The organism is Thalassospira povalilytica (genome assembly GCF_002844235.1).
GTDB classification, from domain to species: Bacteria; Pseudomonadota; Alphaproteobacteria; order Rhodospirillales; family Thalassospiraceae; genus Thalassospira; species Thalassospira povalilytica.
Genome location: NZ_PGTS01000006.1, coordinates 115,344 through 173,014 on the forward strand (window position 1 = coordinate 115,344; position 57,671 = coordinate 173,014).

Annotated in this window: 49 protein-coding genes (2 of these 49 cut by a window edge); 24 read left to right on the plus strand and 25 right to left on the minus strand. The window is 54.8% G+C overall.

Features of this window, described 5'->3' with window-relative positions; translation table 11 throughout:
- A protein-coding gene (locus CU041_RS15945; RefSeq protein ID WP_233433134.1) for an N-acetylmuramoyl-L-alanine amidase crosses the window boundary here: on the minus strand, nucleotides 1–980 show its 5' portion. Its footprint begins 208 nt before the window's first position; 980 of the gene's 1,188 nt are visible here — the first part of the coding sequence; the start codon lies at nucleotides 978–980; the stop codon falls past the left edge of the window.
- 742 nt (nucleotides 981–1,722) lie between these two features.
- Between CU041_RS15945 and CU041_RS15950 the strand changes: the two genes are divergently transcribed.
- Nucleotides 1,723–4,752, plus strand: coding sequence for an Rne/Rng family ribonuclease (locus tag CU041_RS15950; RefSeq protein WP_101247664.1), 3,030 nt, complete (start codon nucleotides 1,723–1,725; stop codon nucleotides 4,750–4,752).
- Nucleotides 4,753–5,445: 693 nt separating this feature from the next.
- On the opposite strand, the gene CU041_RS15960 is transcribed toward CU041_RS15950, so the two are convergent.
- A complete protein-coding gene (locus CU041_RS15960) occupies nucleotides 5,446–6,597 on the minus strand; it encodes a pyridoxal phosphate-dependent aminotransferase (protein ID WP_101247666.1) in 1,152 nt (383 codons plus the stop codon).
- Nucleotides 6,598–6,666: 69 nt separating this feature from the next.
- The gene (locus CU041_RS15965) at nucleotides 6,667–7,893 is read right to left on the minus strand and encodes a gamma-glutamyltransferase (protein WP_231856709.1); all 1,227 of its coding nucleotides are present in this window, start codon (nucleotides 7,891–7,893) and stop codon (nucleotides 6,667–6,669) included.
- Nucleotides 7,894–8,041: 148 nt separating this feature from the next.
- On the opposite strand from CU041_RS15965, the gene CU041_RS15970 reads away from it, so the two are divergent.
- The 3 genes from CU041_RS15970 (at nucleotide 8,042) to CU041_RS15980 (ending at nucleotide 10,956) form a co-directional block, all read left to right on the plus strand.
- Nucleotides 8,042–9,397 (plus strand): M48 family metalloprotease, encoded by a 1,356-nt coding sequence (locus tag CU041_RS15970; RefSeq protein WP_068518548.1) that lies wholly within the window; start codon nucleotides 8,042–8,044, stop codon nucleotides 9,395–9,397.
- 26 nt (nucleotides 9,398–9,423) lie between these two features.
- On the plus strand, nucleotides 9,424–10,119 hold the full coding sequence (locus CU041_RS15975; RefSeq protein ID WP_101247667.1) for a hypothetical protein: 696 nt from the start codon (nucleotides 9,424–9,426) through the stop codon (nucleotides 10,117–10,119).
- A 75-nt stretch (nucleotides 10,120–10,194) separates the two neighbouring features.
- Nucleotides 10,195–10,956 carry a DsbA family protein gene (locus CU041_RS15980; RefSeq protein ID WP_101247668.1) on the plus strand — a complete coding sequence of 254 codons (762 nt, stop codon included), beginning with the start codon at nucleotides 10,195–10,197 and terminating at the stop codon, nucleotides 10,954–10,956.
- A gap of 122 nt (nucleotides 10,957–11,078) precedes the next feature.
- On the opposite strand, the gene thiS is transcribed toward CU041_RS15980, so the two are convergent.
- Complete coding sequence (gene thiS / locus CU041_RS15985) at nucleotides 11,079–12,074, minus strand: sulfur carrier protein ThiS (protein ID WP_101247669.1); 996 nt, start codon at nucleotides 12,072–12,074, stop codon at nucleotides 11,079–11,081.
- A 312-nt stretch (nucleotides 12,075–12,386) separates the two neighbouring features.
- Here thiS and CU041_RS15995 point away from each other — a divergent pair, with 312 nt between their 5' ends.
- From CU041_RS15995 to CU041_RS16015, 5 genes are all read left to right on the plus strand, one after another.
- Entirely contained in the window at nucleotides 12,387–12,773 is a 387-nt protein-coding gene (locus CU041_RS15995; RefSeq protein ID WP_101247671.1) for a type II 3-dehydroquinate dehydratase, read from the plus strand.
- An 11-nt stretch (nucleotides 12,774–12,784) separates the two neighbouring features.
- The gene (gene accB, locus CU041_RS16000) at nucleotides 12,785–13,234 is read left to right on the plus strand and encodes an acetyl-CoA carboxylase biotin carboxyl carrier protein (RefSeq protein WP_101247672.1); all 450 of its coding nucleotides are present in this window, start codon (nucleotides 12,785–12,787) and stop codon (nucleotides 13,232–13,234) included.
- 17 nt (nucleotides 13,235–13,251) lie between these two features.
- Nucleotides 13,252–14,601, plus strand: coding sequence for an acetyl-CoA carboxylase biotin carboxylase subunit (gene accC / locus CU041_RS16005; protein WP_068518554.1), 1,350 nt, complete (start codon nucleotides 13,252–13,254; stop codon nucleotides 14,599–14,601).
- A 214-nt stretch (nucleotides 14,602–14,815) separates the two neighbouring features.
- Entirely contained in the window at nucleotides 14,816–15,463 is a 648-nt protein-coding gene (gene aat / locus CU041_RS16010) for a leucyl/phenylalanyl-tRNA--protein transferase (protein WP_068518555.1), read from the plus strand.
- A gap of 59 nt (nucleotides 15,464–15,522) precedes the next feature.
- Nucleotides 15,523–16,005 carry a GNAT family N-acetyltransferase gene (locus CU041_RS16015; protein WP_101247673.1) on the plus strand — a complete coding sequence of 161 codons (483 nt, stop codon included), beginning with the start codon at nucleotides 15,523–15,525 and terminating at the stop codon, nucleotides 16,003–16,005.
- 110 nt (nucleotides 16,006–16,115) lie between these two features.
- Here the strand turns inward: CU041_RS16015 and serA are convergent, their stop codons facing one another.
- On the minus strand, nucleotides 16,116–17,357 hold the full coding sequence (gene serA / locus CU041_RS16020) for a phosphoglycerate dehydrogenase (RefSeq protein ID WP_068518557.1): 1,242 nt from the start codon (nucleotides 17,355–17,357) through the stop codon (nucleotides 16,116–16,118).
- Nucleotides 17,358–17,598: 241 nt separating this feature from the next.
- On the opposite strand from serA, the gene CU041_RS16025 reads away from it, so the two are divergent.
- Entirely contained in the window at nucleotides 17,599–18,759 is a 1,161-nt protein-coding gene (locus tag CU041_RS16025; RefSeq protein WP_101247674.1) for a GNAT family N-acetyltransferase, read from the plus strand.
- 168 nt (nucleotides 18,760–18,927) lie between these two features.
- Here the strand turns inward: CU041_RS16025 and CU041_RS16030 are convergent, their stop codons facing one another.
- The 6 genes from CU041_RS16030 to CU041_RS20705 form a co-directional block, all read right to left on the minus strand.
- Nucleotides 18,928–20,610 (minus strand): methyl-accepting chemotaxis protein, encoded by a 1,683-nt coding sequence (locus CU041_RS16030; RefSeq protein ID WP_101247675.1) that lies wholly within the window; start codon nucleotides 20,608–20,610, stop codon nucleotides 18,928–18,930.
- Nucleotides 20,611–20,621: 11 nt separating this feature from the next.
- Nucleotides 20,622–21,239 carry a hypothetical protein gene (locus CU041_RS16035; RefSeq protein WP_068518560.1) on the minus strand — a complete coding sequence of 206 codons (618 nt, stop codon included), beginning with the start codon at nucleotides 21,237–21,239 and terminating at the stop codon, nucleotides 20,622–20,624.
- A 530-nt stretch (nucleotides 21,240–21,769) separates the two neighbouring features.
- Nucleotides 21,770–22,309 carry a hypothetical protein gene (locus CU041_RS16045; RefSeq protein WP_068518562.1) on the minus strand — a complete coding sequence of 180 codons (540 nt, stop codon included), beginning with the start codon at nucleotides 22,307–22,309 and terminating at the stop codon, nucleotides 21,770–21,772.
- Nucleotides 22,310–22,410: 101 nt separating this feature from the next.
- A complete protein-coding gene (gene clpA / locus CU041_RS16050) occupies nucleotides 22,411–24,732 on the minus strand; it encodes an ATP-dependent Clp protease ATP-binding subunit ClpA (protein WP_068518563.1) in 2,322 nt (773 codons plus the stop codon).
- Nucleotides 24,733–24,735: 3 nt separating this feature from the next.
- Complete coding sequence (clpS, locus tag CU041_RS16055) at nucleotides 24,736–25,062, minus strand: ATP-dependent Clp protease adapter ClpS (RefSeq protein WP_008890601.1); 327 nt, start codon at nucleotides 25,060–25,062, stop codon at nucleotides 24,736–24,738.
- Between the two features lie 293 nt (nucleotides 25,063–25,355).
- Nucleotides 25,356–25,853 (minus strand): phasin family protein, encoded by a 498-nt coding sequence (locus CU041_RS20705; RefSeq protein WP_170310277.1) that lies wholly within the window; start codon nucleotides 25,851–25,853, stop codon nucleotides 25,356–25,358.
- Nucleotides 25,854–25,866: 13 nt separating this feature from the next.
- On the opposite strand from CU041_RS20705, the gene CU041_RS20710 reads away from it, so the two are divergent.
- Complete coding sequence (locus CU041_RS20710; protein WP_170310278.1) at nucleotides 25,867–26,799, plus strand: hypothetical protein; 933 nt, start codon at nucleotides 25,867–25,869, stop codon at nucleotides 26,797–26,799.
- 249 nt (nucleotides 26,800–27,048) lie between these two features.
- Here CU041_RS20710 and CU041_RS16065 read toward each other — a convergent pair whose 3' ends face one another.
- Entirely contained in the window at nucleotides 27,049–27,762 is a 714-nt protein-coding gene (locus CU041_RS16065) for a hypothetical protein (protein WP_233433135.1), read from the minus strand.
- A gap of 331 nt (nucleotides 27,763–28,093) precedes the next feature.
- Here CU041_RS16065 and CU041_RS16070 point away from each other — a divergent pair, with 331 nt between their 5' ends.
- Nucleotides 28,094–29,284, plus strand: a complete 1,191-nt coding sequence (locus tag CU041_RS16070) for a D-alanyl-D-alanine carboxypeptidase family protein (protein WP_228196562.1) — start codon at nucleotides 28,094–28,096, stop codon at nucleotides 29,282–29,284.
- Between the two features lie 123 nt (nucleotides 29,285–29,407).
- Here the strand turns inward: CU041_RS16070 and pgmG are convergent, their stop codons facing one another.
- The 6 genes from pgmG to CU041_RS16100 form a co-directional block, all read right to left on the minus strand.
- Nucleotides 29,408–30,823: a phosphoglucomutase/phosphomannomutase PgmG gene (pgmG, locus tag CU041_RS16075; protein ID WP_101247679.1), complete on the minus strand. Its 1,416-nt coding sequence runs from the start codon at nucleotides 30,821–30,823 to the stop codon at nucleotides 29,408–29,410.
- Between the two features lie 8 nt (nucleotides 30,824–30,831).
- Nucleotides 30,832–32,148, minus strand: a complete 1,317-nt coding sequence (locus CU041_RS16080; protein ID WP_101247680.1) for a UDP-glucose dehydrogenase family protein — start codon at nucleotides 32,146–32,148, stop codon at nucleotides 30,832–30,834.
- An 80-nt stretch (nucleotides 32,149–32,228) separates the two neighbouring features.
- Nucleotides 32,229–33,116: a UTP--glucose-1-phosphate uridylyltransferase GalU gene (gene galU, locus CU041_RS16085; protein WP_101247681.1), complete on the minus strand. Its 888-nt coding sequence runs from the start codon at nucleotides 33,114–33,116 to the stop codon at nucleotides 32,229–32,231.
- A 112-nt stretch (nucleotides 33,117–33,228) separates the two neighbouring features.
- Nucleotides 33,229–33,939 carry a J domain-containing protein gene (locus CU041_RS16090; RefSeq protein WP_233433136.1) on the minus strand — a complete coding sequence of 237 codons (711 nt, stop codon included), beginning with the start codon at nucleotides 33,937–33,939 and terminating at the stop codon, nucleotides 33,229–33,231.
- A 125-nt stretch (nucleotides 33,940–34,064) separates the two neighbouring features.
- Entirely contained in the window at nucleotides 34,065–34,787 is a 723-nt protein-coding gene (locus tag CU041_RS16095; RefSeq protein ID WP_101247683.1) for a hypothetical protein, read from the minus strand.
- 67 nt (nucleotides 34,788–34,854) lie between these two features.
- A complete protein-coding gene (locus CU041_RS16100) occupies nucleotides 34,855–35,754 on the minus strand; it encodes a division plane positioning ATPase MipZ (RefSeq protein WP_101247684.1) in 900 nt (299 codons plus the stop codon).
- Nucleotides 35,755–35,948: 194 nt separating this feature from the next.
- Here CU041_RS16100 and CU041_RS16105 point away from each other — a divergent pair, with 194 nt between their 5' ends.
- The 4 genes from CU041_RS16105 to CU041_RS16120 all read left to right on the plus strand — a co-directional run bounded on the left by CU041_RS16105 (nucleotide 35,949) and on the right by CU041_RS16120 (nucleotide 40,102).
- Nucleotides 35,949–36,974 carry a hypothetical protein gene (locus CU041_RS16105; RefSeq protein ID WP_233433137.1) on the plus strand — a complete coding sequence of 342 codons (1,026 nt, stop codon included), beginning with the start codon at nucleotides 35,949–35,951 and terminating at the stop codon, nucleotides 36,972–36,974.
- Nucleotides 36,975–37,020: 46 nt separating this feature from the next.
- Nucleotides 37,021–38,157 carry an NAD(P)/FAD-dependent oxidoreductase gene (locus tag CU041_RS16110; protein WP_101247685.1) on the plus strand — a complete coding sequence of 379 codons (1,137 nt, stop codon included), beginning with the start codon at nucleotides 37,021–37,023 and terminating at the stop codon, nucleotides 38,155–38,157.
- 113 nt (nucleotides 38,158–38,270) lie between these two features.
- A complete protein-coding gene (locus CU041_RS16115) occupies nucleotides 38,271–39,365 on the plus strand; it encodes a hypothetical protein (RefSeq protein ID WP_233433138.1) in 1,095 nt (364 codons plus the stop codon).
- A gap of 146 nt (nucleotides 39,366–39,511) precedes the next feature.
- The gene (locus CU041_RS16120; protein ID WP_101247793.1) at nucleotides 39,512–40,102 is read left to right on the plus strand and encodes a 2-hydroxychromene-2-carboxylate isomerase; all 591 of its coding nucleotides are present in this window, start codon (nucleotides 39,512–39,514) and stop codon (nucleotides 40,100–40,102) included.
- A gap of 113 nt (nucleotides 40,103–40,215) precedes the next feature.
- Here CU041_RS16120 and CU041_RS16125 read toward each other — a convergent pair whose 3' ends face one another.
- Nucleotides 40,216–40,449, minus strand: a complete 234-nt coding sequence (locus tag CU041_RS16125) for a hypothetical protein (RefSeq protein WP_068518736.1) — start codon at nucleotides 40,447–40,449, stop codon at nucleotides 40,216–40,218.
- Nucleotides 40,450–41,035: 586 nt separating this feature from the next.
- On the opposite strand from CU041_RS16125, the gene CU041_RS16130 reads away from it, so the two are divergent.
- A complete protein-coding gene (locus CU041_RS16130; RefSeq protein WP_101247687.1) occupies nucleotides 41,036–42,094 on the plus strand; it encodes a Glu/Leu/Phe/Val dehydrogenase dimerization domain-containing protein in 1,059 nt (352 codons plus the stop codon).
- 94 nt (nucleotides 42,095–42,188) lie between these two features.
- Here CU041_RS16130 and CU041_RS16135 read toward each other — a convergent pair whose 3' ends face one another.
- From CU041_RS16135 to putA, 3 genes are all read right to left on the minus strand, one after another.
- Nucleotides 42,189–42,422 carry a (2Fe-2S)-binding protein gene (locus CU041_RS16135; RefSeq protein WP_068518577.1) on the minus strand — a complete coding sequence of 78 codons (234 nt, stop codon included), beginning with the start codon at nucleotides 42,420–42,422 and terminating at the stop codon, nucleotides 42,189–42,191.
- A 156-nt stretch (nucleotides 42,423–42,578) separates the two neighbouring features.
- Complete coding sequence (locus tag CU041_RS16140; RefSeq protein ID WP_068518578.1) at nucleotides 42,579–43,208, minus strand: BON domain-containing protein; 630 nt, start codon at nucleotides 43,206–43,208, stop codon at nucleotides 42,579–42,581.
- A gap of 431 nt (nucleotides 43,209–43,639) precedes the next feature.
- Nucleotides 43,640–47,443, minus strand: coding sequence for a bifunctional proline dehydrogenase/L-glutamate gamma-semialdehyde dehydrogenase PutA (gene putA / locus CU041_RS16145; RefSeq protein WP_101247688.1), 3,804 nt, complete (start codon nucleotides 47,441–47,443; stop codon nucleotides 43,640–43,642).
- Nucleotides 47,444–47,647: 204 nt separating this feature from the next.
- On the opposite strand from putA, the gene CU041_RS16150 reads away from it, so the two are divergent.
- The 7 genes from CU041_RS16150 (at nucleotide 47,648) to CU041_RS16180 (ending at nucleotide 55,020) form a co-directional block, all read left to right on the plus strand.
- On the plus strand, nucleotides 47,648–48,121 hold the full coding sequence (locus tag CU041_RS16150) for an Lrp/AsnC ligand binding domain-containing protein (RefSeq protein ID WP_068518581.1): 474 nt from the start codon (nucleotides 47,648–47,650) through the stop codon (nucleotides 48,119–48,121).
- Between the two features lie 124 nt (nucleotides 48,122–48,245).
- On the plus strand, nucleotides 48,246–48,857 hold the full coding sequence (locus CU041_RS16155) for a 2-hydroxychromene-2-carboxylate isomerase (protein ID WP_101247689.1): 612 nt from the start codon (nucleotides 48,246–48,248) through the stop codon (nucleotides 48,855–48,857).
- A 293-nt stretch (nucleotides 48,858–49,150) separates the two neighbouring features.
- Entirely contained in the window at nucleotides 49,151–50,761 is a 1,611-nt protein-coding gene (locus CU041_RS16160) for a carboxyl transferase domain-containing protein (protein WP_101247690.1), read from the plus strand.
- Between the two features lie 7 nt (nucleotides 50,762–50,768).
- Entirely contained in the window at nucleotides 50,769–51,581 is an 813-nt protein-coding gene (locus tag CU041_RS16165) for an enoyl-CoA hydratase/isomerase family protein (RefSeq protein WP_101247691.1), read from the plus strand.
- Nucleotides 51,581–53,584, plus strand: coding sequence for an acetyl/propionyl/methylcrotonyl-CoA carboxylase subunit alpha (locus tag CU041_RS16170; RefSeq protein WP_101247692.1), 2,004 nt, complete (start codon nucleotides 51,581–51,583; stop codon nucleotides 53,582–53,584). The genes CU041_RS16165 and CU041_RS16170 overlap by 1 nt, the downstream gene beginning before the upstream one ends.
- Nucleotides 53,584–54,513 (plus strand): hydroxymethylglutaryl-CoA lyase, encoded by a 930-nt coding sequence (locus CU041_RS16175; RefSeq protein WP_101247693.1) that lies wholly within the window; start codon nucleotides 53,584–53,586, stop codon nucleotides 54,511–54,513. Before CU041_RS16170 ends, CU041_RS16175 begins: the two co-directional genes overlap by 1 nt.
- A gap of 54 nt (nucleotides 54,514–54,567) precedes the next feature.
- On the plus strand, nucleotides 54,568–55,020 hold the full coding sequence (locus CU041_RS16180; protein WP_233433139.1) for a GNAT family N-acetyltransferase: 453 nt from the start codon (nucleotides 54,568–54,570) through the stop codon (nucleotides 55,018–55,020).
- Here the strand turns inward: CU041_RS16180 and CU041_RS16185 are convergent.
- The 3 genes from CU041_RS16185 to CU041_RS16195 all read right to left on the minus strand — a co-directional run.
- Nucleotides 55,017–56,687, minus strand: a complete 1,671-nt coding sequence (locus CU041_RS16185) for a methyl-accepting chemotaxis protein (RefSeq protein ID WP_170310279.1) — start codon at nucleotides 56,685–56,687, stop codon at nucleotides 55,017–55,019. The genes CU041_RS16180 and CU041_RS16185 overlap by 4 nt on opposite strands.
- Before the next feature lie 265 nt (nucleotides 56,688–56,952).
- Nucleotides 56,953–57,480 carry a DUF934 domain-containing protein gene (locus CU041_RS16190; protein ID WP_068518589.1) on the minus strand — a complete coding sequence of 176 codons (528 nt, stop codon included), beginning with the start codon at nucleotides 57,478–57,480 and terminating at the stop codon, nucleotides 56,953–56,955.
- Nucleotides 57,467–57,671, minus strand: partial view of a nitrite/sulfite reductase gene (locus tag CU041_RS16195; protein WP_101247695.1) — the end only. Its footprint extends 1,451 nt past the window's final position; only the last 205 of its 1,656 coding nucleotides appear in the window; its start codon lies beyond the right edge, outside the window; it ends in the stop codon at nucleotides 57,467–57,469. Before CU041_RS16195 ends, CU041_RS16190 begins: the two co-directional genes overlap by 14 nt.

Genomic DNA, 57,671 nt, shown 5'->3' on the forward strand with positions numbered 1-57,671 from the left:
GACAGCTGGCTGACCATGTTGGCGGCAAGCGTTGCCGACAGGTTCATGGTTTCGCGCTGGGCCAGATCGATCAGGATGCTTTGCACCAGCGAATTTTCATCGGAAAGATCAATACCGGCAATCACGTCGGCCTTGTTTTCCTTTGACGCCAGGGCTGCTGCTTCTTTGTCCGATGCGTTTTCAGACAGGGTATAAACCGATCCACCGCGATGTTTGGGATTGGCAATTGAATCCGCATGCAGTGATATGAACAGATCGGCACCGTTTTTGCGGGCAATTTCAACGCGCTGGCGGAGTTTCAGGAAGACATCCTTGTCACGTGTCAACAGCACGCGATAGCGCCCCGATGCCGTCAGGGTATCGGCAAGCTGCCGGGCAGCGGCCAGCGTCAGATCCTTTTCATAGACATTGCCAACCCCGATGGCGCCCGGATCAACACCGCCATGACCGGCATCAATCGCAATAAGCGGCTTTTCATCGCCGCCACGACCGGATTTGACCGCCACATCCACACTTTGTTCTGTAGCGCTGGTATCATTGCGGCTGCGTGCGGAATAGGCTTCCATGCTTTCGCGTGACGCGGTCAGGAAGGCGTCGCGTTTTGCCGGTTTCAGATCGACGACCAAACGGTTGGGTTTGCCGCCTGATGACGGCAATGCGAAAATTTTGGACACCAGTGACGGTTCGGCAACATCAAGAACGACACGGAACGTACCGGGTTTGAACAGTCCATAGCGCAATCCCGAAATAAGCCCGCCCCCCGATGTCACCTTGCCGGGCGGGGCGCTCCAATCGATTTCGGGCATGTCAATGATGATGCGATAGGGATCGGGCAGCAAGAAATAGGTAAATTCGACATCGCGATCAAGATCGATGACAAATCGGGTATAATCCGGATAGACGCCCAGACGCGCCCCCAGAACCTTTGCCGCCTGTGCATTGGCAGTCGATGTTACAAGCTGGGCTGAAAACAGCAGCAAAAACAATGCGATCGAAAGTCTTGCGAGTTTTTGAAAACCCGAAGACAACAAAGCAGATCGCACATGGGAATATGTGTTTGCATGCGGTGAATTCATCTGTCGTGCTTGTGCCTGGTTACCCTGCCAAAGGTGAGATAGTCGCTTATAGCAATGCGTTGGTTAACGGGCAATTGACCAAAGCAAGAAGTTCCAAAGACACGTTTTGCCGCCTTTGTCCCATCCCGTTAAATCGCCAACCGGGCAAAAACATCGCGTTTTCATGGATTTGCCCGCATTTAATCGCCAAAGGCGAAACTGCGCGGAATTCTTCGCCTTTTGACGGATCACTGTCAGAAAGTCGTCATATGATGCAACAAAACTGTTTGTCGCAGGCGAATAAACCGGATATGTTGCACCCGAGATTCCTATGCTTTGTGGTATGAAACTTAAACGCCACCAGGCTGAGGACGCGACTAGACCAGTTCTTACGGTCGGTGTCTCGGTGACGCGGCAATTCCCGCTCCCGATAGAGCCCTCCTGAAAAAGGCTGCCTTGGCGCGCTCGAAAATACGCAACCTATTTTTGTTTCAACATCAAAACCAGGTCCGAACCGGAAGAGCAGCCGACACGCGATGAACCAGAGACATACAGGACATATCGCGACCCTATTGGACGGCGCCTCCGGTCACGCCGGTTTGTTTGCATATCAGCGCAGCAATGCGCGTAGCATTGAACTGGCGGGACCTCCAGGAACAGGTTCCGAATGGTTAAACGCATGCTTATCGATGCAACGCACGCGGAAGAAAGCCGCGTCGTTGTTATTAATGGAAATCGCCTAGAAGAATACGACGTCGAGACATCGACCAAAAAACAGATCAAGGGTAACATCTATCTCGCCAAAGTGACGCGAGTAGAACCGTCGTTGCAGGCGGCCTTTGTTGACTATGGCGGAAACCGCCACGGTTTTCTTGCCTTCAGTGAAATCCATTCCGACTATTACCAGATCCCGGTTGCCGACCGCGAAGCCCTGAGCCAGGGTGGTGCACAGGTCAAGGACGCCGAAATTGTCGAAGACAATATTGGCGAAACCGACGACAGCCCGAAAAAAGAAAAGAAATCGACCCGTTCGCGTTCGCGACGCAAACCGCGCGCAAAGGACAAGGACGAAACCCAGGACGCATCCGAGCCGGATGCGACTGATGGGGAAACCGTGGTTGATGCCGATGCAGCCAATCCGACGGATGGCGCATCTGATGGTGCGGTTTCTTCTGATGAAGAAGAAACCAAGCCGCGCCGCCGTCGCACGCGCAACCGTCGCAAAAAATCCGACGATGCCGACGCACAGGCAAGCGATGCATCTTCTGACGAAGCAGCATCGGGTGATGCCAATGCAGACGCCAATGGCGGTTCTGATGATGACAATTCCCCGTCGGGTGGCAATGCTGCCATGTCGGCGGACGTCGCAGAGCTGAGCGTTGATGTCGACGCCGACGGTGACGACAGCGAAGAAGACGCACCGTCTGCCGATGCCGGCACAGAAGAAGAAGAAATCGAAGATCTTGGCGGGGACGACACCGACGAATTCGTTGAGTCGCATAGCCGTCAGCTTCAGAAACGCTACAAAATTCAGGAAGTCATCAAACGCCGCCAGATCATTCTGGTTCAGGTCGTCAAGGAAGAGCGCGGCAACAAGGGTGCTGCCCTGTCGACCTTCCTGTCGCTGGCTGGCCGTTATTGCGTTCTGATGCCAAACACCCCGCGTGGTGGCGGCATTTCGCGCAAGATCACCAATGCCAAGGACCGCAAGCGTCTGAAATCCATTCTGGCCGAGCTGGAGATTCCGGACGGCATGGCCGTGATCGTTCGCACCGCCGGTGCCGAACGGACCAAGGCCGAGATCAAGCGCGACTTCGACTATCTGATGCGTCTGTGGGATCGTATTCGCGAAACCACCCTTCAGAGCCAGGCGCCTTGCCTGATCTACGAAGAAGCCGACCTGATCAAACGTTCGATCCGCGACCTTTATGCGCGTGATGTGGATGAAGTTCTGGTCGAAGGCGACGACGGTTACCGGGTCGCCAAAGACTTCATGAAAATGCTGATGCCGTCGCATGCCAAGCGTGTGCAGCCCTATAAGGATCAGGGCGTGCCGCTGTTCCACCGTTTCCAGGTGGAAAGCCAGCTTGATGCGATGCTCAATCCGGTCGTACAGCTTAAATCCGGTGGCTATATCGTCATCAACCCGACCGAGGCACTGGTCGCGATTGACGTGAACTCAGGCCGTTCGACCCGCGAACGCAATATCGAAGAAACCGCTTACAAGACCAACCTTGAAGCGGCCGAAGAACTGGCACGCCAGTTGCGCCTGCGTGACCTTGCCGGTCTGATTGTTGTCGACTTTATCGACATGGAAGACCACCGCAACCAGGCATCGGTCGAGCGCAAGCTGAAAGAAGCCATGCGCAATGACCGTGCGCGTCTTCAGATCGGCCGTATCAGCCCGTTTGGTCTGCTTGAAATGTCGCGTCAGCGCCTGCGTCCGTCGCTTGTTGAAAGCGCGTTCGAGGTTTGCTCGCACTGTCGTGGTGTCGGCCTTGTCCGTTCGATCGAAAGTGCAGCCCTGCATCTGCTGCGCGTGATCGAGGAAGAAGGCATGCGTCGCCGGTCCGGTGCGCTTACCGTTCATGTCGCAAGCGAAGTTGCGCTTTATATCCTGAACCGCAAACGTGATTCGCTGGCCGAAATCGAACAGCGTTACGGCTTTACCGTCATGATCTTTGGCGATGACAGCCTGATTTCGCCCGATCACCGCATTGAACGCACCCGTGCGAAAAAAGGTGACGAACAGGAAGAAGCTGCACCTGTTCTCAATACCGACAGTGTTTCCCTAACGGCGATTGAAAGCCCGGTTGAAGCCGACGACGAAGAAGAAGAAACCGTCCGCGGTGATGATGACGATCAGGGTGGCAAACGCCGCCGCCGCCGCCGCCGTCGTCGTGGTCGTAACGATGATCGTGATGATCGTACCGAAAACCAGCAGGACGCCGCAGACAGCGACACCGACGATGCTGATGGTTCGGATCGCAACGGATCTGATGATGATGACGAAGACAGCAACCGCAAACGCCGCCGTCGCGGCAAGCGTGGGGGCCGCCGCCGGTCGCGTCGTCAGGACTTTGACGGTAACCGTACCCGGTCGCCCAATGATGATCCGGCCCTGACGGCAGCACGCCGCAACCGTGATCACGAAGCACCGGACGGTTCCGAAGAAAACACCGTGATCGACGCCGAAAGCGAAGGTCAGGATGCCGACAGCTTTGATCAGGAAGGTGTCCGCGCCGGTCGTACCCGCAGCACCACTGCCCCGGCCCCGGCCCGTCCGCGCCGCGATCGTAACGACAACCGTCGCAACCGTCGTGACCGCAACAGCCGTCCGGAACGTGGCGAAGGTGGCAACGAACGCGGCGATGTGAAAAACATCCCGATCCAGAGCGGCCCGGCACCGGAAGCAACCGCTGAAAGCAAACCCGAAGCCGCCGCTGCACCAGCAAGCGCCCCGGCAGAGGTAAGTGCACCAGAATCTGCACCGGCAGAAAAACCGGCTCTGGCACCTGTGGCAGAAGCCCCGAAGGTCGAAGCACCGGCTGAAAAGCCCGCTGAGCCGAAGGCGGCTGAGCCAAGAGCTGAAGCACCGGCTCCGACCCCTGCCCCGGAAGCAGCCCCAGCGGCTGAACCGGCAAAGGATGAAAAGCCGAAGCCGAAAAAGCGCGGCTGGTGGAGCCTTGGTCGTTAAGACCGGCGAACAGAAAAAACAAAAAGGGCTGCCCATCGGGCAGCCCTTTTTTCGCTAACAGTGTTCTCAACGAGATTTTTTATTCTTGTCTCTTATCTGAACGTATTTTCCACCTAGTACGAGTAAGAATTTCTCGGATTAGCAAGTACTCAAAGAACTTTGGACCGCTCGTCTTCACTTGATCACTCTTCTCCAGTTTCGAATTGACCCGGGACAACGGAATATCGTCGGCCGACCACATCAATCTGAACGCCTCCCACAAATTGACAAGAACAACTGCAATCCACCAAAAAATTCCGACGTTAACGAAAACCCAGAATGTATTGAAATACTGATCATATAGTGCTTCCCCCCAATTCTGGGGACCATCGAACCGAAGGTCCGGTGAAATTAGATACGCTGTGATAAACTTCCCAACAAAATACAGCACAGCCAGAACCACAATCGTCGTTAACCACACTTGAAACCGCAGACGTGGCACAAGTCGTGCTTTTCTCTGAAAGAGGAGAACTACATTGGTAGTGAGAAGGATGTAGACAGTGCCTCCTGCCAATACAAACGGAAACAAATAGATGTCTGTGAAACGACCAGAATTGGTCGTGAGCGCCAACAGAAGTCCGCCAAAAACAATCGCCAGGAATGCCGATTTCAACTTAGGGAACGGGTGCTTCACATCTTTTCCTTTTAATTATCTCAACGTTTCCAGTTCTGCAACGCCTTGACCGCACCGATCATGGTTGCTTCGCTGTGCGCAAACGAGAAACGCACATAGCCCTTGCCACGCATCCGGTCGAAATCGGTGCCCGGTGTGGTGGCAACGCCGGTTTCCTCGAGCATCTGGCGACAGAATGCTTCGCTATCTTTGGTCAGTTCGCGCACATCGGCATAAAGATAGAACGCACCATCCGCCGGGGCGAATTTGGTGAAACCGGCCTTGGGCAGACCATCAAGCAGGATTTCACGATTGCGCGCATAGGCCGCGATATTGGCCTGAAGTTCGTCTTCGCAATCAAAGGCCGCGACCGCTGCGATCTGTGACAAAGCAGGGGCCGAGATAAACAGGTTCTGCTGCAAGCATTCCACTGCCCGCATCAGATCAGGCGGGACAATAGCCCAGCCCAGACGCCAGCCGGTCATGGAAAAGTATTTCGAAAAACTGTTGATGATGATCGCCTCATCCCCGAATTCAAGGGCCGTGCATTCCTTGACATCCCCGAATGAAATACCCTGATAGATCTCGTCACTGATCAGGCGAATGCCGTTTTCGCGGCAATAGGCTGCCAGTTCGCGATAGGTTTCAACATCAATCATGCTGCCAGCCGGGTTGGACGGGCTGGCAACAATCAGACCATCAATCGGCTCGTCGAGATCACGCAGCATCTGCACGGTCGGCTGATAATGGGTTTCCGGTCCTGCGGGCAGATTGACTGTTTCAATGCCAAGCGCGCTTAGGATGTTGTGATAGGCCGGATAGCCCGGTGCGGCCATCGCCACCCGATCCCCGGCATCAAACGCCGCAAGGAAGGCCAGAACAAAGATTGATGACGATCCGCTGGCAACGCATACACGCGATGGATCAACCGACACGCCGAATTTGGTTTTGTAATGCCCGGCGATGGCTTCGCGCAGGGGATCAATGCCCATCGCATTGGTGTAACCGATCAGATCGGCATCAAGTGCCCTGGCGGCAGCTTCGCGTACCTTGCGTGGTGCGGGTGTGCCGGGCTGGCCGACTTCAAGATGGTAAACAGCTTTTCCTTCGGTTTCGCGCGCATTGGCCGCACGCATCACATCCATAACAATAAAGGGCGAAATTGCCCCGCGCTGTGATTGTTTCAAAGCCATTATGTGGGGTCCTGGATATTGATCAAAAGCAACAGGGCAGGATGACCCTGCCCTGTGGAAATGGTGTGGTTATCGCACGCCCGCCATACCGCCGCCGGCGGGATCGGCAACAAACTGGCAGCTTTCGGGATGGGGTGGCACCCCTTCAAGACAACGAATGACATTGACCGACGATGTGCCACTGGAATTCAGTGCAACCCCCGATGCAGCACCGGCACCGATCAGGTCTTCTGCCATGGTGGCAATCTGTTTGGTTGCACCGGCAGGCGTCCCGGTTCCGGCAATGCCGTAATAATATTCCCAGACAAAGGGGTTCACCATCAAAGCCGGCCCCATCAGCGGCGTTGCCGCCTGTGCCGCATCACCGGCAGCAAGGTTCAAGCCAAACGCATCGGCACCAAGTCCGGCGCCAAACGGCGTGTTCATGGTGGTCATGCAGGCCACGGCATTGGCCGCGCGGTCAACAACGACAAAGCCGCTGCGACCCGACATCGGCTGTCCGGCCATGTTTCCGGCATCAATATCGGCAAGATAACGATTAAGGATATCGGCCACATCACTGCCACCTGAAATCACCGCCGGTGCCGTCGCGGCACGTGGTGGATAGGCCAGATACAGGATTTCGTTACCGTGTTTGACCTCGGTCGCCGATTTCCATTCCGGGCGATAGTTGCGCAAATCATCAGCCGTCAGCGTACCACCGGCATTCTGGACCGCCGCGGCAATATCGGCACCAAGCGCCCCGTTATAGAAATCCCCCGGCCCCTTGACCCGAAGCGACGTCAGCAGGGCCGCAAGGTTCACAGACCGGATGCGATCACCAACTTCGAGCAATTTACCATTCGGCATAAAGGTTTCGCGCAATGCCGGGCTTGCTTCGATGCGGTCGCGATTGGCTTCGATGTCATTGACCAGCGACCGCGAAACCGGCACGCCAAGGCGGGCATATTGTTCCGCCGCACTCAAAAGCGACGCCCATTGCAAACGCCCGAAACGCGCACTAAGCGCATAAAGACCGCGCGGCACGGCCGGGATGGTCGTTGCGGTCTGGCCTGCGCTGGTGCGCGTGCCCGGACGGGGCCAGAAATCAAGAACTTCGACTTTTTTGGCTTCGCGTTCATGCACAACGCACACCCCGCCACCGCCGATCCCGGCGACTGACGGTTTGGTCACGGTCATGGTTGCGTAAAGCGCAACAGAGGCATCCGCCGCCGTCCCGCCAGCCGACAGAACATCCCGTGCAACCCGGACGGCGCGCGGCTCATCTGCGACCACACCACCGAAATATCCGGTCACTGCCCCTATTTGACCAAGATTTTCTGTATTAGTACTACTGCAGGCAGCAAGACCGGCAGTCATTGCGATTGCGAACGCGATCCGCCATGATGGCTTGCGCGTCGGCATTGAACCGACATCAGTCGAACGAAAATATGGAACGCACATTTTGCTCAGACGCATTATTACTCTCACTGCCATTTTCCTTGTTGCCCTGCCTAGCACGGTTTTGGCGCAGGGTCGTTCTTTTATCCGCGATACCGAGATCGAGGAAACCCTTCGTCTCTATGCTACGCCAATCTTCAAAGCGGCGGGGCTCGATCCGAATGGTGTGTCCATTTATATCGTTTCTGACAACAGCTTGAACGCATTTGTTGCCGGTGGCCAAAAGCTTTTTATCAATACTGGGCTGTTGTTAAAAGCAGAGACTCCCGAACAGGTTATCGGGGTGATGGCCCACGAAACCGGTCACATTACCGGCGGGCACCTTTCGCGCGTACATGATCAGTTGCGCAACGCATCGGCAATTTCAATCCTTTCGACCATTGCGGGCGTTGCTGCCGGTGTGGCCGCAGGCCGGTCTGATGTCGGTACCGCAGCGATTCTGGGCGGGCAGAATATCGCCACCCGAAACTTTTTGGCATATTCGCGAACCCAGGAAAGCAGTGCTGATCAGGCCGGTGTCAAATATCTGACGGCGGCGGGTATTTCCGCACGCGGCATGATGGAATTCATGGAAACGCTTGAAGGTCAGGAATTGCTGAGTACGGCAAGCCAGGACCCCTATATGCGAAGCCACCCGCTGACCACGGAACGTGTCGAGTTTCTCGAAAACTATGTTGCGAATTCAACGCTGAAAGACGCCAAGGTCAGTGACGATCTGTATGAACGTCATGCACGGATGCGCGCCAAACTTTATGCCTTTACCAATCAAAAGCAAAATACGTTGCGCACCTATCCCGAAAGCGACACCAGCGTCGCCGGGCAATATGCGCGTGCCATTGCCTATTACCAGAATTCCGAACTGGCCCCTGCCCTTGAGATCATCGAAAACCTGATCGCGGTTGAACCGAACAACCCGTATTTCGAAGAACTTAAAGGTCAGGTTCTGCTGGAATTTGGCAAGGCGCAGGAAGCCATTGCCCCGCTTGAAAAATCAACAGAACTGTCAAACGGTGCGCCTTTGATCCGTCTGTTGCTGGCGCATGCGATGATTGAAACCGGCGATAACAGTTATCTCGAAGCTGCCAAAACCAACCTGATGGGCGTGTTGTCACGTGAACGCGGCAATGCATCGGCATGGCGTTTCCGCGCCATTGTCGAAAACCGTCTTGGCAATGAAGGTGAAGCATCGCTGTCACAGGCTGAATACAGCCTTCTGACCGGCGACCGTCAGGCAGCAAGCTACCACGCAGTTCAGGCCGACCGTAAACTCGACAAGGGATCGGCCGCCTGGTTGCGTGCACAGGATATCTTGCAGGCCACCAATCCGGACGGAAAACCCGGCAAGGACGCACCGAAGTGATCGGGCCTTGGCCGCATTTCGCGCCAATGTCCGCAATCTTCAAAACATTTCCGGTTCTCAAACGCTTTTTGGGCGTTTGGGTACTGGTGATGGCAACAAGCCAGATCACGGCCTGTGCCCTTCCGGGGGCCGGGGTTGATGTTGGTGGTGATCTGAAACTTCTATATGCGCCCTTTTCGCTTGATCATCCGCCGCGCTACTGGACCGTTGATCAGAAACCTTCCGCAAGCCAGGATTTGAGCCGGACATCGGCGTCAGCGTCGGATCTGCCATTACAGTGGTCTGACAAGGATGGCCGGATTGCGCTGGCAGCCCGTCCGGGGCTTGGATCGTTTGAATTCGGACGCCGGACCAATGTTATCGTTCTGGCCTCGCCATATCTGTCATTTGACTGGCAATTCAACAGTACGGCACAGATTGGCGACATTGAATTGGAACTCGGATTTCGCCGACAACGTCAGGGAAGCTGGCGGGAAAGCGATCTTGGATCGGGCAAACCGGCAATTGACCAGCTTGTCCGCATTCCCGTCGGACAGCCATCGGTTCAATATGGTGAATGGCAGCGCGAATATTTTGATCTTTCGACCCTTTATCGCCGGTACTGGCCAGAAGCCAGAAGCGACGAGGTTCGCCTTGTCTGGATCGGGATTGTTCCGGGTCGCGACCATAAACCTTCTGTGAGTGGGATCACCTATCTAACGCATATTTTACTTTCCCGTTAGAGGCCTGATCCCGTATCACAGAACCAACTCTTAACCGTCAGGCCATAAGCGGCCACAGTCACAGAAGGACACCCGATGAATTCCAAGATTGTAAAACGCTTCCTTGGCTGCAGCGCGATTGCCACGACCATGCTGTTTGGTGCTTCGCTTGCGCAGGCCGATGAAACGCTGAGCGATGGACAAAAAGCCGCCGTCGAAAGCCTGATTGAAGACTATCTTTTGAAAAATCCGGATGTGCTGTTGCGCGCCATCCAGAATGTTCAGGTCTGGCAGGCCACCGAAAAGGCCCGTCAGCAGGCAGAAGCCATCACCCCGGTCTGGGATGCCCTGGTGGCTGACAGCTCGGTTCCGTCTTTGGGCCCGGTTGATGCCCCGGTCACTGTGATCGAGTTTTTTGACTATCATTGCGGCTACTGCAAGCGTGCCTTTGATGGCGTGATGGATATTGCCAAAGAACATGATGGCAAAGTCCGGACCATCTTTGTTGAATTCCCGATCCTGCGCGAAGAAAGTGCCACGGCTGCACGCGCCGCACTGGCCGCCGACAAGCAGGGCAAATATATGGAAATCCACGAAGCCTTCATGGCCAACCGCGGCCTTCTTGATGACACCCGCATTGACGAGCTTGCCGCGTCTGCCGGTATCGATGTTGCCAAAATGCGCGAAGACATGCAGTCGCCCGAAATCGGCGGCATGATCGCCCAATATGCGGCAATGGCCCGCACCGTCGGCATCAGCGGAACGCCTGCCTTTATCATCAATGGCACCATGGTATCGGGCGCGGATATGGATCGCGTCAATGCGCTAGTGAAAACCGGGCTTGAAGAAGCATCCTGATTTTTGGCCCCTGCGCCATCGTGACAACATTTGCAGTCACACCGTTGCGCAGTCCGAACAAAACGACAAAGGCCCGTTTCGAAATCGAAACGGGCCTTTGTTTTACGCAAATGGCATGCAGATCAGATGATCCCGGCCAGCGGGGATGACGGATCGGCATATTTCTTTTTTGGCATGCGACCGGCCAGGAAGGATTCGCGTCCGGCAATGATGGCATGCTTCATCGCGCGCGCCATGCGGATCGGGTCTTTTGCCCCGGCAATTGCGGTATTCATCAGAACCCCGTCACAGCCAAGCTCCATGGCAACGGCCGCATCCGATGCCGTCCCGACGCCGGCATCAACCAGGACCGGCACATTGGCATTTTCCTTGATCAGGGCGATATTAACGGGGTTAAGGATCCCCATGCCCGACCCGATCAGCGATCCCAGCGGCATGATGGCACAGCATCCCATATCTTCGAGCATGTTGGCCTGAATGGGATCGTCGCTGCAATAGACCATGACGTCAAAACCGTCCTTGATCAGAGCTTCGGCCGCCTTGAGCGTTTCGGGCATATTGGGATAAAGCGTCGCCTGATCCCCCAATACTTCAAGTTTCACCAGGTTCCAGCCCCCGGCTTCGCGGGCAAGGCGCAGGGCCCGCACCGCATCATCGGCGGTAAAGCACCCTGCCGTGTTTGGCAGATAGGTATATTTTTTCGGATCGACATAATCGACCAGCATCGGCTGGTTGGGATCGGTCAGATTGACGCGACGCACAGCAACAGTGACGATTTCGGCCCCGGATGCCTCGATCGCGATTTTGGTTTCCTCGAAATCCTTGTATTTGCCGGTTCCGACCAGCAAACGCGACGAGAATTTTTTACCGGCAACGACAAAACCGTCATCATCAGCGGTCGCCAGATCGGCTTCGCCCGAACCGCCACCGATAAAATGGACGATCTCAAGCTTGTCACCATCGGCAAGTGCCGTTTGCCCATAGGCTGTCTTGGGCACGATTTCGAGATTTCGCTCAACCGCGACCTTGGTTGCGGCAATGCCCAACTGGCCCAGCAGCTCTTCTACATTTGCGGCATTCTCGATAGTCCGGTCTTCACCGTTGATCGTCAGAAGCATCTTTTTCGTTCAATCCCTGTGGTATCAAAATCTTCATGATTGCCGCGCAGTATGCGCAGCTGCCCTGCCCGAGGCAAGCTGTCTTGTGATGAGCAGAGCCGGTTATGACCAGTTATGGACAAAGCCCGGCTTTGTCCATGCAGACATCCGAAGCCCCGGAAGTCATCGCAACGACGTTCGATAATGACAAAGCAACGATGCAATGCTGCATTGCCGATGCTTATTGCAACGTTGCGTCAGACTTTGGTCGTGTTATAAACGCAGCACCAAAAGTTGGGCGTATGGTCGGAAAACGGCCCTTGAAACGCCTGAATGGATGTCTGGGGTAAGATGACATTGCACGTGATCAAGGATCGATGTGAAGTCAATGACACGGCTGTTTGCCTTCGGGCCATCTGCCATGAAGACAACAACAAAGGTGAACTGGTTGACTGGTTTCAGGAAACCCGACAAGAAGATTCTGGCATTCTTTGCGATGCTGGGGCATATACGCACACATCGGTTGCGATCCTCGATGCGATTGGGGCATCAGATTTGCCGATGATCGAGGTCCATCTGTCCAATATTCAAAAGCGGGACGCCATAAGACTTTTGTCCAACGTCTCAAACGCTGCAAACGGTATGATCTATGGCTTTGGCGACCAGAGTTATAACCACGCCCTGGATGCCATGCGCGGATTGATCCACACACCATCATAAAAGATATCGAAATGAGCAAGTTCAACATCGACAATGACGCCATTCGCCAGCTCGCAGAGCTGCTGGACGACACCAATCTGACCGAAATTGAAGTTGCCGCTGGTGACAACCGCATTCGTGTTGCCCGCCAGGGCACCATGGTTGCAGCAGCCCCTGCTGCACCGGTTGCGGCGGCTCCGGCACCGGTTGCTGCCGCTGCTGCGGCGCCGTCTGATGCGGCATCCCATCCGGGCGCAGTGAAATCACCGATGGTCGGTGTTGTTTACTTTGCACCGGAACCGGGTGCGGCTCCGTTCATCTCGGTCGGGTCGACCGTTGCCGAAGGTCAGACCCTGATGCTGATCGAAGCAATGAAGACCTTCAACCCGATCCGTGCGCCGAAATCGGGCAAAGTGACCCAGATTCTTGCGACCGACGGTCATCCGGTCGAATATGACGAACCGCTGATCATTATTGAATAAGCCGGGGTAAGAACCGCATGTTCGACAAAATCCTGATTGCCAACCGCGGCGAAATCGCGCTTCGTATTCAGCGCGCCTGCCGTGAAATGGGCATCAAAACTGTCGCGGTGCATTCCACCGCCGATGCGGACGCCATGCATGTGCGTCTGGCCGACGAATCGGTCTGCATCGGCCCGGCAGCATCCAAAGACAGCTATCTGAATATTCCGGCCATCCTGTCGGCAGCTGAAATCACCGGCGCCGAAGCCATCCATCCGGGATATGGCTTCCTGTCGGAAAATGCCGATTTCGCAGCCATGGTCGAAGAACACGGCTTTGTCTTTATCGGCCCGACCGCGGAACATATCCGCATGATGGGCGATAAGATCACCGCAAAGCAAACGGCCGAAAAACTTGGCATTCCGTGCGTTCCGGGTTCCGATGGCGAAATCGCCACCGTTGACGAAGCCCGCAAATGCGCCAAGGAAATCGGTTATCCGGTCCTGATCAAGGCATCGGGTGGCGGCGGCGGTCGCGGCATGAAAGTCGTTGAACGCGAAGAAGACCTTGCGGAAGCATTTTCCATGACCCGTAAGGAAGCATTGCAGAACTTCGGCAATGCTGCGGTTTATATGGAAAAATATCTGGGCAAGCCGCGCCACATCGAATTGCAGGTCATCGGCGACAGCCATGGCAACGCCGTTCACCTGTTTGAACGTGATTGCTCCTTGCAGCGTCGTCACCAGAAGGTTCTTGAAGAAGCACCGTCTCCGACCCTGACGCCGGAAGAACGTGAACGCATCGGTTCGACCGTTGCCAATGCCATGATCGGCATGGGCTATCGCAATGCCGGCACGATCGAGTTCCTGTATGAAAATGGCGAGTTCTATTTCATCGAAATGAACACCCGTCTTCAGGTGGAACACCCGGTCACGGAAATGATTTCCGGTGTTGACCTTGTGCGTGAACAGATCCGCGTTGCAGCAGGTCTTGAACTGTCATTCAAGCAGGAAGACCTTGAAATTCATGGTCATGCCATTGAATGCCGTATCAACGCAGAAGATCCCAAGACCTTTGTCCCGTCGCCGGGCAAGATCAAGGAATATCATGCACCGGGCGGCCTTGGCGTGCGCGTCGATAGCGGTATCTATACCGGCTATTCGATCCCGCCCTATTACGACAGCATGATTGCCAAGCTGATCGTACATGGCCGTGATCGTGAAGAATGCATGATGCGCCTGCGCCGTGCGCTGGCCGAATATGCGATTGGCGGTATCAAAACCACCATTCCGCTGCACCAGACGCTTCTGGCGAACCCGGACATCCAGAAAGGGGATTATGACATCCACTGGCTGGAAAAGTTCATGGGTATGAAGAAAACTCTGTGATCGATCCGGATACAAACATCAAACGGGAACCTTCGGGTTCCCGTTTTTTTATGGCGTGATTTCAACTCGCCCGGCATTAAATAATTAATCTTGCGCCGATAGACTTGACCATGGATCCCGTGATGTTTGATATGACACCTTGTCTGACATGACGGCGTTCTCATATGTATTTTGACGTCAGATAGACAGGACAAAAACAATTATCACTGCGATCATGTCGAACCAGCTGACCCCTGATCTGTTGATCCGCGCCTATTCCGTCGGTCTGTTTCCCATGGCTGAAAGTCATGATGATCCAACCCTTTACTGGATCGACCCGGAATGGCGGGGTGTATTGCCGCTTGAGGGCTTCCACGTCCCGCGCAGCCTGAAAAAGGCCGTGCGCAAAGGCATCTATAAAATCCATGTCGACCGTGCCTTTCCCGACGTTATCCGGGCATGCGCCGAACAGACCGATACCCGCGACGATACCTGGATCAATGACAATATCCTTGAAGCCTATTGCGCGCTTCACAAGATGGGCTGTGCCCATTCGATAGAGGCCTGGAAAGATGGTGAACTGGTGGGCGGGCTTTATGGCGTCAGCCTTGGCAAGGCATTCTTTGGCGAAAGCATGTTTTCGCGTGCCACCAATGCCTCAAAGGTCGCACTGGTTCATCTGGTTGCCTTGATGCGCCAGGGGGGCTTCAGCCTTCTGGATACGCAGTTTGTGAATGATCATCTCAAACAGTTTGGCGTTCTGGAAATCCCGCGCGAACGATATCGCAATGAACTGGCCAAGGCATTGGCCGGACGCGCAAATCTTCCGTTCGAGGTCGAACCGGAATTTCTTGAACAAACGCTTTCGGGCGGCGATAGTTAAGGACAGAACCCAGCGGTTCCGGATTTACCCGCCCACCACGCCACCGAACGAGCCATCAGATGAATATCCGCCTCGCAACCGAGCAAGACATCCCCGCCATTCTTGATATCGTCGCCCCGACATTACGGTCCGGGGAAACCTATGCCATCGACAGTGATCTGAGCGACGATGACGTCATCAAATACTGGATGGCCCCGGACAAGGTGACGCTGGTCGCCGAAGAAGACGGCAATGTTGTTGGCACCTATTACATCCGGCAAAATCAGGGCGGCGGCGGATCGCATGTCTGTAATTGCGGCTATATGACATCCCCGAAGGCCAGCGGCCGCGGCATCGCGCGCCGCATGTGCGAGGATTCGCTTGTCCGCGCCAAGGAGCTTGGCTATCGCGCCATGCAATTCAATTTCGTCATCGCCAGCAATGCGGCAGCTGTTCATTTATGGCCGAAACTCGGCTTTGAAATTGTCGGCCGTCTGCCCGGTGCCTTCATGCACCCGACCCTTGGCGAAACCGATGCATTGGTGATGTATCGCAAACTCTAGCGCAGGTTCTGTTCAGATTGAAATTGCTCCGGGAGTTTTCCCAAGACAGAAAAAGGGCGGGCACCATATGGCACCCGCCCCTTTTTGTTTGAAATCTGATAGATGCCTGATCAGAACAGGAAACGCACACGCAGCGTACCGTCGATGGCAGCAAGTTCCTTGCGCACGCCGGCACCCGGTTTGATTTCCTCGTCAACTTCGACGACGACATAGCCAACGCCGCCTTCAGAACGCAGATACTGGCCGCTGATATTGATGCCACGCGATGCAAAGACATCGTTGATTTTCAGCAGCACGCCCGGAACGTTGCGGTGAATATGCAGGAAACGGGTGTGGGAACGATCCTTGACCGGAAGCGATACTTCCGGGAAGTTGACCGCGCCAAGGGTCGACCCGTTATCGGAATACGTGATCAGCTTGTCGGCCACTTCGATCCCGATATTTTCCTGTGCTTCCTGGGTGGAGCCACCGATATGCGGGGTCAGGATGACGTTATCCATACCACGCAGCGGGCTTTCGAATTCTTCATCCTTGCCAGCCGGTTCAACCGGGAACACGTCAAGTGCCGCACCCGCCAGATGACCGCTTTCAAGAGCAGCCGCCAGATCTTCGATCACAATCACGTTGCCACGTGCCGCATTGATCAGGTGCGCGCCCTTTTTCATTTTGGCGATCTCAGTCGCCGTGATCATGTTTTTGGTCTGCTCATTGGCCGGAACATGAAGCGACACCACATCGGATTTCGCCAGCAGTTCATCCATCGATGCACAGGCGGTCGCATTGCCCATGGCAAGTTTGTTGATCACGTCAAAATAAATGACATTCATGCCAAGTGATTCTGCCAGAACCGACAGCTGCGACCCGATATGGCCATAGCCGATAATACCAAGCGTCTTGCCGCGGGCTTCGAACGATCCCTTGGCGTTTTTAAGCCAGCCACCGTTATGAGCGGCCGCATTACGCTGCGGGATGCCACGCAGCAGCATGATGATCTGGCCCAGAACGAGTTCTGCCACCGAACGGGTGTTCGAATACGGCGCATTGAAGACCGGAATACCGCGCATCGCAGCAGCGGTCAGGTCAACCTGGTTGGTGCCGATACAGAAACAGCCGATCGAGGTCAGCTTGGAGGCGGAATCGATGATTTCTTCGGTAAGTTTGGTGCGGGAACGGATGCCCAGGAAGTGCGCATCGGAGACGACGGACTTCAGTTCGTCCGCGTCGAGCGCAGCAGGGTAATGGTCGACATTAGAGTAGCCGGCCTCTTTGAACATCTTTACAGCGTTTTCATGGATACCTTCGAGCAGGACGATCTTGATCTTGTCCTTCTCCAACGAAAGTTTGCTGTTCACGGCGCACCATCCTTTTCTTCGCGAGGGCGACACGGGATAATCCCCGAGCCGTTTATCAGGCCGTTCCATAACGGCCCGTGGACCAATGAAATAGGGCCTTGAAGCGCGTCCGTCAAAGGCTTTCCCTTGCGTAAATGTGCATTGCCCCTATCTTCTGAACGCATATACCGGCTAATGCGTACAAAAACAAAGACCCGCACGGGTCACCAACCGCATGACAGCCTGATCAGGGGATAAAGAATTGCCTGCCGAAATCAAAACCGTCACCGATATCCACACCATCGGCCAAGCCCAGTGGGATAGATGTGCCGGTACGGACAATCCGTTTGTCAGCTTTGCCTTTTTGTCGGCGATGGAAGACAGCGCATCGACAAATGCGCAAACCGGCTGGCAGCCGTTTCATCTGGTATTGAATGATGAAGCAGGCCAGGCAATCGGCATTGTGCCGCTTTATGTCAAAGCCCATTCTTACGGCGAATATGTGTTCGACTGGAGCTGGGCCGAGGCCTATGAGCGGGCGGGCGGGAAATATTATCCCAAACTGCAATCAGCCGTGCCGTTTTCCCCGGTTCCGGGACCCAGATTGCTGGTAGCCAATGACCATCCCGATCCGGGTTCCGTACGGCGCATCCTGATTGACGGGTTGGCAATGTTGCCCGAAAAGCTTGGCATGGCGACCCTGCATGTGACGTTTTGTCACGATGATGAAAGCCGCCTGATGGAAGACGCAGGTTTCCTGCGACGCAGCGGCATCCAGTATCACTGGCATAATCGCGACTATCAGAATTTTGACGACTTTCTTGCCGCGCTGAATTCGCGCAAACGCAAGAACCTGCGCAAGGAACGCAAGCAGGTTCTTGATGCCGGATACCGGTTTGAATCACTCCGCGGTGATGACCTTAAACCCCATCACTGGGACCGGTTTTACCATTTCTATCGCGATACATCCGGTCGCAAATGGGGACAGGCCTATCTGACCCGGACGTTTTTTGATCTTCTGCATGAAAGATTGCGCGACCGCACGGTTCTGGTGGCGGCTTTTCGCGATGATGAAATGGTTGCCGCTGCGCTTAACCTGATTGGCAACGACACCCTTTATGGTCGTAACTGGGGCACGATCGACCGCACGCCGCTTCTGCATTTCGAGACCTGCTATTATCAGGCAATCGATATCGCCATTGCCCAGGGCCTTAAAACGGTCGAGGCCGGCGCACAGGGTGAACATAAAATCCAGCGCGGCTACGAGCCGGTCATAACCCACTCGGCACATCTGATTGCCGATCCGGGGCTTCGGCGGGCTGTCGCGCAATTCCTTAGACAGGAACAAACCCATATCGCGCAGGACCGGGACTATATCCTTGCCGAACATAGCCCCTATCGCAAGGTTCAGGCCCCCGACTAATTTACGCCGGCTAATTTACGCCGACTAATTCGCGCGGATTAAATCGTACTTCCCAAATCACGCGGCCCAATCCCCGCGGGCAGAAGCATGCCGTCCAAAACAGCATCGCCAAAACAAAAAGGCGCAAGGTTGCCCTTACGCCTTTTAAAAGATCATTTTCAAGCAGGCCTAGACAGTCCGGACGTCGTCCAGGAAGCCGTTGACATGTGTGCGCAACTCATCGTTGGCAGCGGCAAGTTTGCCAACACTGTCGAGCTGTCCGTTCGACAAATCACCGCTTTCCGTGGTCGCCACTGCAACGCTTTTAACCGCGTTGGAAATGGCGATATTGCCGTTTGCAGCACCTTCGACACTGCGCGAGATTTCCTCGGTCGCGGCCCCCTGCTCTTCGACGGCACTGGCGACAACCGACATCAGTTCGTCGATTTTCTGGATCGTGTCGGCAAATCCACGCACGGCTTCGGCCGCGGCACCGGATTCACTTTGCATTTCAACGATCTTTGCCGTGATTTGCTCGGTCGCCTTGACGGTCTGGGATGCCAGGTTTTTGACTTCGCCTGCCACAACGGCAAAGCCTTTGCCCGCCTCGCCCGCGCGCGCTGATTCAATCGTTGCGTTCAGGGCCAGAAGGTTGGTCTGATCGGCGATGTCACTGATCAGATTGACGACTTCGCCAACGCTTTGGGCGGCTTCGTTGAGTTTTTCCACCCGTTCATTGGTCCGTTCGGTTTCACCGACCGCAATCTGGGTGATTTCGGTAACCCGGGCAATCTGCGACGAGATTTCCGAAATCGACGCCGAAAGCTGTGCGGTTGCCGATGCCACCGTTTCGATATTGGTGGATGATTCTTCGGCCTGTTCGGCCACGTTCTGGGCATCCTGATTGGCCCGAACCGCATGTGACGTCAGGATTTCGGATGCAGAACGGACTTCATCAAGGGCCGCATTCACGGAACTCAGGACATCCTGGATTTTTTCGTCAAATCCTTTGGTCAGGACACCCATTTTCTTGGTGCGGGCGACCTGGCGTTCGGCTTCGACTTTTTCCTGTTCGGCCATGCGGGCACGTTCGCGGGCATTTTCCTTGAAGACTTCAAGCGACTTGGCCATTGCACCGACCTCGTCATTGCGCTTCATATCAAGCGTTTCGATATCGAGGTTGCCCGATGCAAGGCTGCCCATGGCTTCGGTCATTTTGCGGATTGGCGTTGCAATCATCCGCGACAGCGTCCCACCGAACAAGGCGGCCATCGCAATCAGCAGCACAACACCGACACCCAGTGTAACCTGGAAAATCTGCATGGCCTGATCGACCTTGCTTTCGACATCAAGCACAAGCTGGTCAATCGCCTTGGCCAGATCACCGGCAATCATGCTGACGCGATCGGACAGTTCACGCGGTTCACCCGATGCTTCGATCGCGCGAGCATGGTTCACCGTCAGATAGTGACGCATCAGCTTCGCCTGTTCGCCGGCAATCTCTTCCCAGCGGTCAATTGCGCCATCCATTTCCTCGATCAAGGTCGCGATTTCGGCATTGATCGAGCTATACCCCTTAAGCACGTCTGTGCGGGTGTCGATTTCCTCAAGCGACTTCTGATAGCTGAGCAACCCTTCGCGGTCGCCGGTGGTCAGGAAATAGATCAGTTCCTGGCGGGCCATCAGATAGGCGCGGTCAAGGTTGCGATAATCACGTTCAAAGGTGGAAAGATAATCGCGCTGTTCATTGGCGTTTTTGACCTGCATGGTCGCAAACATGCCCGCGGCGGCAACCATCAGGATCACGGCAATCATGATCGCAAAACAGGTTGTCAGTTTGGCGGGGATGGAAAGATCCTTAAAGAAATTCATGACGTTTCTCCCTACTGACTGCCGCGCCGCACGAGTTCATTCAAATTGACCTCAATGGTCACAGCGCCAATCGCCTGCTGGTTTTCGTCGCTCATGGTCATGTTGAGCTGGGAACGCCAGGAATCAGACTCTTCGTTATATTCTGCTTCGTCGATAAAGACGGCATTGGGCCCCTTGGGGAAAGTATTCTGGAACTTGCCCTCGTCGCCCTGCCAGAAGTCCGACGTGATCGAACTCTGTCCGACATTCAAGCCCACCGCATCCATGACGAAAATTTCGGCATAAAGACCGCCGGAACGGGCCTGCACCTGGGTCAGATAACTGGAAAGCGGATTGGTAAGAATTGCCGCCACAAGGGGCTGATCATCGGCTTCGCGTTCGGCGCGCCATTGTTTGTCCGCGGCGTCAATCTGATCCTGCGTCATGTCTTTTCGCAGACGGTTCTGGGAATTGATCGACAAAGCCACGACCGGGTTGGCCAACCATCCCCGGATATCCTTGATAAGCGCATCTGTAATCAGATCATTCGGATTGCCTGGCAGCTCTGCCTTGGCCATGGCAGCCTGCGGCACAGCAAATATCGCTGCCGCAAGTATCCCTGTCAGGACCATACTTCTCGTAGACTTCATCGGTTTCCCTCCCACAGCTTTGTTTGCAGCCAAGAAAGCACTAACTAAAAGTATAGGTATTTATACCAAAGGAAAAGCATCCATACAACTTTTTGTTAGAAACAAGGCATTAGCGGAAGCGCACGGGTAGACTTCCACACGATTCAATATGTGGATTGCGGGCACATCGACAAGAGTACCAGTTACAAGCTTTTGAAATCCGGGAAAGAAAAAAGCGGCGGAAAAACCGCCGCTGAGTTTGGTTGGGACACGAGCAAACTGCAGAAGATTACGTTGTTCCAGGCGCGAAACGCGCCCCTGCAAAGAACAACTGTCCGACATGACATAAGCAGGAAGCGTGCCAACTTTTTAAATCCGTGAAAAATCGCAATTTTTAGGGATTTTTCATCGAAACCGAACCTGACCATCTGAACAGGTTCAAATGATCTTTGCATTTCAAAATGCAAAGATTGCAAAATGCAACAATCAATCTTTGCATTTTGCAAATTGCAATTCCAAAACACGCAACAGGTCTGACTTTCACCGGGCAATCAGCGGCGGCGCTTTTTCTTCTGCGCCCCGAAATTCAGCAAGGCTGGTGCTTTTTCGATGATTTCTTCAAGAATGGATTTGGCCGTTTCCAGATCATCGCGCGCGGATTCATCAAGCTGACTGATATAGCGCGGATCAGAGATCATGCGCTCTGCCTCGTATAAAGTGCGCAGCTCGCTCTGAAACATTTCGCGCGCACCAAGCGGCAGGTTTTCCTTGGCACTCATGACAAAGAAGAACTTCAAACTGGTCTTGATCACCAAACGCAGCATCAGGACCTGAAGCTTATGAAACTGGCCTTCCAGTTCTTCTTTTTTCGGATGCGACTCAAGCTTGTTCATCCGCTCTTTGATCACCAGCGACAAAGCCTTGAAGTTATCGACCTCCTCGCGGAAGGGTCGATACCCGGTAACATCCATCTTGTCGGTGGTTTTTTCCAGATTGTCGGCCAACGCAATCAGCTTGCGCGCACGCAATTCCAGCCGGGAAAGGAATTCCTCGACCTCTGTTCGATATTTTCTTTGTGCAGCCTGGCTCATCGTGTTCTGGCGTTCTTATTTTAAAATTGTGCCCGGGAAACAACATCCCGGGCACAATTTAACCGCCAATGATTAACAACACACCAAGTCCGGGTGTCGTTTTACCCTTCAACCATTTCCGGGTTCTTTTTGACGTGTTTCTTGTCATCGCCATCTTCCGGATAGCGGAAGATGACCGCATCGTCTTCAATGTCGACAAGCACTGCCCCGCCTTTGGACAGCTTACCAAACAGAAGTTCCTCGGCCAGCGGCTTTTTGACATGCTCCTGAATCACACGGCCCAACGGACGCGCACCAAAGGCAACGTCATACCCACGTTCCGCCAGCCAGCTTCTTGCGGCTTCGGTTAGTTCGATCGACACATTCCGATCAGCAAGCTGAACTTCAAGCTGCAAGATGAACTTGTCGACAACCATCTTGACCACTTCGGGCTGCAGATTGGCGAACGGAATAACCGCATCCAGACGGTTACGGAATTCCGGCGAGAAGGTGCGCTTGATCGCCTCTTCATCTTCGCCGATCCGCATTTCGCGCTTGAAGCCGATGGGCGGCTTGGCCATGTCCGATGCACCGGCATTAGTGGTCATGACCAGAACGACGTTGCGGAAATCAACGGTTTTGCCGTTATTGTCCGTCAGCTTGCCGTGATCCATGACCTGAAGCAGGATGTTGAACAGGTCCGGATGGGCCTTTTCAATTTCATCAAGCAGAACCACCGCATGCGGGTGCTGATCAACAGCATCGGTCAGAAGACCGCCCTGATCAAACCCGACATAGCCCGGCGGCGCACCGATCAGGCGCGACACGCTGTGTCGTTCCATATATTCTGACATGTCAAAGCGGATGAATTCAATCCCCATGACGGTTGCCAGCTGTTTGGTGACCTCGGTCTTGCCAACCCCGGTCGGCCCCGAGAACAGATAGCTGCCAATCGGTTTTTCAGGTTCGCGCAAGCCCGCACGCGCAAGCTTGATCGCACTTGCCACCGCCTCGATCGCCTTATCCTGGCCAAAGACAACGGTTTTCAGATCACGTTCAAGATTTGCCAATGCCTTGCGGTCATCGGTCGAAACCGATTTTGGCGGGATGCGGGCAATTTTCGCGACGATTTCTTCGACGTCGCGCTTGCCCACCGTGCGCTTGCGCTTGCTTGGTGCCATCAACATCCGCGATGCACCGACTTCGTCAATCACGTCAATCGCACTATCAGGACGCTTGCGGTCATTGATATAGCGCGACGCCAGTTCCACCGCCGAACGCAGGGCTTCGTTAGTGTATTTGACCTTGTGATGATCCTCGTAATAGGGCTTCAGCCCCTTGAGGATCTTGACGGTATCTTCTTCGGAAGGTTCTTCGACATCGATTTTCTGGAAACGACGAACAAGGGCGCGGTCCTTTTCAAAATGACCACGGAATTCCTTGTAGGTCGTCGACCCGATGCAGCGCAGCGAACCGCTGGCCAAGGCAGGCTTGAGCAAGTTGGACGCATCCATTGCCCCACCCGATGTTGCCCCGGCACCGATCACAGTGTGGATTTCGTCGATGAACAGGACCGCACCTTCATATTCTTCGAGTTCCTTGACGACCGCTTTCAGGCGTTCCTCAAAGTCCCCGCGATAGCGGGTCCCGGCCAGCAACGCGCCCATATCAAGGGCAAAGATCGTGGCATCCGCCAGAACTTCGGGCACGTCACCATCATTGATACGACGCGCCAGCCCTTCGGCGATGGCGGTTTTGCCAACACCCGGGTCGCCCACATAAAGCGGGTTGTTTTTGGTACGACGACACAGTACCTGGATAGTGCGCTCGATCTCGCTTTGGCGACCGATCAACGGGTCAATCTTGCCCTTCTGGGCTTTGACATTCAGGTTGACGCAATACGCCTTAAGAGCCTCACCCTCGGCCGGGCTGCTGTCGTCACCTTCTGGCGGCATACCGGCAACCGGCTCTTCATCCGCACCGCGCGGGATGCGACGTTCATTAAGCTCGGACGCCTTGGCAATGCCGTGGGAAATGTAATTCACCGCATCAAGACGGGTCATATCCTGAAGCTGCAGGTAATAAACCGCGTGCGATTCCCGTTCCGAGAACAAGGCGACCAGCACGTTTGCACCGGTTACTTCCTCGCGCCCGGATGACTGGACATGGATGGCAGCCCGCTGGATAACACGCTGGAACCCGGCAGTCGGTTTCGGGTCGATCAGCCGGGCGCTGATCAGACCGGAAAGTTCGCTGTCGGCAAATTCCAGAAGGTCTGACCGCAAGCGATCAATATCGACCCGGCATGCCTTGAGCACGGCGAGCGCATCCTGATCTTCGGTCAGAGACAGAAGAAGATGTTCTAGAGTGGCATATTCGTGGCGGCGCTCCGACGCATATGCGAGCGCACGATGCAGGCTTTCTTCAAGATTGCGCGATAGCATATGTCACTCCTTCTCTAAGGTACACTGCAGCGGATGCTGATTCTGGCGGGCCAGATCCATGACCTGGTTAACCTTGGTCTCCGCAATTTCGTACGTAAACACACCACATACTCCAACGCCCTTGCGGTGAACCTGAAGCATGATTTCGGTGGCCTCTTCCCGGCCCTTCTCGAAAAACCGTTCCAACACGTGCACAACGAACTCCATCGGAGTGTAATCGTCGTTCAGCAACAGCACCTTGTACATGGACGGCTTTTTCGTCTTGGGCCGTGTCTTTGTTACGATCCCCGTGTTTGGCAGATCAGTGCCGTCATTATCCTGTTCAGTCATCGTCTACTTACCGGAACCCTTATTTCCTGCATGAACTTCATGATAGGTCATTGCCAGGCTCTTTCAAAGGCCGCAGCTTAAAATCGTGTCACTAAATTATCGTCTATCTTCAATTCATTTAGGCTGAGAATGACACGCTGCAAGATCACCCGATAAACTTCATGCAAACCCGGGTGTCGGCACGGCCCGAAAACGGCGACAAATCACGCAAGCCCAAAAGAAAACGGGCATAACGCGATGTCATGCCCGCCTTGATCTTCATTGCAGAATACGGAAACCCGAACGTTTTGGGATCATTTCATCACGGCATTTGCTGCTTTTGACATTGCGGTGATGCTGTCGGTCATGGCCGCAAACATGATTTCCTGAACCTTTTCGGTTTCGGCAACGCTGCTATCGACGTAACGCTTAAGGATTTTTGCCTGCAAATCCTGAATATCAGACAGGCTTTCGGCCTTGACCAGGGCGTCGATATCGGCTTGCGATGCTTCGATTTCACGTTGCATCCATCCAGCAAGTTCCGTTCCGATCCCCCCGGTCTTTTCAAACAGGGTCATGGAAGCCTGCAATGCCTCGCCAATGTTTTTCTGCTGTGCTTCGATGATTTCCTCGCACTGGGCCGCCATGCGCGAGCCCGCACCGGAAAACACGTCTGACTGACCGGTCATGGTATCGAAAAGCTTGCTGAATGCTTCGTTGGCAACAGAAATGCTTTCCTCGATCGCATCGCTTCCCGCAGTCATGATGGCATCCATTTCAGGCGCCTTCCACAGCGCAAGATAACTTTCCATGGCATCCTGATCCATGAACATCGCACCAAAACCGAACACATCATCATTTTTCGCTGATGGCGCAGGCGTTGCTGCGGCTTTGGCAGTATCGGTCGATGCTGCCACGATTTTGGGGGTTGATGGTTTTGCAACAGGCTTGCTGGCAGGCTTTGCTGCGACCGCGGCAGCGGCCTTTTTGGGAGCTGCTGCTTTTTTCGGGGCTGCGGAGGATGTGGCTTTTTTGGCTGCTGGCGCAGACTTGCTTGTCGTACTCACGGTACTCGCCCTTTCAGTATCAGAAGAGGTAACTGGCGCGCTTGACTGTTCGGGGGCCTTGGCAACCGATCGCGGTTTTGCCTCTGCCCCGGGTTTTGCCGACGCGGATGGAGATGGCGTGGCGGATGAAGCAGACTTTTTCGGCTTTTTCACAGTAGCCGACGCCGACTTTTTCGACGCCGGGGATGCCACCGGCTTGGTCTGTTTGGGGGCGTCACTCTGCTTTAAAGATGGAGTCGCCGGTTGTGCCGCCGTACTTTTTGCCACCGACGCTTTTGCAGGATCTGCGGCTTTTTCCGAACCGGATGTTGCGGCTTCGGATGGCGTTTTTGATACCTCAGCTACCGGCTTTTCCGGGGTCGCGGCGGGGGATGCAGACGAGGAAGCCGATGCCGTGCTTGCAATCACCTCTGATTTTGAAACAGCAGGCTTTGCGTCAGCCTGCTTTGCGGCCGCTTCGATTTCAGATGACGTCATCACGACACGCTTTACGGCACCCTCAGACGCTACCGCCGGCTTTGAAACAGATGTGGATTTTTTGGCGCTGCCCGACGCAGCAGGTGACGCCTTGGCAGCAGCCGAGACCTTTTTGCCAGATCTCGCAGAGGTCTTTTGTTTTGAAACAGCCATTGCTTCTAACCTCGTTCTTGCCGGGGCAGATGCCCCAAATTCATGTTGCATTGCAACATAACCCTAGATGGAATTACCCACAAAGGTCAAGACCAGTTTGGTGACAAAACCGCGACGCAAAGCACAGCCGCCCTGATAAAATCAGCACATCACACCCGCCCGTCGAATTGCGGTCGATCAAAAGCACAAACCAAACAAGCATCTAACAGCTTGTACTGCGCGCACTTGACCCACCGGGCACACCAAAAAAATAACGGGGACGTTTTCCCAAACATCCCCGTCATCGTGATCGCATTCTGAATTTTATGGCTTAGCGCAGCATGTTTCCGCGCACCGTCCGATAAAATGTCCCGGACTCGTTGTTTTGAATGGTTTGAACCTGGGCAGCAGATTGAGACCGCGCATTTTCCTTTGCCGGCGGTTCCGGCAATTTGCGGTCGATGCTTGAAAGCTCGGTCAAAACTGCCGGGAACTGGAGTGCACGCAGATCGTCAACACCCGACATCCAGGTCGCAAGCGTCACATATCCCGATGAACATCCAAGTGCGACCCAGTAATAGTCATCAGAATAAAGCCGGATACCGTCGCGATCTTTCTGGGTGCCGAATCCGTCCTGTTGCAAGGCATCGGTGATCGCGATGTAATCATCACGCCCGATCACATCGGTTGCGTGCTCCCCGCCGAACGCACCAAGGGGCGCGTTGATTTCGACATTGATTTCCTTGACCTGTGCCGGGCCGAAAACGCGGGTTGTCAGGTCAAATTGCTGATTACCGGCATGCGGATCAAGCTCGAAGACGCGCACTTCGTCGTAATAATCCGCATTATAGATAATGCGAATCCGCCCTTCTGCATCGCCAGCAGAACATGCCGTGCGCAGGTCATCGGCGTTCAGATAGGAAAACCAGGCTGACTTTCTGACCAGCGGATTGCTGATGTCGCTGTTTTGCGTATAGGAGCAACCAGCAAGCCCGATTGCAGCAACCGACAAAACAGCCAAACTGTTCAAACCGACGCGACGCATACCTATCTTATTGAGAAATGGGGCGATTAATTTAACCATTCGATCCTCGATTTTTTGCCGATCAGGAGATATAAAAGTGACGTTCGCGCAGAAAGATGGTCACAGAATGGCCGCGTTTAGAAAAGCCGAAAAATTGACGCTCTTAAACATTTGTTTAAGGCTGGGATGCGAAACTGGTCTTATTTAGTTCTTGGGGACTACCGAAAGCCGAGCCCGAATAATGCGTTTAACGACCCCTTCCGGGCCAAATGCGTTGGCCAAGACACCGCTTGTGACACGCAACAGTTTCTTGCGTGCCTGTTTGGCTGCGTTTTTGTGTCTGACAGCAATCATGCTTTCTGCGACCCTTGTCCCGAACAAGGCCATCGCACGAACCTATACCGCCATGGTCATCGATGGTGACACTGGTGATGTGCTTCATGAATACCGTGCAGACCATAAAGTGTACCCTGCGTCACTGACCAAGATCATGACGCTTTATATGCTTTTTGACGCGCTTGATAATGGCAAGGTATCGCTTTCAACCCCGATGAAAGTGTCCAAACGCGCCTGGGGCCAGGCCCCGTCGAAGCTTGGTCTTCAACCTGGCGAAACCATTACGGTCAAGGACGCGATCCTCGCACTGGTAACAAAATCGGCCAATGACGTTGCCGTGGTTGTAGCAGAACATCTTGGCGGAACCGAAATCAAATTTGCCCAGATGATGACCGCCGAGGCCCGCCGCCTTGGCATGAAGCGCACGACATTTCGCAATGCATCGGGTCTTCCCAATCGCGGGCAGATGACAACAGCGCGCGACATGATCACGCTTGCTGTTGCGCTTCGTAAGAATTTCGGCAGCTATTATCATTATTTCTCGACCCAGAAGTTCCGTTTTGGCAACCGTACCTATGGCAACCACAACAACCTTCTGGCGTCCTATTACGGGACAGACGGGATCAAGACCGGCTACATCAACGCATCGGGCTTTAACCTTGTGGCATCGGTCAACCGGAACGGAAAACGGTTGATCGGCGTGGTGTTTGGCGGCCGCACGGCCCGCACCCGCGATGACCAGATGAAGAAACTTCTGGATCGCGCCTATGTCGAACTGACCAAGGAAGGCGAAATTCGCGTTCCCCGGCCCCGCATCAGCCCGGAAGACAAAATCCTGCCTGCCGATGCACAGTTGCTGATGGCAAAGCGTGAAACATTACGCGAAGTCGAAGAACCGGGCCGGATTGATACCCAAACCGTTGTGACCCGTCTGAAACCGGAAACCAATAGCGGCTGGGCAATCCAGGTTGGTGCCTTCAGCGATCAGCGCCGTGCCCAGGAAGCCGTTCTTGCCGCGGCCCGCACCGCGCCAGATGTCCTGCGCCTGACCCGTGCTGCGGTTGAGCAACAGGCCAGCGGTACCGGCGTTGTCTATCGTGCGCGTCTTCTTGGTTTTGATGGCGAGAATGAAGCACGGGCAGCCTGTGCGGCCCTGCGTCGTGAAAACCTTGCCTGTATCCCGGTCAATTCCGGTGACGCGGGCTAAGCTCCGACCAAACCCCTGATACGAAAAAAGGCTGTCAGCTTTACCTGACAGCCTTTTTCTTTTGGATCGCAGTCCCGAACATTCAGATCAGGGCTTGAACCCAGATTTGGTTGGATCAGAAACCTAGTGCCCGGCACCCGGCGCAAAGAAATCATCCGATTTCAGTCCGCTTTTTACCAGCTGATCGGTGACCTGGGCCTTAAGCCGTGCGAGACCGGCATCATCACCGGCTTCACAGCGCGCAACAATTGCCGGCTGGGTGTTGGACGCCCGCAGCAACCACCAGCCGTCGTCGGTGCTGACACGAACACCATCGATGCCACTGACTTCGGCACCGGTTTCAGCCAGGCGTGCACGTACTTCTTCGATCAGGGCAAATTTGCGATCATCAGGGCATTCAATACGTGTTTCGGGCGTATTGACCGCAACCGGCATTGCTTCACGCCATTCCGCCAGGCTTTTGCCGCTTTGGACCAGAATGCGATACAGACGCACGGCGGCATAAGTTGCATCATCATAGCCGTAATAGCGTTCGGCAAAGAAGATATGCCCGCTCATTTCACCGGCGATCGGTGCTTTTGCCTCGATCATCTTTGTCTTGATCAATGAATGACCGGTTTTCCACATGATGGCATTGCCACCAAGGCGGTTTACCTCGTCAAACAGGGTCTGGCTGGCTTTGACATCGGCAATGATCGCTGCACCGGGTTTGCGTTCCAGCACATCAGCCGCATAGATCTGCAACAGCTGATCCCCCCAAAGAACATTACCCTTGCCATCAATCACACCGATCCGGTCACCGTCACCATCAAAGGCAACACCCCAGTCCGCGTTATGCTTGGCAACGGCGGCCTTCAGATCAACCAGATTGGCTTCGACTGTCGGGTCCGGATGGTGATTGGGGAAAGTGCCATCGACCTCGTCAAACAGCAGATGGTGGGTTCCCGGCAATTGTGCGGTCAATTTGCGCACAACATCACCAGCAGCACCATTGCCGCAATCCCAGACGATCGTCATCGGGTTGGGCACATCACAATCAAGCTCCGCCAAAAGACGCGTAACAAAACGGTCTTCGACGTCGATGTCGCTTACCGTGCCCTGCCCGGTTTCGAAATCACCGGCCGCAGCAATTTTGCCCAGCTCCTGGATGGCGTCACCAAAAACCGACTTCCCGGCATTGAGCATCTTGAACCCGTTATAGTTTGACGGGTTGTGAGACCCGGTCACCATGATGCCTGCATCGGTTTTTTCATCATAAACCGTAAAATACAGCATCGGGGTCGGGCCGCGACCAATACGTACAACGTCGCATCCGGTCGAAAGCAGCCCTTCTGTCAGGGCCTCGGCAAGTTCGGGGGAACTTAACCGTCCATCCCGTCCCAGGGCGACGCGCTTGCCACCGGAACGGCGCACCATGGTCCCAAAGGCCTTGCCCAATGCATGTGCATCGGCAGCATGAAGGGTCTGTCCGACCACACCACGCACGTCGTATTCACGCAAAACGGAACTGTCAAACTTGTATCCGGCGGAATTCGTCATAGCTTGGATTAGCCTCCAACAGTTGCACGTCCGACACAGGAATAGCTGAAACCGTTTTCTGCCATTTCGGTCGGATCATAAACATTTCGAAGATCGACAACGATCGGGTGCGCAAGCGCATCCTTGATACGATCAAGGTCCATACCGCGGAATTCGTTCCACTCGGTCAGGACAACCATCGCGTCTGCGCCGTCGATCGCGTCATAAGCACCATCGCAATATTCGATCCCGTCCAGAAGCTTCTGCGCTTCTTCCATTGCTTCGGGATCGAATGCCTTGATCCTGGCACCAGCAGCCGTCAGCGCCGGGATGATATCAAGGCTCGGTGCGTCACGCATATCATCGGTATTGGGCTTGAACGCCAGACCAAGGATGCCAATCGTTTTGCCCTCAACCGAACCGCCACATGCTGCGATCACACGATCTGCCATCGATTTTTTGCGTTTCGCATTCACATCGACCACAGTTTCAATAATGCGCAGCGGGCTGCCATGTTCTTGGGCGGTACGCACCAGCGCCAGCGTATCTTTCGGGAAGCAGGACCCGCCATAGCCCGGACCAGGATGCAGGAACTTCTTGCCGATACGCCCATCAAGACCGATGCCACGCGCAACGTCATGCACATCGGCACCAACTTTTTCACACAGATCGGCGATCTCGTTGATGAAGGTGATCTTGGCTGCCAGGAAAGTGTTGGCTGCGTATTTGATCATTTCCGATGTTTCACGCGTGGTGAAAACAATCGGCGTTTCAATCAGATACAGTGGACGATAAAGATCGGACATGACTTCGCGGGCCCGCTCGTCACTTGTACCGATGACAACGCGGTCCGGGCGCATGAAATCGCCAATCGCCGAGCCTTCACGCAGGAATTCCGGATTGGAAACCACGGCAAAATCGGCATCCGGGCGCTTTTCACGGATAATACGTTCCACTTCACGTCCGGTCCCGACCGGCACCGTCGATTTGGTAACGATCACGGTAAAGCCGTCCATTGCCTCGGCGATTTCTTCGGCCGCAGCATAAACATAGCTCAGATCGGCATGGCCATCACCGCGACGGGTCGGAGTCCCGACGGCGATGAACACCGCATCAGCATCCTTCACACCTTCTTTAAGATCGGTGGTAAAAGTCAGGCGCCCTGCTTTTACGTTATTTTCGACCAGAACATCCAGACCGGGCTCGTAGATTGGCATGATACCGTCTTCAAGACGGGCGATTTTTTCCACATCCTTGTCGACACAAACCACGTCTGTACCGAACTCGGAGAAACAGGCACCGGAAACAAGTCCAACATATCCGGTCCCGATCATTGCTACGCGCATGGATGTTTATTCCCAATTTAGAACGAACTGACCGAAACAGTTGTTGCCCGTTCCGGTCAGTTCTTGTTGAAATTCAATAATTATTCTGCTGCTTCGCCTTTGGCGAATTCATGAATGAGTTCGCGAACATCGTCGCGCATATCATCGCGCGCAAGCGCAAATGACATGGTCGCCTTAAGAAAGCCGATCTTGTTGCCGCAATCAAAGCGACGGCCTTCAAAACGGTATCCATAGAACGGAACGTGACCGATCATGGCTGCCAGTGCGTCGGTAAGCTGGATTTCATTGCCAGCCCCGCGCGGAATGTTTTCGAGAACTTCGAAAATACCCGGATCAAGGATATAGCGCCCGATTGCCGACAAGGTTGACGGCGCATCTTCGGGTTTCGGTTTTTCAACCATGCCGCATGCACTGACCAGACGGCCATTGGTGCCTTCGACTTCCAGAACGCCATATCGCTGGGTTTCTTCGCGCGGCACGTCCATTACGGCAACCATGTTGCCACCGGTCCGGCCATAACTTTCGACCATCTGCTTCATGCATGGCGTTTTGGCCTGGATAAGGTCATCTGCCAGAAGAACCACAAACGGCTCGTCCCCGACCAGAGACTTGGCACACAGAACCGCATGACCAAGACCAAGCGGATTACCCTGACGGGTATAGGTCACACGACCGTTTTCCGGGATCATGGCAAGTGCTGTTTCCAGCGCGTCGGTTTTTCCGCGTTCGGTCAGGATGGCTTCAAGTTCGGCGGAACGGTCAAAATGGTCTTCAATTGCCGTTTTGCCGCGACCGGTCACAAAGATGAATTCTTCAATGCCTGCGGCGATGGCCTCTTCAACAGCGTATTGGATAAGGGGCTTATCAACAACCGGCAGCATTTCCTTGGGCATGGCCTTGGTTGCTGGCAAAAAACGGGTTCCCATACCTGCAACCGGGAAAACAGCCTTCTTGATCTTTCTCGACATTCACAACTTCCCTTTTCAACCGCTGCACGCCCCTTCGTTCAGAAAGTGCAGGCAAATATGCTTCTGCCACATTTCAAGAACATCTATCAAGCGAGCGCACCAATAATTCACGCTAATCTTTACATAGCCGTAACAAAAGGCTTCGCGCGGTGTTGATTTGTGCAGCCAGATAGTCTGATCCCCCATGATCGGGGTGGACCGCCTTGATCTGGATCTTGTAAGCCCGATTAATTTCCGCGCGGGTCGCATTGGCCCCCACACCAAGGATTCGTCGAGCTTCATCTGCAGTCATGTCCGCCGTGCTGGCACTTTCGTTATTGCCCTGGCTTCTTTTGCCATTGTTACGGTCGTTTCCCCTGAAATGCGCATCGTGATCGCCATGATCTCTCTGTGGCCATTCCCGCCAACCCGAACAATCGGGCCGACGATCAAAATAGGCTTCCAGAACCGTCCGGCTTTGGTCCGTTGCACGACAACAGTCAACAAAAAGCAACTGCAGGCCGTCAACCCCCAAGCTGTCTAAATCTTTTCCGGCAAAGGATCCGGTCAGTACCGTTCCCTTCATTTGTCCGGTTTCAAGATCAAGCAGCATATGCAAAATTTCCGTGCGAATTTCAGATATTCCACCAACACCACCGGTGCTGGCAGATCCTCCGCCCATCTGTCCCGGACGCGCCCGGCGCCGGTAATGGGCAAAGACCCGACGAAACAATGGCCATAAAAAACCGAGTTTCATCATCCGCACCAAAAATGGCATTGTTACGGCCAAAGCTGCTGACATTGCGGCAATTTTACCGGTCAAAAGTAGCCAGATTGCAAGCAAGACCAGAAGCCCTACAATCAGGAACAGACCAATTTTGCGGACATCTTTCGGCTCGGCCTCAGCCAGCCAGCGGATCAGAAACCCGATAGCAACAAAGACCGCAATACCGATTAAAACCCACTGCATCAGGAACGTTTCCGCAATTGATGGCCAAGCATCAGGACATCATCAGACCCGGTTTTCTTCTGATACAAAGACAAACCGTCGTGCCCGCCGACCGCATAGCTTGCCACCGCGCCAAGCAATTTGCGAAGCTTTGCAGCAGAATGCGCATCAAACTGCATGAAGGCGCCACCCGTAATACGGGCAATTTCACCAAAGGCGAAACTGGCATCGCGGTCATTTCCTTCCTGGAACATGAAGGCCTTTATCCCCTTTAACGCCAGACGCCCGGCAATCGGCGCCAAATGGTCCGGGTTTTCTTCGATGCAGTCACCGACATAAATCAGGGCATTTATTTTGTGGGTGTCCGCTTCACGTTCGACATGGGCAAGAACACGCTCGATCTGGGTATGACCGGCATGGCAACTGACCTTTGAAATGTAGTTGCGCAGTGTGCCGGCATTGCGACACCACCCGCTTGCCTTGCATTCCGACAGACCGCGAAAGAACACAAGCTGAATATCAAGTGCGCCGATGCCATCCACCGCGTCAAACATTTCGGCCTGAATTTCCGCCGCCCGGTCCCAGCTTGGCTGGCGGCTGGCAGTTGCATCCATGGCAAAGATCAGTCGCCCCTGCGACGGGCCCGATGCCGGTGCATGCACAGCAAGATCACGCGCATTCTTAAGGAAGTCATCGACTTCCCTGCTGCTTGACGTGTCAGGGATAATATCTTTGCGGCTCACGGTGACCTGCCTGCTTTATATGTCGTTTGGACTGTGTCGGGTCCATCAAGATATAGGCCGCAGACGGTCAGATCGGCAACTCTTCGCCCTCTGCCGGTTTGAAGCCGATCACTTCGAGCAACGATCGCACTTCCTGACGGGCAGCCATATGGGACATGCTCATCGGGATACCGACACCTTTTTCCCGCAGGTCCAGCAATGTCAGCCCCTTGAGAAACAGCTCGCGGTAAATGACACGTTCCCCGAAGCCCGGCGCCTGACGGAACCGGATGCGGTCGGCAAGCTTTTCGACAATTTCGGCGATATCGCGCTTGTTACGGGCATCAAGATGGGACAAACGGTTGCGCATGACGATCCAGTCAATGGTCCCGCCATCAATCGCCGCCCGGCGTTTGCGCGCATCCCACACCATTTCGGCATAGATGCTGGGCCCCTTGATCGCCAGACTGTCGGGATCAATTCGCGCAAGCATGTCCAGATCGATGAAGCTGTCATTGATCGGTGTAATCAATGTGTCGGCACAGGCATGGGCAAGACGCGACAGATAATTGTCACTGCCCGGGCAATCCATGACCACGAAATTGCAGCTCAGAACCATTTCGCCCAACGCGGTCGTAAAGCGTTCGCGTTCGTCAAGCTTGGCCTCGTTGGCATCAGGAAGTTCGCTGCGATAGATCGGGCGATGATCGGGCACCGGAAGCTTCAGACGCCTTTTCTCGTTGAATGCCGTGCGGTTTTCGACATAACGCGTCAGGGTCCCCTGACGGGCATCGATATCAAGCGATCCGACCTTGAACCCCATCTTCATCAGGGAAACAATCAGATGCATCGCCGTGGTCGACTTGCCTGATCCCCCTTTTTCGTTCCCGATCACGATCACATGGGCGCGGTTGGACTGCGGTTGTTTGTCCGTCGCAGTCTGTTGGCCTGCGCTGTCCCCGTTGGCGCTGGTCTCTTGCACCGTCATGAATGTCTGCTCCGTTATTCAGGCTTATTGGTTGTGTCCCCAATGACCAATCACCCCAATGAGCCACTTTATCAGTAAAAATCAAGGTAAAAGAAACTCATCTCGACAATGTCGAACGACTGACCACTAGCCAATCCTTATGCACAAAGGTAAAGATAAGGGTAGCACAGCGCAAAAATGCGCCTGAAAACAAAATGAAAGGACGCGATGTGAGGTATCGGGCGGCGGTGTTTGGCGCCATATTTGCCAGCTTGGCGATTTCTGTGCCGCATGTGGCATCAGCCCAACAGGCCGGTGCATTTGAACAGATTCCCGCCGATCAAAGCCCCGTTAACTTTACAACACAGCTGGATGGCCAGACAGCCTTCCTGCGTCAGTATCGCGACAACAGCACGGTTTTTGTGGGTCGATGGTTCGCACCGCGCACCCCGAAGGAGCCGCAAACAGCCGCAAGCGACCTTTATCTCGAAACCGTTTACACGACATCCGCACCCGGTTTCCGGTTCAGCACCGCCATGGCACCGGACCGTCTGCTTGACATGTTTGACGCTCTAAAGGACCGCACCGCCATCAATGGCAAGGGCTTTGTCCAGGATACGCGCTATGGTCCGGTTGCACTGACGCCATTTGTCCGTCAGGGGTCACAATGCGTGGCCTTTGTCGGTCAGTGGGATCCGCAAACCCAGACACAGCGTGGCAGCCGTATTCTTGGCTATTACTGCACCCCCGGCCTTGTCCAAGCCCAGGCAGGCGTGGTTTCACCGCAAAATGCACTGCCGATGATCGACGCCCAGCAATTCGCCGCCGCGTTCTTTGGCAGACTGATGATCGAACTTCCGGAAAACTCGCCAGCCACTGCCGAAGTGGCCCCGTCCGTTGATGCCGATCAGCCGGCCGGAACCACGACACCGCCACCGACAGATGGCATCCGGATCACAACCAACTGGCAAGGCGTTCGCGGCACAGGCATGCTGCGTTTTGATCAGCCATCCGGCGAAGGCACCATGATCCTTGATGACGACCAGCGCCATTGCGAAGGTATCTGGCGCCACGAAGGCGGCGCATATCAGACCGGAACTTTGCCGTTCGGCAGCTGGTATGTTTACTGCAATGACAGCAGCTTTGCCCGCGGACATTACACCAGTGAAAGTGCGGCGACCGTTACCGGTGACGGACAGGACAACCAGGGACAGGCTGTTTATTTCCGTCAGGCAAACTGACCAGACACACATCATTCAAATTTCCGCCCCAACGAAACGACAGAATATGACCGCAGATATCCAAACAATCGTCATTGGCGCAGGCGTCGTCGGACTGGCTTGTGCCCGTTCTCTTGCCAATACCGGCCGTGAAGTTCTGATCATTGAACAGCATGATGCAATCGGCACGGAAACAAGTGCGCGCAACAGCGAAGTCATCCATGCCGGGATCTATTACCCGAAGGACAGCCTGAAAGCCAAACTGTGCATTTCCGGCAAGGAAATGCTGTATCGCTACTGCGCGGAAAATGGCATCGATCACAAACGCACAGGAAAACTGATCGTTGCCACCGCCAAGGACCAGCTTGATGCGCTTGGCGGAATTGAAAAAAAGGCCCGTGAAAATGGCGTGATGGACCTTGTCTGGCTTAGTCAGGAAGAAGCCCTTGAACGTGAACCCGCCCTGAATTGCGTCGGTGCCCTTCACAGCCCGTCCACCGGCATCGTTGATTCGCATCAGCTGATGGTGACGTTGCTGGGCGAAGCGGAAAATAACGGTGCCACACTTGCCCTCAATACAAAGGTCACATCAGTTGATCACGCAAACGGGCTTTACACGGTGACGACCCGTGATGCCGATGGCGAAGAAATGAGCCTGACCTGCGCCGAACTGGTGGTGGCAGGCGGATTGCACAGCCAGACGGTTGGTCGCAACTTTGCCGGTTTGCCATCCGACACTGTTCCGCCACAACATTATGCACGTGGATGCTACTTTACCCTGTCGGGCAAGGCCCCCTTTTCCACCCTGATCTATCCGGCACCTGAACAGGCCGGTCTTGGTATTCATCTGACGCTTGATCTGGGTGGACAGGCGCGGTTTGGTCCGGATGTCACCTGGGTTGATCAGCCAAATTACGATGTTCCCGAGGAGCGCCGGTCTGCCTTTGCCGAGGCCATCCGCAAATATTATCCTGACCTCAATGAAGATGCCCTTCAGACCGGTTATGCTGGGGTTCGCCCCAAAATTCAGGCCCCCGGCGAAGCCGCCTGCGACTTCATGATCGCTGATGAAAAGGTCCATGGTCTTAATGGACTTGTAATGCTCTATGGTATTGAATCACCCGGACTGACTGCGTCACTTGCGATCGGCGCCCGGGTAACCGACCTGATGACACAAAAAGGCGACATCCAAGCGGCATCGTGAAGCCATTTTGGGCAACCAGCGACGGATAAAGAATGGGAAAAGCACGCCAGAAAAATTCGGTTCGCACACAGGACAGGGCATTGCTGCCAGATGGCCGGCATCCTTCATCCACCATGTCGCGACGCCGTTTTCTTGCAAAAAGCATGTTGGGACTTGGCAGCGCCTTGATCGCGTCAAGCCCGCTTGCCCTTCATGCCCAGCAACTTGAACCATTTACCATTGCCCCGAACAGTCTGAGTTCCGGCCGCGGATCCGGGATTGATACCGGAAAGCCGAAAGTCGAATTCACCGACGAGATGCGTGACTATGTGATCGCCATCAGTCGTTGGGCAAAAAGCTATCGCAGCGACTTTTCGATTGTCGCGATGAACGGGCTTGAGCTGACCGAATATCTGGAAACCACCCTGTTTGCCGCCCGCGGCACCGCAGAACCCGCACGCGATTATTTGCGCGCCCTTGACGGCATCCTGACCGAAGCACCGTTTTTCGGTTATGACAATTACGGCGAACCGACCGAGGACGAGGAAAGCAAATATATCCTCGGCTACCTTGAACGGCTGAAATATGAAGGCCTGAAATATCTGGTCGTTGATTATACCGACAAACTCGGTGATATGCAGACCGCACGCCAACGACTTTCGGGGCTGGACGCCCTTTATTATGCTGCCCCGCCACCGGGCATGCAGCTTTCAAGTCTTGCGAAGGTCCCAAGAACTCCGATCAATTCCAACCCGCATGTGGTCGACAATCTGCGTCAGGCCAAAAACTTTGCCATGGTTCTGGACAGCTCGCCTTATGGCACCAAAGATGCCTATATCAATGCGCTGGCCCAGACCAATTACGATACGCTGATCATTGATCCGTTCCATCGGGGCACCATCCCGCTGACCTATGATGACATGAAGCGCCTGCGCTACAAAAAGACCGGCACACCGCGCACCATCATGGCCTATATCAATGTCGCGACGGCGGAAACATATCGCTATTACTGGCAAAGCAACTGGCGCGCCGGTTCCCCGGACTTTGTCGGCGAAGGCAACCTTCTGGCCCGCTGGGGTCAGGAACATCACGTCTATTACTGGAAACGTGAATGGCAAAGCCTGATTTATGGCAGCGAGAACAGTTATCTTGGCGGCATCATGAAACTGGGCTTTGATGGCGCCCTGCTTGGGGGTCTTGATGAATATGCCTGGTGGCTTGATTACTGATCCCGTTCTACCGAAAAACGACCTTCACGCATAAATGATCGTATCGTTATGCCTTCGCGACGACTGGCATTTGACGTCCTTGGCGGGCTTGGGCACTGTAGGGCATTGATAAAATATAATCTGCCTTGCAGAAACAGGAGGCCAACTTGTCCGAACCGATCATCCATTACTTTTTCGTCCAGTCGCCCTGGTCGTTTTTCGGTTTTCGCCGCGCCGTCGACATTGCCAAAAAACATGGCGTCGACATCATTCACAAGCCCTGCCGTGCGGCAGATGTCTGGGAACATGGTGGCGGAGTGCCCCTGGCAAAACGACCGAAACCGCGTCAGGAATACCGTTTGGTAGAACTTAAACGCTGGTCGGAATTTCTTGATCTTCCCATCAATCTGCACCCCAAATTCTTCCCGGTCGACGAAACCCTGGCCGCGCGGACCATCATTGCAGTCCAGGAAGACGGCAAGGATGTCGCAGACCTGACCGAAACCCTTATGGGCGACATCTGGCTTCGTGAACGCGACATCACCGATCCGGCGGTTATTCGCGACGCGCTTTCGGCAAGCGGGCTGTCGCTGGAATATCTTGAGAATGCCGACCTTCCGGAAATTGCCCGGATTTACGATGACAATTGCCAGACCGCGCGCGATCGCAACATCTTTGGTGTTCCGACCTATTTCGTTGGCAATGAAATGTTCTGGGGACAGGACCGGCTCGATTTCGTTGACCGCGCCCTTGGCTGAGTCCCGGGCTTGATCGCCTGCGAAAACATCATCCACAAACGAACGGGGCGGGAAATTTTCCCGCCCCGTTCGTTTGGTTTTTGATCAGATCAGCAACCAGATTTCTTGTCCCCTCAGACAAGGCGTTTGACGTGATCGACAACAAATCCGTCAGAGGACGGATAGGTGTTTTCGATCATGGCAAGGGCCTTCATCTCGTCGCAAGCTGCAACTTCACGGGTTTGCACATCCGCCCAGCGGTCGTCAAAGATATCGTGGGAACGGTTTTCCTTGACGCATTCGCGAACGGCCTGGTTGTGCAATTCAACTTCGAAAACGGTCTGGCGATGGTCTGTGAATGCAGACATTTCCGCCGATCTCCTTACTTTTTTGTCCGGCGGCGCCGCCCAGACGCCGTCGTGTCCTGAACCGGGAATCTCAACCACAAGATACCCAACCATCAGCTTACGTTTCGTGCCTTAACGAGCCGTAAATTGTCCGGTTAATTCGTATTTCACGGTTAATTGCTCCGGTTTCAAGTGCGATTTTGTCATAGCTGCATCTCCGTCAAACGCCCGGTCAGCGGTGATCAGCGCGCATAGCACGCAAAAAATCGCGACTGGAAAATTGATTGCCACAAATGCAGCTACAATACCGACCGGATCGCGTTTTTTATGCGCGATTTCCGATCAAAAAGAATCATATTCCGCCCCCAAATGGGTCACTTCCGCGCGCCGACAACATGCTGCAGCGCACAGGTCGCGAAATAATATTTCAAAGCAAATGCGCAATGATCATAAAATTCCACGCCATCATCACGCCCCAACCGAAACGTTCTTTTTTGGCTGTTCGATGAATTTGAAATTGATCGGATCGGCATTGCATCAAACATAAAAGAATAAGCAGGCATAAGCCTGCACCAGAACAATGATGCTGCCAGGAGGCTGCAATAGGATGAACGTCTTTTCCGATACCGCATTTGATGGCCATGAACAGGTCGTGTTTGCCAGTGACGAAACCACTGGCCTGAAAACCATCATTGCCGTCCACAATACCAATCTTGGTCCGTCGCTTGGCGGTTGCCGCATGTGGCCCTATGCCAGTGAACAGGAAGCCATTCATGATGTGCTTCGCCTGTCGCGCGGCATGACGTACAAGTCAGCCCTTGCCAACCTTCCGCTTGGCGGCGGCAAATCCGTAATCATTGGCGACCCGCGCAGCCAGAAGACACCGGAACTGTTCCGCGCCATGGGCCGCGCCGTTGAACAGGTGGGCGGGCGTTATATCGTCGCCGAAGACGTCGGTACCAGCCCCGAAGACATGGAACAGATCGCAAGCCAGACCAAACATGTCGGCGGCATCAATGACGGTTCCGACCCGGCCCGCACCGGTGATCCATCCCCGTTCACGGCCTATGGCGTGTTCATCGGCCTGAAAGAAGCCGCGCGCTTCAAATTCGGCAGCGATGATCTGACCGGATTGCGGGTTGCCGTTCAGGGCCTTGGCCATGTCGGCTATCACCTGTGTCAGATGCTCCATGATGCGGGGGCCAAACTGATTGTCGCAGACCTGAACAATAACAGCGTCACCGCCGCGGTTAATGCCTTTGGCGCCACCGCCGTTTCGGTCGACGATATCCTTGCCACCGAGGCCGATATTCTTGCGCCTTGTGCGCTGGGCGGGGTGATCAATGACAAGACCATCGAAAAATTGCGGGTCGGCATCATCGCCGGTGCCGCAAATAATCAGCTCGAACATGACCGCCATGGTGACATGCTGCGCGAAGCCGGCATTCTTTATGCCCCTGATTACGTCATCAATGCCGGTGGCGTGGTAGAAGTCCACTATTGCCGCGAAGGCAAGCCGGCGGCCGAAACCAACAAACATATCGAAGACATCGCGATCACCGTGCGCGAAATCTTTGAACGCGCCAAACAGCAAAACCTGTCGACCGGCTTTGTCGCCGACCGCCTGGCAGAAGAACGTTTTGGTCTGACTCGCAAGGCGGCCTGATCCAGGTAGAACCGTCTGGATCAAACAGGACAAGCCAAAAAGGCGAAGCTGTATATGCTTCGCCTTTTTAATATAACGATTTGATCAGGCGATCTTACTCCGCCGCGATCGGTGCGACGTTCGCGGTTACGGCTGCTGCATCATCGCAATCACAATTGCCGCATGTTTTTGCCTGCAACAATTCGGCGCGCATATGACAGGCGCATTTGCCGCATTGTGGGGCACAGCCATGGAAACGGAAAACTTCTGCCGGACGCGAAGCACCGCCTTCTTCGGCGGCACGGCGGACGTCTTTTTCCCTTAGCGCGTTGCAGATGCAGACATACATAAGTGCGATTGCAATCAGTTATTAATTACGTGCACTCACATCTAAGGTAACTGCGAATAGTTTTCAAACACTTTCGCAAGTTTCAGCGACAAAAAATTCCCCGCAGGGTTTAATCTCTGCGGGGAATTTTCGAAAAACTGTTTACTTACAGTAAGATCAGGCAACGCTTACATGGCTGACCACGCGCGATACACCTTTGATCCGGCGCACGATCGAAAGCACCTTATTGAGCTCCTCATCGGTTTGCGCTTCGCCCATGATATAGACGACATTCTGCACAGCCTGCCAACGATAATTGACGGAACTCACACCTTTTTCGGCCAATAACAATGCCTTAATCTGGCCTTCGATCCAGACGTCGGAAACGGACTGGGTGGCCGAATCCGCCGGCACGGCATTTTTGCCATACTGGTCTTCGGCGCGGTGATAGGCATCGATGGTTTCCTGATCGGCAATCACCAGATGATCATAGACCGTCTTGATGCGGTTATCCTGTTTGACCAGGGACATCACATCGTAATATTTGCCCTTTGAATCAACCATGCCGGTGACCATGACATTCTGTTTCCAGATGTCGATATTCACATCCATCAGATAGGTGTGATCCACTTTGGAAAACTCGCCAAGGATGCCTGACTTGATCTGGGTATCAAGCCACTGGTCGTTACCCGTGCGGTCTTCAAGCGGCATTTGAAGCGGTCCACAAGCAGCAAGCGGCGCTGCCAAAACTGCACAGACCGAAAGCGTCTTCATCACACTGCGCCAGCCTCGGTTAACCTTGATCATCAATGTTCTCCTTTTCATGCCTGCCCGGCATGGGTTCAAAAATATCGGGCGATCCGAATGTGTCACGATCCGTCATCCATTCTGAACAAACGCGACAAACCCTGATCTGTTCCTGTTTTAAAAGCCTGCTGCATCAAATCTGGTTCACCTTGCCCGGCTTCAGCCGGCCGGTTGTCCAGTGGTTCACACCACCGGTCCGGCCTTGTCCCTGTTGGCCTTCGTTTGATTTCGAACTGGGGCCTATATCGTGCAAAGTGGATCAGAATTAACGCAACGTGCTTTTGACTCTTTCATCTATTGCAGTGAATTTTGACAAAAAAAAGCCCGCCGCAAATGCGCAGGGCCGCATAGTACATAAAATAAAATGAATGAAAGAAAAATGGACCGGAATTTTCATCCCGGTCCATGCATCTGCCACCATCGCAGATGGATCAGTTTTCATCCATCGACATCAGCGACGCGTTACCACCGGCCGCCGTGGTATTGATGGTGATGGTCTTTTCCGTGGCAAAGCGATGCAGGAAGGCTTCATCAGGAAGCGCACCGTCATCTTCGGCACCGCTATCGGAAATCAGCGACAGGATCGCGCCATCGCGCTTTGCCAGAAGCTGTTTGAAGGCCGTAACCCGATCCAGCGGCGCGACACATGACACACCGGCGATCGCCCCGTCATACATCGCGCCAAGACCGGTATTGGTACCAACCGATTTGACCAGCTTGTCGGGCAATCCGGCATCGATCACCAGAGCCGGAATGTCGCCAAGCCACTTCTGATCACCGGCCAGAATAACCGCGTTACCAGCGGCGAGTGCGGCACCAAGATGGCGGATCACGCGGGCGGGTTCGGCATTCTTGTCGACCTGCACCAGATAGACACCGCGACCAAGGCAATAAAGGTCGTTGGTTTCACCGGTCGGACCGGGCATTCGTTTGGGTGCAACGAAACCGTTTTCGGAAACTGCCGCGAAATTGGCGATGTGATGTGCACCAGCAACAAGTTCGGCCTTGCCCGAAGCCTTCAGCTTTGCCGCAAGCTTTTCAAGAATGCGTACCCGTTCGTTACCATCAACAGCCTGCCAGCTTTCCTGGGCGTTCAGCATGGCGGCATATTCATCAGACGGAATGACATCCTTGACGATGATCGGTGAACGGTCATCAAAACCGGCTTCCTGATCGGCATTCCCGGTGACGGCAATCGGCTTGGCGAACCGTTCGACATAGTGCGGACCACCGGCCTTGGGTCCGGTTCCGGATTTGCCCTGCCCGCCGAACGGCTGAACACCGACCACCGCACCGATCATGTTGCGGTTCACATAGCAGTTGCCAACCCGCAATTTCTGCGAAATCTGACGCACGGTGCCGTCAATACGGGAATGGATCCCCATGGTCAGGCCATAGCCCGATGCATTGATCTGATCGAGAACCTTGTCAAGATCACGCGCCTTGTATCGGATCACATGCACGACCGGACCAAAGACTTCGCGTTCAAGAACATCAAGCGACGGAATTTCAAAGCAGTGCGGGGCAAAGAACGTGCCGTCCTTGCATTCCGGCAGAACATCACAGGCATGAAGCAGCTTGGCTTCCTTTTTCATGCGTTCGGCATGCGCTTCAAGGGTCTTGCGCGATTTTTCGTCAATCACCGGACCGACATCGATATCAAGGAATTTCGGATCGCCGACCCGCAATTCCTTCATCGCGCCAACCAGCATGTGGCACAGCTTGTCTGCGATATCTTCCTGAACAAACAGGACACGCAGGGCCGAGCAACGCTGACCTGCCGACTGGAAGCCGGAAATGATCGCGTCCTGCACCACCTGTTCGGGCAAGGCCGTCGAGTCAACGATCATCGCATTCTGACCACCGGTTTCCGCAATCAGCGGCAATGGAACGCCCGGACGTTTGGCAAGTGCCTGGTTGATCACCTGTGCGGTTTCGGTCGACCCGGTAAAGGCCACACCGGCAATACGCGGATCATTGATCAGCTGGTTACCAATAACGCGTCCCGGCCCGGGAAGCAGATTGAACGCTGCACCGGGAATTCCGGCCTCAAGGATCAACTCGGCGGCACGGGCCGCAACCAGTGATGTCTGCTCAGCCGGCTTGGCAATAACGGCATTCCCCGCGGCAAGGGCCGCAGTCACCTGTCCAAGGAAGATCGCAAGCGGGAAGTTCCACGGGCTGATACAGACGAACACGCCGCGTCCTTCAAGAACCGTTCCCTCGCGGAAGGTTTCCTCGGCCCGGTTTGCGTAATAGCGGCAGAAATCAACCGCTTCGCGCACTTCGGCAACGCCATCGGAATAAAGCTTGCCTGCTTCGCGCTGACACAGGGCGATGAACTCGTCCATATTGTCTTCAAGCAGATCACCCAGACGACGCAACGCATTCGCCCGCTCAGATGCCGGTGTCTTGTTCCAGATTTCATAGCCCTTGACCGCCACCGCAACAGCGGCATCAACATCGGCTTCGGTGGCCTGAACAAGATCACCGACCTTTTCGCCAAGTTTCGCCGGATTGACGACATCAATCGGCGTTCCCGCGACCAGCTTGCCATCAATCGACGGCGCAGCCGACCAGGTCTTGCGCTGGAATTCTGCAAGCTTGGCATTGAGCGGAAGCAGCTTGTTGGTATCGGTCAGATCAATACCGCGCGAATTGACGCGGCCCGCCCCATAAAGATCAACCGGTGCCGGGATCTTCGGATGGGTTTTGCGCGGAAGTGCCGCCATCTTTTCGATCGGATCGGCGATCATTTCCTCGATCGGAAGCTGCTCGTCCTGGATACGGTTCACGAAGCTTGTATTTGCACCGTTTTCAAGCAGACGACGCACCAGATAGGCCAGAAGGTCTTCATGGGTGCCGACCGGGGCATAAACGCGGCACGGGACGTTTTCGCCATCCTTGTCGACGATCTGCTCATAAAGGGCTTCGCCCATGCCATGCAGGCGCTGGAATTCAAACGTGCGGTCATTGCCCGCCATTTCCAGGATCGAGGCAACGGTATGGGCATTGTGGCTTGCGAACTGGCAATAGAATGCATCACGACGCGACAGCATCAGCTTTGCACAGGCCAGATAGGAAACGTCGGTCGATGCCTTGCGCGTAAAGCAGGGATAGCCTTCAAACCCGTTTTCCTGACTGAATTTGACTTCGGTATCCCAATAGGCGCCCTTCACCAGGCGCACCATCATTTTGCGGCCCACCTTGACCGACAGATCAGCAAGCCATTCCAGAACGTAATAGGCCCGTTTCTGATAGGCCTGCACGGCAAGACCATATCCTTCCCAGCCATCAAGTTCCGGATCGGCAAACACCGCCCCGATCACATCAAGTGACAGGTCAAGACGGTTGGCTTCCTCGGCATCGACGGTAAAGCCGATGTCATATTTCTTGGCCAGCAACGCCAGTTGTTTCAGCCGCGGCGTCAATTCATTCATGACGCGGTCATAATTGGCAAAATCATAGCGCGGGTGGATCGCCGAAAGCTTTACCGAAATTCCCGGGCTGTCGATCGGGCCGCGCCCATTGGCAACCCGACCGATATCATTGATCGCGTCTTCATATGCCTTGTAGTAGCGGTCGGCGTCTTCCATGGTGCGGGCCGCTTCGCCCAGCATGTCATAGGAATAGCGATAGCCCTTTTCCTCGTTCGCCTTGGCACGCTCGGCGGCCTCATCAATGGTGCGGCCCATCACGAACTGGCGGCCCATGATGCGCATGGCCTGATTGAAGGCCTTGCGAATGACCGGCTCGCCGGATCGTGCGATCATGCGTTTAAGCAAACGGCCCGGGTCGGCCTTTTCCGCCTTGCCAAACTTGATGACCTTCCCGGTCAGCATCAGCCCCCAGGTCGACGCATTGACAAAAAAACTGTCGGAATGACCCAGATGGCTTTGCCAATCCGCATCGAACAGTTTGTCCTGAATAAGTTTATCGGCGGTAACGGCATCTGGCACGCGCAGCAATGCTTCGGCCAGACACATCAGAATGACGCCTTCCTTGCTCGACAATTCATATTCATGGAGCAACGCATCAATGCCGCTTTTGCCATTGTCGGCCTTGCGAACATTGGCAACCAGCTGATAGGCGCGTGACTGAACGCGCGCGGTCTGTTCGGGGGACAGGCGCGCCTTTTCGATCAGACGTTCGACGGCGGCTTCTTCGTCCGCGCGATACGCATCACGGATCTGCTGGCGGATATCGTTGGGTTGGGGCAATTCAGCGCGGAACATGTCGTTCGACCTCTCCCTGGTATTATTGACTTTGACGGGTCGCAAAACAGCACAAAGCACTGCTTTTTGAGCCTGATGGCACCTCTATGGCCTCAAACATTAGTATTTCACCCTAAAAATGTGCTGCCATTTTTCCGCAAAATACGATATATCATCCAAACAATTCGCCTTTGTGCAGTCACAAACACTGGTAAGACATTCGATATGCAGAAGAACCAAAAGAGTCTCGACAAGATCGACAAGCAGATCCTGCGTGAACTTCAAAATGACGGACGCATGTCCAATGTCGAGCTGTCCCGTCGCGTCAATCTTAGCCCAACACCGTGTCTTGAACGCGTGCGCCGCCTCGAACAGCACGGGTTTATCACCGGCTATATGGCAACGCTTGACCCGCGCAAGCTGAACCAGTCGCTGGTTGTGTTCGTCGAAATCACCCTGGACCGCACAACCCCGGATGTTTTTGATGTCTTTGCCGCAGCCATCCGCAAGCTGCCGGAAATCGAGGAATGCCACATGGTGGCAGGCGGATTTGATTATCTTGCCAAACTTCGGGTTGAAGACATGTATGCCTATCGCGAGTTCCTTGAACGGCTGTCCTCGGTTCAGGGTGTCAGTCAGACTCATACATATGTCGTGATGGAAGAAGTAAAAGTCCGCCCGGGCATCACGATCCCCTGATCTGCTGTTTTTTGGTTGCTTTGCAATAGCTTAATGCCGCACTATCGAATAAAGACAAACAGGATGAAAACCTGTTTGGGTTGGTTATTGCCCAAAACAAAGCAAACAGATCAGGTGCAGGAATATGTCCGAAGTCAGCTTCTATTTCGATTTCTCCTCACCCTATGGTTACCTTGCTGCCGAGCGGATGGAAGAATTCGAATCGCGGGTTGGCGTTACGGTCATCTGGCGTCCCTTCATGATCGGTGCTGCGTTTAAGCAAACCGGGCAAAGTCCGCTTCTGAGCCAGCCGATTCGTGGCAAATATTTCCGCCACGACATGGAACGCTGTGCACGCCTGCAAGGTACACCGTTCAACATTCCGCAAAACTTCCCCTATTCCGCGCTGGTACCGACGCGTGCGTTTTACTGGCTTGAATCACGCTCACCATCACTGGCGCGCCGCTTTGCCAAGGATATCTATCGCGGATATTTCGCCGACGGGCTTGATATGGCCGATCCGGAAAATGTCTTTGCGGCAGCCACCCGCCATTCAATCAATCCCGGTGAAATGCGCCAGGCCGTCGAATCGCCGCGCTGGAAACAGCGCACCCGCGAAATAACCGACGAAGCCATCGCCATAGGGGCGTTCGGCTCCCCCTTCTTCTTCTATGAGGACGAGCCGTTTTTCGGAAATGATCGCCTCGATCAGCTTGAACAGTGGATTTCACTGCGCCGAAGCACGAGCGACAGTTAATCCACCCCACCCGAATTTCCCGATTTAATATTGGCCCCGTCACCACTGGATTTTGCAAAATCCGGGGCAACATTGATATGGCGGACCAAACTTCATCATTGCAGCGCAACGTAATGACAAACCAGAAACCCGCAGAAAACTGCGGATAACCGATGTGCGCATTGTATATATACAATTCCGGTACTAAAATACCGATTTAATATTGACGCTTACGTAAACTTACCCCATAACAACCTCATGAACGCCAACCCATCGGGCGACGGATTGCCCATAACAAACGGTGCAGACGGACAATGACGGTACTGAAATCTGCGGTGAATTCCCGCTCGGAAGAATTCCGCAACAATGCCGAACACATGGAAAAACTGGTGGCTGACCTGCGTGAACAGATCGCCGCAGTCAAACTTGGTGGCGGGGAACGTGCGCGCGAACGTCACACCAGCCGCGGAAAGCTTTTGCCGCGTGAACGTATTCGCCAGCTTCTTGATATCGGATCGCCATTTCTTGAACTTTCCCAACTTGCCGCACATGGCATGTATGGGGACGAAGATGTCCCGGCCGCCGGCATCATTACCGGCATTGGCCGGGTGTCGGGTGTTGAATGCGTCATTGTCGCCAACGATGCGACGGTCAAGGGGGGCTCCTATTACCCGATGACCGTCAAAAAGCACCTGCGCGCCCAGGAAATTGCACTCGAAAACAATCTGCCCTGCATCTATCTGGTCGATAGCGGCGGTGCCAACCTGCCCCGTCAGGATGATGTATTCCCCGATCGCGACCATTTCGGGCGCATCTTCTTTAATCAGGCCACCATGTCGTCCAAGGGCATCCCACAGATCGCCGTGGTCATGGGGTCCTGCACGGCGGGCGGTGCCTATGTCCCAGCCATGTCCGATGAAAGCATCATCGTTCGCAAACAGGGTACGATTTTCCTGGGTGGTCCGCCGTTGGTGAAGGCCGCGACCGGCGAAGTCGTTTCGGCCGAGGACCTTGGCGGTGCCGACGTTCATTGCAAAACATCGGGTGTTACCGACCATTACGCACAGGACGACAATCACGCGCTGTCGATTGCGCGCGACATTGTCAAAAACCTGAACTGGACAAAGAACCCCGGCCTGACCCTGACCGAGCCGCGCGCGCCGGCCTACGACCCGCGCGAAATTTATGGCGTTGTGCCGACCGACACCAAAAAGCCCTATGACGTGCGCGAAATCATCGCGCGCATCGTCGACGGTTCGGAATTCGATGAATTCAAGGCCCAGTACGGCACCACCCTTGTGACCGGCTTTGCCCGTATCTTTGGCTATCCGGTCGGGATCATTGCCAATAACGGCATCCTGTTTTCCGAAAGCGCCCTTAAAGGGGCGCATTTCATCGAACTGTGCGCCCAGCGCGGCATTCCGCTGGTGTTCCTTCAAAACATCACCGGCTTTATGATCGGCCGCAAATATGAAAGCGGCGGCATTGCCAAGGATGGTGCAAAGCTTGTGACCGCCGTTGCCACCGCCAATGTGCCGAAATTCACCGTCCTGATCGGCGGATCGTTCGGGGCTGGCAACTATGGCATGTGCGGGCGCGCCTATAGCCCGCGCTTCCTGTGGATGTGGCCAAATGCCCGCATCTCGGTCATGGGTGGCGAACAGGCGGCAAATGTTCTGACCCAAATTCGTGCCGATGCCGCCGAAAAGCGCGGTGAAACCTGGCCCGAAGCAGAACAGGAATCCTTCAAGGCCCCGATCCGCGATCAATACGAAGAACAGGGCCACCCCTATTACGCATCGGCGCGTCTGTGGGATGATGGCGTGATTGATCCGGCTGACACCCGCATGGTTCTTGGCCTTGGCCTGTCGGCAGCCCTTAACAAACCGGTCGAAGAAACCCGGTTTGGCGTCTTCAGAATGTGAGGCCGTCATGAGCAATGTAAACAGCAATAACATGACTGATGCCGCCATCTGCGAAATTGCGCTAAACGGTGTCGCAACCATTACACTGAACCGCCCGGACATTCACAATGCGTTTGATGATGTTCTGATCGCGGACCTGACCGGCAAAATCGAAACCCTTGATGCCGATCCACTTGTCCGCGTCATCATTCTGACCGGGGCTGGCAAAAGCTTTTCGGCCGGCGCCGACCTGAACTGGATGAAGCGCATGGCGGGATATAGCCACGGCGAAAACCTTGCCGATTCACGGGCACTTGCCAAACTGATGAAGGTTTTGAACTTTGCGTCAAAACCAACCATCGCGCTGGTCAACGGGGCTGCCTTTGGCGGCGGGGTTGGCCTGGCCGCGTGCTGTGACATCGTGATTGCATCTGATCGCGCCAGTTTCTGCCTGTCCGAGGTCAAGCTTGGCCTGATCCCGGCGGTGATTTCACCCTATGTGGTCGAGGCCATCGGGGTTAATCAGGCCCGCCGTTATTTCCTGAGCGCCGAACGGTTCAACGCCGAAACAGCCAAACAGATCGGACTGGTGCATGAAATCGTTGCGGGTGATGAACTGGCTGCGCGCGGCGATGAAATGGCAAATATTCTGCTGGCCAACGGACCCGCAGCCATGCATGCCGCCAAGGACCTGATCTATGCGGTTGCCAACAAGCCGATTTCGGACGCCGTCATTGACGATACCGCGCACCGCATCGCCGATCAGCGTGCCAGCGATGAAGGCCGCGAAGGCGTTGGTGCCTTTCTGGAAAAACGTCCCGCGAACTGGAGCAAGAAATAATGCCGCGTAAATTACTGATCGCCAACCGCGGTGAAATTGCCTGCCGCGTGATCAAGACCGCCCGTCGCATGGGTATTGCAACCGTTGCCGTTTATTCCGACGCGGACGCCAATGCGCTGCATGTCAAACATGCTGATGAGGCCTATCACATCGGCGCCCCCGCCCCAAAAGACAGCTATCTGCGCACCGACCGCCTGCTTGAAGTCATCGCACAATCAGGTGCCGATGCGGTTCATCCGGGCTACGGGTTCCTGTCGGAAAATGCCGGTTTTGCCGACGCGCTTGAAAAAGCCGGTTGCGTCTTTGTCGGACCACCGGCAAGTGCCATCCGTGCAATGGGCTCCAAATCCGAAGCCAAGAAAATCATGGATAAGGCGGGTGTGCCGCTTGTCCCCGGCTATCACGGTGAAGATCAGGACCCCGACCTTTTGGCCGCGGAGGCCGACAAAATCGGTTATCCGGTTCTGATCAAGGCATCGGCCGGCGGTGGTGGCAAGGGCATGCGCGCCGTTGAAAAGGCATCCGACTTCAAGGACGCCCTGATCAGCTGCAAACGCGAAGCCGCCAGCAGCTTTGGCGATGACCATTGCCTGATTGAAAAGCTGATTGTCAAACCGCGCCATGTCGAAATTCAGGTCTTTGCCGACAGCCATGGCAATGCGGTTTACCTGTTTGAACGTGACTGTTCGCTTCAGCGTCGCCACCAGAAAGTGATCGAAGAAGCCCCTGCCCCGGGCATGAGCCAGGAACTCCGCGCCCAGATGGGTCAGGCTGCCGTTGATGCCGCCAAGGCCATCGGTTATCAGGGGGCCGGTACGGTTGAATTCCTTCTTGATGCATCGGGCAGTTTCTATTTCATGGAAATGAACACCCGCCTTCAGGTCGAACATCCGGTGACCGAAAAAATCACCGGCGAGGATCTGGTGGAATGGCAGCTTCGCGTTGCTGATGGTGAAAAACTGCCCAAGGCACAGGAAGAACTGTCGATCAACGGCCATTCGTTCGAAGTTCGCATCTATGCCGAAGACCCTCAGAACGATTTCCTGCCGGCCACCGGCAAGCTTGTGCATATGCGCATGCCGCGCGAAACCGACCATGTGCGCGTCGATACCGGCGTGTATGAAGGTGGCGAAGTTTCGATCCATTATGATCCGATGATCGCCAAGCTGATCACCTGGGATGTTGATCGCAAATCGGCGCTGCGCCGTATGGCATCGGCCCTTGATGATGTTCAGATCGTCGGAGTCACCACCAATACCGGTTTCCTTGGCAATATTGCCCGTCATCCGGCCTTTGAACGCGGCGAAGTCGAAACCGGCTTTATCCCGCATTATCAGGATGATCTGATCCCGGCACCGGCAACACCCGACAACGAGGCCCTGGCATTTGCCGCCCTTGATATCCTGCTGACCCGCGATGCCGAGGCCGCAGCACATGCAGCCCAAAGCAACGATCCCTATTCGCCCTGGAACAGCACGGCCGGTTTCCGTCTGAATGATGATAACCACCATGACCTGATCCTGCGTCACGAAGGATCGGACATCGCGGTAAAAGTCCATTACCGCGACAGCGGCTATGTCATCGATATGCCCGATGGTAGCGCTATCATCGCGTCTGCCGATTATGATGAAAACGGCGCGATTGTTGCCAAACTCGATAATGTTCGCAAACGGGCCACGGTCCTGTGTGACGGCAATCGTATGACAATATTCCGCGCCGGTCGCCTTGATCGTCTTGATATCTTTGATCCGCTGGCAGCAGCCGGTGGCAACGAAGGTGCCGGTGGCGGTCTGACCGCCCCGATGCCCGGTAAAATCATCGCCGTGATGGCAGAACCCGGCCAGACCGTAACCGCCGGGGACAAGCTTGTCGTCATGGAAGCGATGAAAATGGAACACACCATTTCCGCCCCCGTTTCGGGCACGGTCAAGGAAGTGTTCTTTGCCGTCGGCGATCAGGTTGATGATGGCGCCGAACTGATCGCGATTGAGGAGGCCCAGTAATGGCCGCGATTTCCGATCTGCCAAACCAGGTTAAAATCGTTGAAGTCGGTCCGCGTGACGGGCTTCAGAACGAAAAGACCATGGTTGCGACCGCCACCAAGGTGGAATTGATCAACCGGCTGAATGATGCCGGACTATCGGTGATCGAGGCCACCGCCTTTGTCAGCCCGAAATGGGTGCCGCAAATGGCCGATGCGTCCGAAGTCATGGCACAGATCACCCGCAAGTCTGGCGTGACCTATCCGGTGCTGGCCCCGAACCTTAAGGGGCTGGAAGCCGCCATTGCCAGCGGCGCAACCGAGGTGGCGGTATTTGGCGCGGCATCGGAAAGTTTCTCGCAAAAGAATATCAATTGTTCGATTGCCGAAAGCCTTGATCGTTTTCGCCCGGTAACGGATGCCGCCCGCGCGGCCGGTCTTGCTGTCCGCGGCTATGTATCCTGCGTTTTGGGCTGCCCGTATGAGGGCGATATTGCCCCTGCAAAAGTCGCCGAGGTTTCCAAGGCCCTTTATGACATGGGCTGTTATGAAATCAGTCTGGGCGACACCATTGGAACGGGCACCCCGACCAAGGCACAGGCGATGATCGACGCCGTTGCCAAACATGTGCCGGTCGAAAAACTGGCCGCACATTTCCATGACACCTATGGTCAGGCACTGGCCAATTTGCTGGCGGTTCTTCAGATGGGCGTTGCCACCATCGACAGTTCGGTTGCGGGTCTAGGCGGCTGCCCCTATGCCAAGGGGGCCAGTGGCAATGTCGCGACTGAGGACGTTATCTATATGCTGAACGGCCTTGGGATCGAGACCGGTATCGATCTTGAAAAGCTTGCCGAGACAGGAAGCTGGATTTGTGATCAGATAGGAAGATCAAGTGCTTCGAAGGTCAATTTGGCCTTTGCGGCAAAGCGGCAAACTTCCGGGGAATAATGAATGGGCCCGTCAAATTACAGCTTCCGACGGGCCACCCCAAATGATCTGCCAATGATTGGGCGCTGGTTGCATGTCCCAGAAGTCATTCGCTGGTGGGGCGATCCGGTCGAACAGATTGAACTGATTTCCGAAGATGTCGAACTGGCCGAAATGGCAACGCTGATTGTGTCATACCGCAATCGGCCCTTTGCCTTTGCCCAGCATTACGACGCCCATCAATGGCCACAGGCGCATTTTGATCCCCTGCCCGCCCAGACACGCTGTCTGGATGCGTTTATCGGGGTGCCTGACATGATGGGATGCGGGCATGGCCAGATGTTTTTGAAAACGCTGGCCCGCATGCTGTTTGAACGCGGTGCACCAATGATCGGCATTGACCCGGATCCCGAAAACGAACGCGCCATCCGGTGTTATGAAGCCATCGGTTTCAAGGCCGGGCGGGAATATGAAACGGCGAAGGGCCCCTGTCTTTTGATGACCCTTACGCCGTCTGATCTTGCCTAGGCTGCCCGTACAGAATTCAGGAACTGCTCGACCTTGCTGCGCAGGTTTTCGGACTCCTTGGACAATTCTGCTGCGGCACTAAGAACCTGCTCGGCCGCGGTACCGGTTGAATCGGCTGCTTCATTCACGCTGACAATATTGGTGGTGACTTCGGATGTCCCAACCGATGCCTCCTGGACGTTTCGGGTGATCTCAAGGGTCGCCGCCCCCTGTTGTTCGACCGCACTTGCAATTGCTGCCGAGATTTCGCTGATCTCGGCAATCGTCGTCGAGATCGAGGCAATCGCATTCACCGCACCATTGGTTTCATTCTGAATGCCGGTGATCTGGGCTGTGATATCCTCGGTCGCCCGCGATGTAGCGGTCGCAAGGTTTTTGACCTCTGCGGCGACAACGGCAAAACCCTTGCCCGCATCGCCGGCACGGGCGGCCTCGATCGTGGCGTTCAGGGCCAGAAGATTGGTCTGTTCCGCGATGTCGCTGATCAGGCCGACAACATCGCCGATCTTCTGGGCGGCTTCGGCAAGGCCGCGCACCTGTGCGTTGGTTTTTTCCGCATCCTCGACCGCGCGATGGGCCACTGCCGTGGACTGATTGACCTGCTGATTGATTTCAGCAATCGACGCGCTGAGTTCTTCGGTGGCACTGGCCACGGTCTGAACATTGGTTGATGCCTGTTCGGCAGCCGCGGCAACAATGCCCGACTGGCGACTGGTTTCTTCGGCCGTGCTGCTCATGCCGGTTGCGGTCGCCTGCATTTCGGTTGCGGCTGACGCCAGTGTTTTCAGAACCACCGAGATATCCGCATCAAAGCCGGTTGTCAGTTCACTGATTTTCCGGGCACGCTGTTCGCGGACCTTGACGGCCTCGGCCTCCTGGGCAGCCAGTTCATCAGCCCGGATCATATTCTGTTTGAAGACCAGAACCGCCTTGGACATATTGCCGATTTCGTCGCGGCGATCCTGACCGGGAATTTCAACCTGCTTGTTACCACCGGCAAGATCATTCATCGCATCGGTGATCTTGCGGATCGGACCGGAGATACCCGCACCGATGAACCATGCCGCTGCAATCCCGAGTATGATGGCAAATCCCGAAAGGACTTCGCTGATGATGACCGACTGTTCGGCCGCGGCTGTTGCACGCGGTCCGATTTCATCCTGTTCGGCTTTGACATCAAGTTTCAGTTCTTCAAGTTCCTTGGCGACAATCGGACCAATACGGTCAAGGGTATTGGTCACGATATCTGCGCGCGCCGGATCGCCAGTTGGCAATGCCACCAGCCTGTCAAACGCTTCGGAATAGATTTTAAGGTTCTCGCCCGCCAGACGTGCATCTTCCTTGCGGTCATCTTCGGTCAAAAGCGCCGCCAGCTCATCATTGAGTGCGGAAGTCGCGGCAAGGCGGTCCTTGACCCGCTGGGCAGACTGGGCATTTCCGGTCAGCAGGTAATCTTTTACAGCAACCCGTGCTTCGAGAAGGTTGGCCTGCACACGACCGGCCTGGTTGGATTGCAATGCGACCTGTCGATAGCGCACAAAATCATCCCCCACACTGCCAATCGACAGCACCCCGATCATGGAGACGCCCGCCAAAAGGACAAGGATGACCCCAAAGCCACCAAACACCTTTGCCGATATTTTCAGATTGTTAAATGCCGCGATCATGAAGCGCTCCTATCGCCAAGTCGCCCGACATAGACTGGGCTTATTTAAATATAAGAAAAGCAAAGGCTTGCGTCGGATTTTGTGTGAACAATGTCACATATTACAGGTTGTATCCGCATAGCAAGCTGCAATCGCACAAATGATCCGCCTACCTAACCACCAGACATAAAAGAACAAAAAGAAAGGGCACCCGATCGGGTGCCCTTGCGCCAGAGCCACACAGCCCTGTCTGTTCGGTATGATTATCAGGCCACAGGGCCCGAAATCATGATGCTTTCTGATCCAGCGCAGCGCGACGGCGTTCGCGCAGGGACTGGGCCGTGACACGGCCGTCACCGGTCGGCTGATAATAGACCGTCATTTCCTTCAATGCGGCGCGGACCTTGGTCAAGGCGGTTTCGCCATCAACATTGAGTTCATAGGAATCAAAGCCGCAACGGTGCATATAAAGGATCTGGTCACGCAGGACGTCGCCAATGGCGCGCAATTCGCCCTTGAACCCCATCCGTTCGCGCAGAACGCGGCCGTATGAATAGCCGCGACCGTCGGTATAGGCCGGGAAATTGACCGTAATGATCGACAAACGGTCAAGGTCATCCGCCAGATCTTCTGGCGCGTCACCGGGATTGAGCTGTACGCCCAAACCACCATTGCGCCCCAGAAGGCTGTCGCGTTCTTCCTTGAACCGTGCCAGCGGCACGATCAGGTTTTCATCGCTGGATGGCAGATCGCCTTCGGCATCAACGGTGATCCATTCCTGTTCGATCACGCTGTCATTCTTAACGATCGCCATAAAGCACCTCCTTGAACGGGTCCATGCCGACACGACGATAGGTGTCGATGAAACGTTCGCCGCTTTCGCGGATTTCGATATATTTGGTCACCAGACTTTCGATGGCATCGACCACTTCGGCCTCGGAGAAACCGGCACCGGCGATCTTGCCAATCGATGCATCCTGGCTGGCATCGCCGCCCAGGGTGATC

Coding starts and splice junctions, on each gene's coding strand:
- putA (WP_101247688.1), bottom strand. CDS start 47,443: ATGTTCCGCGCTGAATTGCCCCAACCCAACGATATCCGCCAGCAGATC.
- CU041_RS16070 (WP_228196562.1), top strand. CDS start 28,094: ATGCTTTCTGCGACCCTTGTCCCGAACAAGGCCATCGCACGAACCTAT.
- CU041_RS16180 (WP_233433139.1), top strand. CDS start 54,568: ATGATTGGGCGCTGGTTGCATGTCCCAGAAGTCATTCGCTGGTGGGGC.
- CU041_RS16125 (WP_068518736.1), bottom strand. CDS start 40,449: ATGTCTGCATTCACAGACCATCGCCAGACCGTTTTCGAAGTTGAATTG.
- CU041_RS16015 (WP_101247673.1), top strand. CDS start 15,523: ATGAATATCCGCCTCGCAACCGAGCAAGACATCCCCGCCATTCTTGAT.
- thiS (WP_101247669.1), bottom strand. CDS start 12,074: ATGCTTCTGACGATCAACGGTGAAGACCGGACTATCGAGAATGCCGCA.
- CU041_RS16140 (WP_068518578.1), bottom strand. CDS start 43,208: ATGATCAAGGTTAACCGAGGCTGGCGCAGTGTGATGAAGACGCTTTCG.
- CU041_RS16035 (WP_068518560.1), bottom strand. CDS start 21,239: ATGAAGTCTACGAGAAGTATGGTCCTGACAGGGATACTTGCGGCAGCG.
- CU041_RS15975 (WP_101247667.1), top strand. CDS start 9,424: ATGTCCGCAATCTTCAAAACATTTCCGGTTCTCAAACGCTTTTTGGGC.
- galU (WP_101247681.1), bottom strand. CDS start 33,116: ATGTCGAGAAAGATCAAGAAGGCTGTTTTCCCGGTTGCAGGTATGGGA.
- CU041_RS16105 (WP_233433137.1), top strand. CDS start 35,949: ATGAAAGGACGCGATGTGAGGTATCGGGCGGCGGTGTTTGGCGCCATA.
- accB (WP_101247672.1), top strand. CDS start 12,785: ATGAGCAAGTTCAACATCGACAATGACGCCATTCGCCAGCTCGCAGAG.
- CU041_RS16030 (WP_101247675.1), bottom strand. CDS start 20,610: ATGAATTTCTTTAAGGATCTTTCCATCCCCGCCAAACTGACAACCTGT.
- clpA (WP_068518563.1), bottom strand. CDS start 24,732: ATGCTATCGCGCAATCTTGAAGAAAGCCTGCATCGTGCGCTCGCATAT.
- CU041_RS16130 (WP_101247687.1), top strand. CDS start 41,036: ATGAACGTCTTTTCCGATACCGCATTTGATGGCCATGAACAGGTCGTG.
- CU041_RS16185 (WP_170310279.1), bottom strand. CDS start 56,687: ATGATCGCGGCATTTAACAATCTGAAAATATCGGCAAAGGTGTTTGGT.
- CU041_RS16100 (WP_101247684.1), bottom strand. CDS start 35,754: ATGACGGTGCAAGAGACCAGCGCCAACGGGGACAGCGCAGGCCAACAG.
- accC (WP_068518554.1), top strand. CDS start 13,252: ATGTTCGACAAAATCCTGATTGCCAACCGCGGCGAAATCGCGCTTCGT.
- CU041_RS16110 (WP_101247685.1), top strand. CDS start 37,021: ATGACCGCAGATATCCAAACAATCGTCATTGGCGCAGGCGTCGTCGGA.
- CU041_RS16065 (WP_233433135.1), bottom strand. CDS start 27,762: ATGCGTCGCGTCGGTTTGAACAGTTTGGCTGTTTTGTCGGTTGCTGCA.
- CU041_RS16160 (WP_101247690.1), top strand. CDS start 49,151: ATGACGGTACTGAAATCTGCGGTGAATTCCCGCTCGGAAGAATTCCGC.
- CU041_RS16165 (WP_101247691.1), top strand. CDS start 50,769: ATGAGCAATGTAAACAGCAATAACATGACTGATGCCGCCATCTGCGAA.
- CU041_RS16115 (WP_233433138.1), top strand. CDS start 38,271: ATGTCGCGACGCCGTTTTCTTGCAAAAAGCATGTTGGGACTTGGCAGC.
- CU041_RS16150 (WP_068518581.1), top strand. CDS start 47,648: ATGCAGAAGAACCAAAAGAGTCTCGACAAGATCGACAAGCAGATCCTG.
- aat (WP_068518555.1), top strand. CDS start 14,816: ATGTCGAACCAGCTGACCCCTGATCTGTTGATCCGCGCCTATTCCGTC.
- CU041_RS20710 (WP_170310278.1), top strand. CDS start 25,867: ATGAACATCGCACCAAAACCGAACACATCATCATTTTTCGCTGATGGC.
- CU041_RS16135 (WP_068518577.1), bottom strand. CDS start 42,422: ATGTATGTCTGCATCTGCAACGCGCTAAGGGAAAAAGACGTCCGCCGT.
- CU041_RS16175 (WP_101247693.1), top strand. CDS start 53,584: ATGGCCGCGATTTCCGATCTGCCAAACCAGGTTAAAATCGTTGAAGTC.
- CU041_RS16155 (WP_101247689.1), top strand. CDS start 48,246: ATGTCCGAAGTCAGCTTCTATTTCGATTTCTCCTCACCCTATGGTTAC.
- CU041_RS16170 (WP_101247692.1), top strand. CDS start 51,581: ATGCCGCGTAAATTACTGATCGCCAACCGCGGTGAAATTGCCTGCCGC.
- CU041_RS16045 (WP_068518562.1), bottom strand. CDS start 22,309: ATGAGCCAGGCTGCACAAAGAAAATATCGAACAGAGGTCGAGGAATTC.
- CU041_RS16190 (WP_068518589.1), bottom strand. CDS start 57,480: ATGGCGATCGTTAAGAATGACAGCGTGATCGAACAGGAATGGATCACC.
- CU041_RS20705 (WP_170310277.1), bottom strand. CDS start 25,853: ATGGAAAGTTATCTTGCGCTGTGGAAGGCGCCTGAAATGGATGCCATC.
- clpS (WP_008890601.1), bottom strand. CDS start 25,062: ATGACTGAACAGGATAATGACGGCACTGATCTGCCAAACACGGGGATC.
- CU041_RS15960 (WP_101247666.1), bottom strand. CDS start 6,597: ATGGCTTTGAAACAATCACAGCGCGGGGCAATTTCGCCCTTTATTGTT.
- pgmG (WP_101247679.1), bottom strand. CDS start 30,823: ATGACGAATTCCGCCGGATACAAGTTTGACAGTTCCGTTTTGCGTGAA.
- CU041_RS15950 (WP_101247664.1), top strand. CDS start 1,723: ATGGTTAAACGCATGCTTATCGATGCAACGCACGCGGAAGAAAGCCGC.
- CU041_RS15980 (WP_101247668.1), top strand. CDS start 10,195: ATGAATTCCAAGATTGTAAAACGCTTCCTTGGCTGCAGCGCGATTGCC.
- CU041_RS15995 (WP_101247671.1), top strand. CDS start 12,387: ATGGATGTCTGGGGTAAGATGACATTGCACGTGATCAAGGATCGATGT.
- CU041_RS16080 (WP_101247680.1), bottom strand. CDS start 32,148: ATGCGCGTAGCAATGATCGGGACCGGATATGTTGGACTTGTTTCCGGT.